Origin of the sequence: Ammonifex thiophilus (assembly GCF_003368535.1) — a bacterium.
Lineage (GTDB): Bacteria > Bacillota > Desulfotomaculia > Desulfotomaculales > Ammonificaceae > Ammonifex > Ammonifex thiophilus.
In genome coordinates this window covers 111,126-164,621 of record NZ_QSLN01000001.1, presented here as the reverse complement: position 1 = coordinate 164,621, position 53,496 = coordinate 111,126, and the positions used below count along the sequence as shown (strand labels likewise).

Here is a 53,496-nt window from a genome sequence, read left to right as displayed (position 1 = left end):
CGACCCGGAAATAGAAGTGGTACTGCTGCGGGCCCAGGAAATTCCCCGCTACGTGGCCGAGGGGGTGCTGGATGCGGGCCTGAGCGGCTACGACTGGATTCAGGAAAACGAGGTCGACGTGGTGGAAGTGGCCGAACTGGTCTACTCTAAGCAATCGCGCCGCCCGGTCCGGCTGGTGCTGGCCGTGGCCCAGGATAGCCCCTTTAAAGAAGTGAAAGACCTGGAAGGAAAGCGCATCGCCACGGAGTTCGTGCGCCTTACCAAGCGTTTCCTGGCCGCACACGGGGTCAACGCCACGGTGGAGTTCTCCTACGGGGCCACCGAGGCTAAGGTACCGGACGTGGTGGACGCCATCGTAGACCTCACCGAGACGGGGAGCTCGCTTAAAGCGCACAACCTGCGCATCCTGGCCACCATCATGGAGTCTACGCCGCGCCTTCATGCCAACCGGCAGGCCTGGAACGACCCCTGGAAACGAGCCAAACTGGAGAAGCTGGCCCTCCTGCTCAAAGGAGCCATCGCGGCCTACTCCAAGGTGGGACTGAAGATGAACGTCCCGGGAGATAAGCTTCCCGATGTTCTGGCTATCCTGCCCGCCATGAAACACCCCACCGTCTCCCCTCTGCACAACGGTAACTGGGTGGCCGTGGAAGTGGTGATAGATGAACACCAAGTAAGAGACCTCATACCGGCCCTCAAGGCAGCCGGCGCCCAAGATATTATCGAGTACCCGCTCAACAAAGTGATACCTTAAGGTGTATTCTGGCTCCGCTGCGGGGGAGGCTCCACCACCACCGGAGTTTCTCCCGCTTTTATCATACCTAGGCGCTGGCGGGCTAGCTGTTCCAGAGCGCGATCCGACTGGAGGAGCTTCACCTTTTCCCACAGCTCGCTGTTGCGCTCCTTGAGGGTATTCAGCTCCTGCTCCGCACGCGCCAGACTCTGCTCCATCACCCGCAGTTGCCTCATCTGCCCCCCCGTCACTACCAGAAGATAAACCAGGAAGATGACGAAGAGCAGAGTGGGCAGCCGCCCGTAATTGAAGCGTTTCTTTTTAGCCTTCTTCGCCGCGGGCTTCTTCATCCTCCTCTTCCCCCTCCACAGGCAGAAGAACCTGGCCCGGCAAGATCACTACCACTTCGTACCCCTTCTGGCGGGCCCGGTGCAAAAGGGTGGTAACCGTTGAAGGGCTCAAACCGAGCTTCTTAGCAATTATCTCGGTAGGGTAGCCCATTTCCTTTAGGACTACTACCTGCCGCTCCCGGAAGCTTAAGCGCTCCATCTTGCGGAGCTCTATACGCAAAGTTACTCACCCTGGCTTATCAGCTAAATTTATCCACAGAGTTATCCCCGCTATCCACAATCTAAGGACAAAACTATTACAAATCCAGTTCGTTGGAGGGGGAGCAAATTCCTGCTAAGAAATTCCTACACCTTACCCCGTTTGTTGCCGGGCAGCAGGCGCCGGCAGAACCTAAGGTAGAAGAGGAGACCCAGTGCCATCCCCAGGAAGAGGTACAACCTCAGTTCCCGCGTTAAGCCCCAAAAAAGAAAAACTGCGAGGGTGGCCGTGAAGAGAAGCCAAAAAAGGGCATCGCCCGCCGCTCTGGACCTCAGCCGTCTTTTCCCAACTCGTCTGCTCACAAGAGAGCACAAGTCATAAAGTAGACCGCCCCACCAGCCCAAGAGCAAACTCCAGAGGAATTCCCGCCAGGGGCCTAGCGCCATAACCGGTCCCACAACCTGCGCCAGTCCTTTCGTGAAACCGCCGTCTGACCCTCGACATAGACGACTCCGGAGAAGTTGCCTTCCACTACCAGCCTTCCCGTCTCCAGGTTGAGTTCGGTGATCTGCAACCCTTCCCCCTTAAGCAAGAGTTGCCCCATAAGGGTGTCAGCCCTTATCTCGGTGTCGGAAAAGGTGCCCACCTGCCGCACCCCTTCTGCCACCAAGCGCTTTCTTTCCTGAAGGGTGATGGTGTGCCGGCCAGCTCCCTCCATTTTCTCACCCCCCTCGCCTAATTTTTATGGTCAAACCCCTTCTCCCTAGACCTAGGCCCGAAAAACTAAAAGGGCCGTGGGAAACACGGCCCTTTTGCAAAAGAACTGGCCCGACCTAATCCAGCAGGCGGTATAGCGCCGCCTCCTCTCCACCCCGGCGACGCGGCACTTCCACCGCCAGCACTTCTAAACGCAAAAGCTTACCTCCAAAGTTGAGGGTGATAATGTCTCCCTTTTTCACCCGCGTGGCCGGTTTGGCAGTTCGGCCGTTGACCGTAACCAACCCTTCCCGCAGCGCCTGGTTAGCCACCGCCCGGCGGGTGATGAGGCGCGCCTCTTTAAGAAACTTGTCGATACGCACGCGTCACGACTTACTTGCCCGAGCCAGGAGAAATGGCTGCCTTCAGCGCCTTCCCCGCCCGGAAGACGGGAACCTTGCAAGCCGCTATCTCGATCTCGGCTCCCGTCTGGGGATTGCGCCCCTTGCGGGCGGCCCGCTCGCGCACCTCAAAGGTGCCGAAGCCGACCAGCTGCACCTTATCCCCGCGGGCCAGGGCCTCGGCTATGGCATCGAAAACTGCCGTTACGGCCTTCTCGGCGTCCTTCTTGGTCATCTCGGCCTTCTCGGCCACTTGGGCCACTAGGTCCGACTTATTCATGAACATCCCTCCCGACAAGCTTGAAATTTTGCTACTCTTTATTTCGCCTTGCCCCTTTCTTTTCCTCCTACTTCGGGGGCCTCTTCCGGCGATTTTTTAACTTTTTCTTGGCTTCCTCCCAGAAGGTATCGAGCAATTCTATGCCAGCTTCTTCCAGCTTCACTCCCGAAGCCTTAGCCCGCTCCTCCACATAGCGAAATCGTTCGACAAACTTGTCCACGCTCCGGTGCAAAGCCTCCTCCGCCTCTATCCCCAAGAGACGCGCCACGTTCACCGCCGCAAAGAGCAGGTCCCCCACCTCCAGCACCAGATCCTCAGTACGCAGCCCCACCTGGCGCTCTATTTCCTTTAATTCCTCTCTCACCTTATCCGCCGCGCCCCGCCAGTCCTTCCAGTCGAAGCCTACCCGCGCCGCCCGGCGTTGCACTTGGGAAGCACGCAGCAGGGCAGGGAGGCTACGCGATTCAAGCCCATCCATCAAAGAGGTCCGTTCCTTCTTTTCCCTCTGCTTTATCTTTTCCCAGCTCCTAATGACACCCAAGGCCCCACCCGTCACTTTTTCTTCTCCGAAGACGTGGGGATGGCGGGCGATCATCTTCTGGGTAATACCCCGTACCACGTCATCTAGGTTGAACCGACCGGCCTCCGCTGCAATCTGGCAGTGGAAAACAATTTGCAGCAATAAGTCTCCCAACTCTTCACACAAGTTATGCGGATCTTCTTCCACCCGGTCTATGGCCTCCAGCACCTCGTAGGTCTCTTCCAGGAGGTACTTTTTGAGGCTCTGGTGCGTCTGTTCTCTGTCCCAGGGGCATCCTTTCTCTCCCCGTAGCTCTGCCAAGACCTGAGCTAGGGGTGCTAAGGAAAAGCGCGGCGCAAAAGAGGTGGCCAATGGGGGAAGATAGATGCTGGTTAGGTGATCGAAAGGCATGCGGTCAAGAAGAGAAAGAGGGAGAGTTTCCTTTCGCTCCTCTCCGGGGATCCCCGCCGCTCGTACCCAGGTGACGGGGTGCTCAGGGGGATAGCTTTCCAGCAGGAAGACCTTCACCTCAGAGGCCACCAGGCGGCTATAAGTCTGCATGACCACGGTAGGTAGGGAGGGACAGAGGCGCGCGCTAAACTCCGGATCCAGAGCGTCTAAGACCACCAAGCCCTCGCCCGGGCTTAAGTTTAGGGTCACCAGGAGGGCGTCGAGAAAGCTAGGAGCGGGTAGGATCTCCAGTTCTACCCCTCGTTCCGGCGCATACTTTAACAAGAGGCGGGAAGGCTCTTCGGCTACCAGGGGATGGCCGGGAACGGCATAGAGCACCTCCCCCTCCCTTCCAGCTGCTTCCACCAGGGTTTCCACTATGCGCCGGTAAACGGCAGGAAAGCTCTCTTCTTCCTCGTAAAAGGAATCGAAGGAAGTAAAATTTATCCCTTCCGCCCGTAACCGCGGTACTAGAGGGTGCTTTTCGGTACGCAAAAAAATAAGTCCCCCGCGACGCAGGCGCGCCAGCACGCCGAGGGGGAGTGCATCCCAGCTACCAGGCCCCAGCCCGCATATAACTATCCTGCCGGCCATAAGGTCTTTGTCCCAACCACCTCCGGCTTTCTTTTAAGCCATCTGCTTGGCCAGGAAAGAGGCTGCCGTTTCCGCCAGTTTAAGCTCCAACTCTCCCATCTTGACCCCTTCCTCGCGGGAAGCCAAGATAACCGCTCCTATGGGATCCCCTTCGGAGACTATGGGAGCTATCACAGCGGCCACGAAGTTCCCCTCTTCTTCCGCAAGCAGCCCCTCCTGGCACAGGGGATCGCCGGGGCAGTTCACCACCACCGCCTTGCGCCCTTCCATCACCTTCTCTACTGCCGAGCCTATGGGCTTGTTCAGAAACTCTTTTTTGGGGCTGCCTGCCACCGCCACCACAGTGTCCCGGTCGGTTATAAGTGCTATGTGCCCCACTGCCTCATAAAGCGACTCAGCGTACTCCTTGGCGAAGTCGCCCAAATCCCCAATAGGGGAGTACTTTTTGAGGATAACCTCGCCGTCTCGGTCGACGAAGATCTCCAAGGGATCCCCTTCCCTGATCCTGAGCGTTCTTCTGATTTCCTTCGGGATCACCACCCTGCCCAGATCGTCGATTCTTCTCACGATTCCCGTCGCCTTCATCGCCCTTCTCCTAACCTCCTTGTTCGGCATCCTCTCCACCACACCCAAAAGCTTTTTTTCACGAGGTTTCTTTACGAGTAGTATACAGCACGGCGGTGTGGATTATTCATTTTTTGCCAGAAAGATCTTCCTTTAACCTGCAGCCGTACTCTTCCATTATAAGGGAACCTACTGGAGGGCCACAAGAAATTGCGACAATTTTTCAAGTTGAGCCTCTCCCTCTGGTCCCCTCCCGGAAGCCGGGAGCAGGATGACGAAGTCCTCCCCCTCCTGCTTGAAGCGCGCTCCCCACCTATCCGCCACCGCAACCAGTTTGGCGGGAGAGAGGCTATGGCCCGGCGCAAAGACCAGGCGGTAAAACCTACCTTGGCGCCCTATGAACTTGAGCCGCAGCTTTTTGGCCTGAGCCCGCAGCCGTGCCACCGCCAGAAGACTGCGGAAAGGCGGCGGGAAAGGACCGTAGCGGTCGCGGTAGCCCTCGGCCAGACTTTCCACCTCCTCTGGGGTCTCAGCTCGGCTCAGCTCCTGGTAAACTTCCAGCTTTTGTTCAAAGGGAATGTAGTCGTCTGGGATGTAAGCCGACACCGTAAGTTCGATCACCGGATCCACCGGTGGGACCACTTCTTCCCCCTTGAGCTCCTTTATAGCCTCCTGCAGCAGCCGGCAGTAGAGTTCCAGCCCCACCGCTTGGATGTGCCCGTGCTGCTCCGTACCCAAGAGGTTTCCGGCCCCCCGGATCTCCAGGTCGCGCTTGGCCACTTTAAAACCCGCTCCCAGGGAGGTGAAGTCCCTTATGGCTCGGAGCCGTGCTTTGGCCGCCTCGTTTATTATTTTGTCCCGGCGGTACAGGAAGTAGGCGTAGGCCAGCCGGTTGGTCCTGCCCACCCTACCGCGCAGCTGATAAAGCTGCGCCAGCCCCAACTGATCGGCGTCTTTGACGATCAAAGTGTTGACGTTGCCGATGTCCAGACCGTTTTCCACGATGGTGGTGGCCACCAGCACGTCGTACTTATGATCGATAAAGTCGAGCATGATGCGTTCTAGCACGGCCTCCGGCATCTGGCCGTGGGCGTAGGCCACCCTCGCCTCCGGCACCAGGTGCTTGACCCAGTTGGCCACCTCCACGATGCCGGCCACACGGTTGTAAACGAAGTACACCTGTCCGCCCCGGGCCAACTCGCGCCTGATGGCTTCGCGGATGATGGCCGGATCCTCCTCCACCACGTAGGTTTCCACCGGCAAGCGGTCGGGCGGGGGAGTAGTCAGGTAGCTGGTGTCCCGCAGGCCGACCAGGGACATGTAAAGGGTGCGAGGAATAGGAGTAGCCGTTAGAGTGAGTACGTCCACTTCTTTGCGCAGAAGCTTGAGCTTTTCTTTTTGCAGTACGCCGAAGCGCTGCTCTTCGTCGATGATCACCAAGCCCAGGTCGCGAAACTGCACGTCGTCCTGCAAAAGCCGGTGGGTGCCGATGACGATGTCGATAGTACCCGCTTTAAGCCCTTTTATCACCTCCCGCTGCTCCGCCGGGGTCTGGAAGCGGCAGAGCCAGGCTACTTTTATCGGGTAAGGAGCAAAACGGCTGGAAAAGGTGCGGTAGTGTTGCTGGGCCAGAATGGTGGTGGGGACCAGCACCGCCACCTGCTTGCCGTCCATCACCGCCTTGAAAGCCGCCCGCAAGGCTATCTCCGTTTTGCCGAAGCCTACGTCCCCGCAGACGATCCGGTCCATGGGGCGGGGCTTTTCCATGTCCGCCTTCACCTCGGCGATGGCCCGGAGCTGATCCGGAGTCTCCTCGTAAGGAAAGGCGGCCTCAAACTCCCTTTGCCAAGGTGTATCGGGCGAGAAGGCGTGACCTTTAGTCGTCTCTCTTATGGCGTAAAGGCGTAAGAGCTCTCGCGCCACGTCGGTCGCCGCTTGCTTGACCCGGGCGCGAATCCGCTTCCACTCCCCCCCTCCCAGACGGGAGAGGCGAGGCCTGGCCTCCTCTCCTCCCACGTAGCGCTCGAGCACTCCCAGTTGATCGGCCGGGAGGTAAAGCTTATCTTCACCGGCGTACTGAATGAGGGCGTACTCCCGCGTTACGCCCTCTACGGTGAGCTGAACCAGACCCCGGTAGATGCCTATTCCATGCTCCGGATGGACCACGTACTCCCCCGGCTTGAATTCCCGCTCTTCCTCCACCGCCGGGGTCGGAGGGGGCGAGAAGGCGGCTTGACGCCGACCGAAGATCTCCGCCTGGGTAAGGAGAACGAGTTGAGCCTCGGGGAAGATAAACCCTTCCCGCAATCTCCCCCCCTGCACCACTGTTACCGTGCCCACCGGAGCGGAGTCCGGCGTCAGCCTGGGAACAAGGCCGTACTCTTTGAGCCCTTCCACCACCCCTTTGACTCTTTCCTCTTTGTCCACCAGCAGGATCACACGGTAGTGGCGCATGAACTCCCGTACCTCCTCGGCCAACTGGGCGAACTTGCCGAGGAAGCTGGGGGCGGTTCGCACCGCCAGGCCCAGGGCTTCCCCATCCCCCTCCGGCAGGAAAGAAAGGAGCAGGCGATGGGGGTAAAGGTTGAGCTCCCGGGTTACTTCGAGCCAGGAAAGAAAGGCTTTCCGGCTCTCTTCTGGCAGTTTTTTTCTGGCGATCACCTCCCGGCAGATCTCCATCTGCCGCTCTTCGGCCTCACGAGCCGCTCTTTCCGCCGCCTGGGCCTCCACCAGCGCCAAAGGCGCCCAGGAGGGAAGATAGGCCAGAACAGACACCGCGCGGGAAAAGAGGCGCGAAAGGAGCCCCTCCAGGTAAGGGAAGCCATCTTCCTCCGAGAGGTTCTCCCGTCCGGGCCGAAACCCCGGGATCTCGACCGCCGGCTCTACTTTAACCGCTTCCAGCTTGGCTTGCGAGCGCTGGGAAGCAGGGTCAAAGGTAGCAATGCGACCCACCTCTTCCCCGTCGAACTCCACCCGGACCGGAAGGAGAGAAGAAGGGGGAAAGAAGTCCACAATTCCCCCGCGCCGGGCGAACTGCCCCGGAACCTCTACCATGGAGACACGGACGTAGCCGGCCTCGACCAGCCTTTGGCTCAGCTCCTCGGGGGAAAGCTTCTCTCCCTTGCGCAATTCCCAGCAGTAAGGAGAAAAGTCTTCCGGCGGAGCCAGCCCCTGCAGGAGGGCCGGAGCGGTGGCCACGACTATCCCCTGCCGGCGAGCAAGTGCCGCCAGGGATAGAAGGCGCTGGCGGGGAATAAAGGCGGTGGGAAGGCCTGGCCCCGGCTCGAACACCTCCCGGGGCAAGAAGACAAAAACCTCCTCCCCCCACAGGAGCTTGAGCTCCGCCGCCAGGGTCAGGGCCGCTTCCTCATCCGGCGTGACCACCATTCCAACCGGCCACTCGCGCAAGGCAGCGGCCAAAAGGAAACTTAGAGCCGTACCGCTCAGTCCATAGACCGCCTGGGGCTTGCCCGCTCGCAGGGCCGTCTTAATTTTTTGTACCGAGGGCGCCTCACAGAAGAGCTTCAGCAGGAATTCCATAGAACTACCTTGGAATCGGATTATAGCTGACGCTGGTTGAATTTATTCATGGCTTGGACCATGCCTTCCTGCAGAGCGCACTTTACGGCCGCCACCGCCCGCTCCAGCAACCGGTCGAGTTCCTCGCGCTCTTCCGGGGCAAAGGGGCTGAGCACGTAGGTGGCCGCGTCTACTCCCGCTGGGGGCCGCCCGATACCTAGGCGCAGCCGCGGCACCGAAGTGGTCCCCAGCGCTTCCAGCACCGAACCCATTCCCCGGTGTCCCCCGGACGAACCCGAAAGGGCGAGCTTCAGGCGGCCCAAGGGTAAATCCAGATCGTCATAAACCACCAGTATCTCCTCCGGAAGAAGCCCTTTCTTCTCGACCAGCAGCCTAACTGCCTCGCCGCTTAAATTCATATAGGTTTGGGGCTTGAGCAAGTAAACCTCCCGGTCTTCCAGGCGCAGCACAGCCAGGCGGGAGCGCAGTTTCCCTTCTTTGGCAAATGACACTCCTACCTGCTGGGCCAGCCGATCCAGTACCATGAAACCCAGGTTGTGCCGGGTGTCGGTGTAAGCTGGTCCCGGATTCCCCAGCCCCACCACCGCCCTGAGCCTCTTTTCCCCCATCCCCTTGCCAACCTCCCCGCCTCGCGTTAAAATTCTACTCGAATATACCCCGTACTCTAAACGCGAAGAAGGTGAAGGAAATCCTCAAACGCCTTAAAGACCATTTCACTTCCCTTCCCCATGTCCTCTTAGTCTTAGGCCTGATAGCGGTGGCCTCAGCCCTGGGAACCATCATCCCCCAAGAGAGACCTGCCTGGTTTTACCTCGAGCGCTACGGCGAGTTTTGGGGAAACTTCCTGCTGCGCCTGGGAATCAACAATCTCTTTAAATCTTGGTGGTACGTACTGGCCGAAGTCTGGCTTTTGGTAAGCCTTGCCCTATGCACCTACGACCGTGCCCGGCTGGCCTGGCGCCGCCCCTCCTGGTGGGGCCTGGCCCTTACCCACGCCGGCCTCATCCTGATCTTGGTCTCCTTGCTGGTCACCCCCTACGTCACCCGGAAGACCTCTGTCGAGGCCGTACCCGGGCAGATGGTGAGTCTCTCGAGCCAGCACTTCCCCTTCGATTTAAAGGTAGAGGACTTCCGCATCGAACACTACCCGGACGGGACCCCCAAGCAGTATTACACCAAGGTGAGCGTGTGGGAAAAAGGGGAGAAGGTGCGTGAAGCCACCATCTCCGTTAACCATCCTCTTTCCTTCCAAGGAGTTAAGGTCTACCAGATGGACTACGGCTGGTTGCTCAAAGGGCGCATTATCGTGGGGGACAGGACTACCCCCTTCACCGTGGAAAGCGGACCCGAACACCCTCTTGCCCTCGGCCCCTTCCACCAGCTGGTGGCCGAGTACTACCCTAATCTCCAAGGCCGACCTCAGGTTTTCTACGCCTTTTACTTCCAAGGGAACCCGGTCAAGATGGGTCTTCTCCCCTTGGGGAAGGAAGGGGAGCTGCCCGGGGCCAAAATAGTCTTCGACCGGGCGGAACAGTACACCGGCCTGGAGGTCAAGAAGAACCCTGCTCTGCCCTTCACCTTTGCCGGCTTTATCCTGGCCTCTCTGGGGGTGGTGGCCCACCTCCTCCGACATCCCCGGCGCATAAAGCCCGGAACTAACGAAGAAGGAGGAGATTAGAGTTATGTCGCCCTGGGAAACCCAAAGCTTCACCTTAGCCTTTATCGCCTTCATCCTCTCTTTAGCCTTCTACGCCGTCTACTACTGGGTGAAAAGAGAAAACTTGGCCCGCCTGGCCTACTACCTCTTGGCTCTGGGGATCTTGGCCCTTTCGGTAAACATCCTGGCACGCAGCATAACCAGCGGCCGCTGGCCCTTCGCCAACACTTATGAGTTTTTGCTCCTCCTCCTGTGGGGCGCGGGGATCGCTGCCCTTTATGCCGTCAAGCGCTACCACCTTCCCGACCTGGGAGTGTATCTCTCCCCAGTGCTGGTAGCCCTCATGGCCTACGCTTTCTATCTTCGCCGAGCCGCTGCCCCGCTGGTTCCTGCCCTCCAGAGCTACTGGCTGCAACTCCATGTGGCCACCGCCATCGTGGCCTACGGCGCCTTCACCTTAGCCTTCGCTCTGGCGGTGATGTACCTCCGGCGTCCCCACCCTAACCTGGAAAGGCTCACCTACTACACCATAGCCTTCGGTTTTGCCTTCCAGACCCTGCTACTCATCACCGGTGCCGTCTGGGCGGAGGAAGTGTGGGGGGCCTGGTGGAGCTGGGATCCCAAAGAGACCTGGGCCCTTATAACCTGGGTGGTTTACGCCCTCTACCTCCACGGCTTCACTCGCGGTTACTGGCGCGGGCGCAAGGCTGCCTGGGTAGCCGTCATAGGCTTTTTGGTGATGCTCTTCACCCTCTTCGGAGTCAACTATCTGCTGGGAGGACTACACAGCGAATACCGTTAAAGCCCTATTTCCGCGTCGGTGAGGTAGCAACCGGGATCGGGAGCCCAGAAGTCGCCGTAGACGGCCTCTGCCCGGGCGCGGAAGTTGCCGTTGCAGAGATCGAGCCACCGGCACCGAGCGCACCTACCTTTGAGGTAGCGGCGCCGGTCGCGCAGCATGACCAGCAGCTCCGGAGGATCCTCGAACCAGATAGTGCCAAAACGCTTTTCCCTCACGTTGCCGAGCTTGTGGTTATGGGTGAACTGATCGGGGTAGACGTTCCCCCACCAGTCCACCGCCCCTATCCCGATCCCGCTCCGGTTGCCGCCGTTGGCTCGAAGCCAGGCGTACACCTTCTCCGCCCAGCCCGGTTTCTCCTCCTGGAGCCGCAGGTAAAGGTAGACGCCGTCAGCATGGTTGTCCACCGTAAAAATTTCTTTTTTTATTCCCTTCCGGTGAAAATAGAGGGCCCGCTCGATAATGAGGTCCAGAACCCGACGCTTGGCCTCCGGCTCCAGATCTTCCTGCTGCAGGTTCTTCCCCCGACCCACCGACACCAGGTGGTAAAAACAGACCCGGTCTATCCCTTCTTCCTCCACCAGGTCAAAGATCTTAGGGATTTCTTGATAATTATCCTTAGTTATGGTGAAGCGCAGCCCTACCCGCTGGCCTACTTCCCTACAGGCCCTTATTCCCCTCAAGGCGGCTTCGAAGGCCCCAGGGACTCCCCGCATCCGGTCGTTGAACTCCTGCAAACCGTCAAGGCTTATCCCCACATAACCCACCCCGAGCTCCTTCAGCTTCCGCGCCACCGGGCGGTCAATCAGGGTGCCGTTGGTGGAAACCACTGGCCGTAAACCTAAAGAGCGGGCGTAGTCCACCAGTTCGAAAAAGTCCGGGCGCAAGAGGGGCTCTCCCCCGGAAAACAGGAGGACCGGCACCTTGGCCTCCGCCAGCCCCTGAATAAACTTCCGGGCCTCCTCGGTGGTCATCTCTCCCGGCGCTGGCCCCGGAGTAGCGCTGGCATAGCAGTGGCGGCAGCGCAGATTGCAGGCCCGGGTGGAGTTCCACACTACCACCGGTCTGGCTACCTCTACCTTTCCCACGTAGCGGAGCTTGTCTCCCAGCTCCTCCTGCCCGGAGAGCATCTTCGAGACACTGAGCATGTAGCTTCTCCCTTCCCCAGGTTCTGCTTTCTTTTAATTTTAAACCACTTCTACCCCCCACCGTAACCCCGGGCGCTTTTTAAAGATACCACAACCTCCTATCTGGCAGCAGGAGTCTCTTTTTCTCGTGTGGAATCACTATAAATTAGGGCGGAAGCCTTCGCAGCGAAGACCCTTACGAAAGGGGGTGAGGTAGTGGAGGGAGTCAACTTCAAGAACGCGGCCCCGTATATCACCGTAGTGCTCCTCTTCATACTCGGCGTGGGGATAAACGCCATCATAAGTGCCGGCCGGGAGGGTCCGAAGGCCCCGGGAAAAGAAGCAGTGGCAGGGGAATACCGGCTCGCCAGCTTTAAATGCGCCGAGTGCCATGAGATGTGGCCCTACATCTCCACCTGGATGTTCTCTTTCCATAACAAGATCGCCTGCGAACGCTGCCACACCAACATCGACCTGGCCGCCATGGAGAAAGCCCACGCCACCGGCGACTACCCCAAACCTATAACCCTCAAAACGCCCATAGATAGAGGGGTTTGCCTGGGGTGCCACGACGGCTACCGCGTGCCCTCCATGCCGGGAGATCTCAAAGATCCGCACCTAATCCACTTCAAGGCGGGCATCCAATGCGTCGCCTGCCACTACGGGGTCACGCACTTCAAGATCAACGAGCGCGACATCTTCAAGCTGCCCGACTTCAGCAACCCAAGCCAATGGCGTCCGGAGCTGGTAAAGACCATAGCCACGCTCCCCGAGTCCCGTCCCACTATGCAGGACTGCTTCAACTGCCATCAAACCGTATTCAATCCTAACTTCAATCCCGAAAAACCCATGAAGGCCTCCGAAACGCCCTGTGCTTCCTGCCACACCCAGCTTACCAATCCTTCGCAGCTCCCCCCTGCCTACCGCTAAGCCGAGAAAGGACTTCGGGGAAGAGGAAAAGGGGCGGTTAAAACCGCTCCCTTTTTGTCAGCCAAGCTTTTCTTGAAGCTAATCGAAGAGCTTGGACACCGAAAGATCTTCGTGAATGCGGATAATTACCTCGCCCAGCAAGGGAGCCACTGAAACCACGGTGATCTTGTCCAGGCGCTTTTCTGGCGGCAAGGGGATGGTATCGGTCACGAATATCTCCTTGATAGCCGGGGTTTTGAGCCTCTCCACTGCTTGGCCCGAAAAAACCGGGTGGGTGCAGACCACATAGACCTCCTTGGCCCCCCAGGCCACCAAAGCCTCGGCCCCCTTGGTGATGGTGCCGGCGGTATCGATAATGTCGTCCACCATAACCGCCGTCTTGCCTTGCACCGGCCCTATGACATTCATGACCTCCGCCTCGTTGGGCTCGGGACGGCGCTTGTCGATGACCGCCAGGGGAGCACCTATGCGCTTGGCCAACTCTCTGGCCCGCACCACCCCGCCCACGTCCGGCGAGACCACTACCACATCCTTAAGCCCCCGCGCCATCAAATGCTGAGCCAAGAGGGGACCCGCCGGCAGGTGGTCCACAGGGATATCGAAAAAGCCTTGGATCTGCCCAGCGTGCAGGTCCACCGTGAGGACCCGCCGCGCCCCGGCCGCGGTGATGAGGTTGGCTACCAGCTTGGCCGTTATGGGCTCTCTTCCCCTGGTCTTGCGGTCTTGGCGAGCGTAGCCGTAGTAAGGTATGACGGCGGTTATCCGGCGAGCCGACGCTCTCCGCAAGGCATCGATCATGATGAGTAATTCCATAAGGTTTTCGTTCACCGGCGAACAAGTGGGTTGGATGACGAAAACATCCGCCCCGCGGACGTTTTCATTTATCCGCACAAAGATCTCCCCATCGGAAAAGCGCCCCACCACACAGTCTCCCAGCGGTACTCCCAGGTATTGGCAGATATCGGCCGCCAGCTTCGGGTTGGCGTTACCGGAGAAGATGAGCATATTCTTAAAGCGCGAGAACAAAGCCACTTTCCATCTCACCGCCTTTTCTTTTTAGCCCAGTCGGGAATGTTCACCTGCCGGCTCCGAGCTATTCCTAAGGCATCAGGAGGCACGTCTTTGGTGATGGTGGAGCCGGCTCCTACGTAAGCCCCGCGGCCCACGCGCACAGGAGCCACCAAGTTAGTATTAGACCCGATGAAGGCGAAGTCCTCTATGACGGTGGGCCACTTCCGCTCCCCGTCGTAATTGCAGGTGATGGTGCCAGCACCCACGTTGACCTTAGCCCCTATCTCCGCATCGCCGATGTAACTCAGGTGCGGAACTTTGCTCTCCGGCCCCACCACCGAGTTCTTCACCTCCACGAAGGTGCCGACCCGAGCTCCAGGCCTTAGCACCGTGCCTGGGCGGAGGTAGGCGAAAGGACCTGCTTTGGCCCCGTCCTCCAGCCTGGCCCCGATTATCACCGCCCCTCCCTCTATCACCACCTCCCGGCCCAAGACGGCGTCCTTAAGACGCGACCAGGGGCCTATGACACAGCTCTCCCCTACCGTAGTCTCCCCTTCTAGAAAGGTGAAGGGGTAAATGACGGTATCCGCTCCCACCCGCACGCCTGGATCGATGAAGGTGAGTGCCGGGGCCAGTATGGTCACCCCCGCCTCCATAAGCTTCTCCGCCACCCGCCGTCTTATTATCCCTTCCGCTTCCGCCAGTTGTCGCCGATCGTTGATACCCAGAAATTCCTCCGGATCTTCCCCTCTGAAACAGGCTACCTCCAGCCCTTCCCGCAGAAGCAGATCCACCGCATCGGTCAGGTAGTACTCCTTCTGCACGTTATCCGGCCTTATCTTGGGAAGAACCTGGAAGACAACGGGCCGGAAACAATAAATGCCGGTGTTAACCTCTTTGATCTCCCTCTCGGCCGGCGCTGCGTCTTTGTGCTCCACAATGCGCCTGAGCCTCCCTTCGGCATCCCGGACGATACGCCCGTAGCCCGTGGGGTCCTCCAACTCGGTAGTCAACACCGTAGCCGCCACCCCTTTCCGCCGGTGCAACTGCCAGAAGGAGCGCAGGGTTTCCCCCCGCACCAGCGGGACGTCGCCAGGTAACACCAAAATGTCCCCTTCATAGCCAGCCAGCGCTTCCCTCGCTTGTAAGAGGGCGTGGCCCGTGCCCAGCTGCTCCCGCTGCCAGACTATTTCCGCCCTGTCCCCTACCGCCGCCGCTACCTCCTCACCCTCGTGCCCCACCACCACGATCGTCCGGGAGGCACCGGCCTCCTTCGCCGCTTCCAGCACGAACTCCAGCATAGGCCGCCCGGCAACCTTATGCAGCACCTTGGGAAGGCGGGACTTCATCCGCGTCCCCTTACCAGCCGCCAGAATTACTGCCGTAAGTTCCATATTTCTGCTCTTCTCCCCAAGCACAAGTTTCCTACAAATTAATAAGCTTTTGGCTCAAGCAAACTTCTACCCGAAGGAAGTTCTTTCGGCAAGCAGGCCGCAAATCCTCTTATTTTAAAACCCTTGACCGCGCATATTTCGAAAAGTTATGCTGAGCTTGGCGACTAACCGCGCCGGAGGCCTAAGCGATGAAGCTCAGTTGGCTTAAAACTTTCGTCCTTATAGCCGATAAAGGGTCTTTTTCATCGGCGGCGAGAGAGCTCGACCTTACCCAGCCCGCCGTTTCCAAGCACATAGCTCTCTTAGAGTCCCACTTAGGGACAAAACTTATAGATCGCGACCAACGCCAGGTAACCTTGACGGAAGCCGGGCAGGCTTTGCTCCCTTACGCCCGCACCATCATAAAAACCCTGGAGGAAGCCGAGCAGGCCGTGCGCAGCCTCTCTGCTTCGGTGAGGGGGACTCTCAATATCGGCGCTAGCACCATCCCGGGGCACTACGTCCTTCCCCAACTTATACGGCGCTTCCGGGAAAGGTACCCCCAGGTCCAGGTAAACCTAGAAATAACCGACACGGAAAAGGTCTGGCAGCAGGTGCTGGAGCACAAGATCTGCCTGGGCGCCGTAGGGGCCCCGCCCTCTTCTCTCGCCTTAGAAGCCGTCCCCTTCGCCACCGACGAAATAATCCTGGTTCTGCCTACCACGCACCCCCTGGCCGGCAAAGAGATGATCCCCTTGGAGCTTTTGCCTCAGCTGGAGCTGGTGGGAAGGGAGAAGGGATCGGGGACCCGGCAGACGGTGGAAGAGCGCCTGCGGCAAAAGGGTTTTCCCCTGGAAAGGCTGCGGGTGGTGGCCGAGTTCAGCACCACCGAGGCCGTGCTGGCCGCCGTGGAGGCGGGACTGGGAGGAGCTTTCGTCTCGCGCTGGGCAGCCGAAAACCGCCGCCACAAGGGAAACCTCTGCTTCTGCCGGCTAGAAGGACTCTCTTTCGAAAGGAAGCTTTACCTGGTTTATTCCCGCCACCGCACTCTGCCCTACCTGGCCCAGCTTTTCCTCAGCTTCGCTACGAAACAATAAAACGATTTTATCTCCCTTATAACTAAACAGAAGGATTTGCCCCTCGCCACACCGAAACGAAATTTTAAAAAATTCGCGCGGAGGGGTTTGTTTTGTCGGACAAGGTTCGTATAGGAGTGGCGGGTGTGGTGGTGGGCGTCCTGGCTCTCCTGCTCATGAAGTTCGGCAACCCGCCTAACATGGGGTTTTGTATCGCCTGTTTCCTGCGGGACATCGCTGGTGCCTTGGGGCTTGACCACGCCACCAAAGTTCAGTACCTGCGCCCGGAGATTGTGGGGCTGGTGCTGGGAGCTTGGCTCACCGCACTTTTCACCAGGGAGTTTAGGCCGGTAGGGGGAGCCGCTCCCTGGACCCGGTTCACTCTGGGCTTTTTTGCCATGATAGGTTTCCTGGCCTTTCTGGGCTGTCCCTTGCGCATGGTGCTGCGCCTGGCCGCCGGTGACCTCAACGCCCTGGTAGGTTTGGCGGGGCTGATAGCGGGGGTAATTACCGGCATTTTCTTTATCAACCGGGGATACAGCCTGGGAAGGGCCCAACCGCAAGGCCGCGTGGGAGGCTATCTTTTTCCCGGTATGATGCTTATTTTGCTGATCTTCATCTTCGCAAAACCTTCTTTCATCCTGCAGAGCAAGACCGGCCCGGGGAGCATGCATGCTCCGGTGCTCCTCTCCCTGACCGCCGGCTTAATCCTGGGCTTTCTGGCCCAGCGCGTGCGCCTTTGTATGGTAGGCGGCTTCCGGGATTATTTCTTCTTCCGTGAAACCTATCTCCTCACCGGCTTCTTTGCCATCCTCATAACCGCCTTTCTGGGCAACATTTTCTGGCTGCACACCTTCAAACTGGGCTTTGCCGGGCAACCGATCGCCCATACGGAAGCCCTTTGGAACTTCCTGGGCATGACTTTGGGGGGCTTGGCCTCCGTGCTTCTGGGGGGCTGCCCGTTGCGGCAACTGGTCGCGGCCGCTGAAGGAAACACAGATGCAGCCACAGCGGTAGTCGGCATGATCGTGGGCGCAGCTATCGCGCACAACTTTAACTTGGCGGCTTCGCCCCAGGGTCTGCCCCCTAACGGCCAGTTCGCCGTCGTCTTCGGGCTGGTCGTCACCGCCCTCATCGGGTGGCTCAGTCGCCCCATAGCCGCCAGGCGGCAGGCCCAGGCGTAGCGAAGCAAAATATGTGAGGAGGTGGCAATAGTGGAAAGCCTGGTTGACGCACGCGGTTTGCTTTGTCCCGAGCCGGTGCTGATGGTAAAGCGGGAAATGGAGCGCTTAGGAGGGAAAGGAAGGATAAAGGTCCTGGTAGATTCAGGGGCTTCCAAGGAGAACATAAGCAGGCTGGCTCGAAGCCGAGGCTGGGCCGTAACCGTGCAAGGGGAAGGTCCCGAGTACACTTTGCTTCTGGAGAAGTAGTTCCCCGCGCACTGGTTACCAACAACCAATAGACTTTCTCCCGCGCTCCTGCTAAGCTATAGGGTAAAAGAGCAGACCCACCGGAGGGACATGCCGTCATGCCCATTTACGAGTTTAAATGTTCTGCTTGCGGGCACCTGTTCGAAAAGCTCTTCCTCGACCCTAAAGAGGAAGTGGTGCTCGAGTGCCCGGAGTGCCACTCGCGCAACCTGGAGCGGGTTGTAAGTCGGGTGAATTATGTGATGGGAACCAAGGGAAAGGGCCCTAAGATTACCACTAAATCCTGCGGTCCGGGCAGCACCTGCGCCACCATCGAAATTCCCGGGAGGGACGATTAAAAAGGTCATGGCCTTGCCCCCGAAGCTGCACCAGAAGATTGAGCCGGCCCTTTGCCCTTTCTGCCGCTTCCCTATACCCCGGCCGCAGGAGATAAGTCCTCCGGAAAGGCCCTCCCTTATGCCGGTAGGGCAATGCCCCCAATGCGGCGCGGTCTACGCTTACGATGCCACCGGGCGCAACCTGGGCGCGGCCTTCGTTGACGCTTTGGTCTTCGCCTGTAATTTGGACTGGGACCTGGCCTGGAGCCTTTTACCCGATGAAGATTACCGCCAGGAAATAGTTGAGGGCTACCATTTAGAGGGGCATTTCGTGGTTCCGGAAGGGATGTGGCAGGGAAGGCGGGTTAAAGGGGCGCTCTTTTTTGTGCGCCTGAACGAAGATCTGCAGGAGATCGCTCGAGAAGGGTTGAAGAAGAGGTTCGAGGGCGCCCGGCCGGTAAAATTCTCCAAAGGGGAAAAGGAGACGCTTCCTCCTCCCATACCTCTGAGCAAGCAGGAAGTGGAGCGACTGATAGCAGAGTACCGCTTGGAACCCATAATCGCGGCTGCCCAGCAGGATAAGAAGGTGACTCGGTATCTTCAGCGCCTTCTCTGCGCCGGGGAGGAACTCACCCGTCTGCGCGCCGCTGAGGCTTTAGGCCGCACGCTAGCCTGCTTGCTGGAGAGCCAGCCGGCAGCAGCGGTAGCCGTTTTTCAGGGCTTTTTCAACCACTTCGGCGACTCCAGCGCCTCCCCTTGGGGTTGCATTGACGCCATAGGGGAGACTGTGGCTCGCGCCCCTGATACCTTTGCCCGCTACCTTCCCCGACTCTTTCCGCTCCTGGAGGATCCTTCGCTACAGGAACCGGTCCTGCGGGCGCTCAGCCGGGTGGCCGAGGCCAAACCGGAACTCCTGCGCAAGATAACCCCCCGCCTGCTGCAGTTCCTACAAAGTCCCCAGCCAGCCGTGCGCGGCTACGCTGTTCGGCTGGCAGGAATGCTAGGGATAACAGAAGCCATCCCGCAGCTCGAGGTCCTGAAGCAGGACGAAGAGAAGGTATGCTTCTACACTCGGGGCGGCTTCCTGACGTACAGAGTGAGAGATCTGGCCGCCGAAGCCTTACTGCGGCTCAAAAACTCTTAAGAAAGGTCTTGATAAAAATGATGGTGGTAGACCAGTCTCGTTGTAGCGGCTGCGGCACCTGTCTCAGCGCCTGCCGACGGGGAGCCATTTCGCTGGTAGAGGGCGTGGCCTCGATTGATCCTAATAAGTGCGTGGAGTGCCAAGCCTGCCTGAGAGTCTGCCCTCAGGGGGCCATTATAGCTACGAAGGAGGGATCTATACCCTCCTCGATGGAAGTACGCGGCCGTGTAGCCGCTCCGTCGAGTTTGCCCGGCGTGTACGGTCGCTGCCAACGCCGCAGAAGCAGGTGCCGTCAGCACCGTCGCTGCCGGGGCTGGTAAGATTTAGAGTTTCCAGTTTCCAGATAGCAGCTCCTCTACCGAGGTACGCAGTACCATGGGCAGGGAAAGCAAGAACCCTGCCTTTTCTTCGTCCCCCAGAAGCTCCTGGGAAAGGCGATAAAGCTCGCGGTAGGCGGTGTCCAGATTGAAGGTGGGGTACTTCTCGCCGGGTTCAAATCCTGCTTTCCAGCAGATCTGAGCTCGGCCCTTAACCAGCACCGGGATACCGTAAACCCGGCAGGTCAAAGGGCGGAAGGAGTAAAGGATGCACTCGCCCTTACCGTCGAGTAGTGGGCAGCGGACACGCTCCCGGGCCATTATCCGGTGCTGCATATAGGGGTCGTCCGGGTGGCGGGCCAGTTTGCGCTTAAGCTCCATGAGCTGCTCTTCCGCCTCGGCAGCCCGCTCCAGAGCCGCCTGACGCTGCTCCTCCGGCAACTCGTCAAACTTCTCTTTGAGGTACACCGCCTCCACCGGGAAAAGGCCGAAGACGGCGTAGCAACAGTCGGTGCACCCGGGCCGACATTTCACCAGGCTGCCGAACTTCTCACACATCTGGGCGAAGATGAGATCGGTCCAAGCCACCAACTCTTCGTAAGCGGCGCGAACCTCTTCCCTCATTCTTCCTTCCCCCGCTTAAGGTAAGGCTTCAAGGCTTCCTGAAACTCGGGGTGAACGGGGAAATGATATTTGAGCGCCAACTCCAGGTGCTCAGCGGCCCGCTCGTAGTCTCCTTTCAGGTAGTAAGCGCAGGCCAAGTTATTGTGGGCCAGTCCAAAGTCAGGAGCCACCTCTACGGCGGTCCTGCCCACTTCTATAGCCTTATCGATATCCCCCTTCTGCAGGTAGGCGCTCACCAAGTTGCACCAAGCCTGAGCCATCCTGGGCTCCAGCTCCAAGGCCTTTTCCAAAGCCGCAATGGCCTCCTCTGTATGCTCCAGTTGCAGGTAAGCGAAACCGAGGTTGGCATAACCGCGCGAGTAGCGCGGCTCGATCTCCACGGCGGCCTTGTTAGCCTCGATGACCTTCTCCAACTCTCCCCGCTTAAAGTAGATATAACCCAAGTTAACCCAGGCTTCAAACATCCTCAGCCCGTTCCTAATGGCCTCCAGGAAATAGTCCTCCGCCTCTTCCAGCCGCCCTTCCCGCAAGGCCAGAACCCCCAGGTTATAAAGAGAAGTGGCACATTCCGGATTCTCGCCCAGCCTTACTTGTTGCTCGGCCTCAAACCTTCTGAAATCGCTTTCTTTCTCCATTAAAAACCCTCCCTTTAAGCCCCGCCCTAAAGGAAAGTAGGCGGAGGCCGCCGTGAAAGGCAGCCTCCGCCAGCCATCAAGGCCCAAGCTACTCCATATCAGTGGTCTCGGCTTCCCTTCCCTTCAGGCAGTACATGGTGGTGCTGCCTGTGGAGAAGTACGCCACCTTGTCCTCGTTCACCAACTCGGTGCAAGCCTTCTTAATGTCGCGTGCGCTGGCATTGGGAAACTTCTGTTTTACGGCCTTTTCAATGTCTTTAAAGTAGTGCTTCGACTTCTTAGCGTTGGTGAGGTACTCGACGATGGCGTTTTTGATGTCCTCCAGCATGCAAATCAACCCCTTTTTACTCTACTATATCCCGCGCGCCGCCTTAGAAACCTCCCAAGCTGCCTCCGTGAACCGGAACTGGGTGCTGGTCCGGTAGGTGTCAAGAGCCAAGCGGTAGTCGTCCAGCAGGTGGTAGGTGAAGGGAAGCTCGCAGAGCTCAAAGAACCTCTCCCAACCGATCCGCTCGACCCAGTCACCCAGCCGTTCGTACTTCCGAGCGTGCTTGGCATAGGTCTCCAGGATCTTCTTGACGGTCTGGCACACCTCGGGGAAGCGCGGGAAGTTGTTGGGAAGGTAGGCTACTACTACCTTGGAGAACTTCGGCGGCGAGATACGGTTGGAGACCTTGCCGCCCGCCACGATGGCGATACCGTCGCCTTCCTTGTCGGCAATGGGCAGGGCCGGGCACATGGTGTAGCAGTTACCGCAGAACATGCAGCGGTCCTCGCGGATCTTCACCGTCTTCTTGCCGTCGGGCGTGGTGGCCGGAGATATGGCACCCAGCGGGCAAGAAGCGATGACCGTGGGAATTTCGCAAAGCTTGGCCACATACTCGGTGTCGATTACTGGAGGCTTGCGGTGGATACCCACCATGGCGATATCCGAGCAGTGTACGGCACCGCACATGTTAAGGCAGCAGGCCAGCGCGATCCGCACCTTGGCCGGCAGGGTCATACTCTGGAAGTACTCGAAGAGTTCGTCCATGAGCGCCTTTACCACCGAAGAAGCGTCGGTGGCCGGCGTGTGGCAGTGCACGTAACCCTGCGTGTGCACGATGTTGGTCACGCTGCACCCCGTGCCGCCGATGGGGAACTTGTAGCTCCCGGAATAGAACTTGCGGCTGGCCAGGTCTTTCTTGAGCGCCTCTAGCTTCTCTTCGCTGTCCACCATGAACTCGATGTTGTTGCGGGTGGTGAAGCGTACGTAACCGTCGCAATACTTGTCGGCGATATCACAAATCTCCCGCACGAAAGCTACCGACATGGTGCGCATGCCGCCCACGCGCACCGTATAGACCTTCTCCCCCGTCTCCGACACGTGCACCAGCACGCCCGGCTCCAGAATCTCGTGGTAAAGCCACTTGCCGTAGTTGCGCTGGATAATAGGCGGGAAAAACTCCCAGAAGTGACGCGGCCCTATGTCCGTTATGCGGTTCTCATGCGGCTTTTCCGGATTGAAAACGCCAAACCGAGTAGTAGAAAGACCCATTCTTCCCCACCTCCCTTATCTTGCGTGCCGCGACCGGTAGTCGTTGATGTCGCGCTTGAAGCCGCCCGGCACGTCCTCTTCTTTCCAGAAGATGTAGGGGTTGGTCCGCGGATGCCAGACCATCTGCGGCGCCGGCGGCAAACCGATAGCGTCCAGGAAGCGCCACAGACCCATGCGCTGGATGAGCTCGCCTAGGCGCTCGCGGTTCTTTCCTTCTTCCATCCAGATCTCCCAGATTTTATCGATGAGCTCCTTGAGGTTGTCGTAAGGCGGCTCCAACTTCATAAAGGGAACCAGCACCATGGAGAGCTGGGCACCCTCTAGGATGGGAGCCTTGCCGCCCACCAGGATACAGGCACCAGTGTCGGTACCCGGGCGCAGGGCCCGCGGCATCACGTTGATGCAGTGCATGCAGCGGACGCAGTTCTCGTCGTCAATGTAAAGCTCTTCACCCTCCAGACGCATGCACTTGGTGGGGCAGAGGTCGATGACCTCCTTCTGGATGTCGAACTTGCCCCAGTCCCGGCCCCGGTGCGCCCCAGCATTGGGAATGAGGTCTCCCTTGATGTAGGCCCGTACGGCGTCCTGGTCGATGCGGATCTTGTCCCGCCAGATACCGATAACCGACAGGTCTGCGCGGGCGATAGAAGCCACACAGTCGTTGGGGCAACCGCTGAACTTAAACTTGAACTTGTAGGGGAAGGCCGGACGGTGCAACTCGTCCTGGTAATGCATGGTGAGTTCGTAGCAGACGTCCTGAGTGTCGTAGCAAGCGTACTCGCAGCGCGCCCTACCCACGCAGCACTCGGGCGTACGTAGGTTGGAACCCGAGCCACCCAGATCCTGACTGAGGTGGTGGGCCATCTCCTGGAAGATAGGCTCCAACTGCTCAGTGGTGGTGCCCAGAAAGACCAGGTCACCAGTGGAACCATGTAGGTTCAAGATGCCGCTACCGCGGAACTCCCAGAGATCGCAGATGGCTCGCAGGAAATCGGTCTTATAGAACTTGCTGGCAGGCTGGTTTACACGGATGGTGTGGAAGTGGGCGATGCCGGGGAACTTGTCAGGGAGGTCGGAGTAGCGACCGATAACTCCGCCACCGTAACCGATAACGCCTACGATACCGCCATGCTTCCAGTGGGTCTCACCATGGACGAAGGAAAGTTCTACCTGACCCAGGAGGTCTTCCACCACATCGCGGGGGATCATCATCCGATCATCAGCCAGCCTGCGGCGGCGCCAGGCTTCTACCTTGAGGTCCGCCACATAGCTGGGCCAGGGTCCCGATTCTAGCTGCTCCAGGAGGGGAATGTCGTGCTTAATCTTGAAGTTTTTCATTTCCTCGTCGGTGGGATTGCGCAACTCTTCGTCCGTGTAGATGCGCAACTCTTCGTACTTTATCTCTTTCTGGGGAACTTTTGGCTTAAACATGGCTTTCAACCGCTGCCCCCTTTCTCCTCAGTAGAAGTTCTAAAAAAGATAGCCACCTGCATCCCGCTCATAATACCTCCCGGCTACGCTACTGGCCTTTCATCCACCTCCTTCTCTTTGTGACCAGACCCTTCCCCCCGTAAAATCTTGTGCTTGCGCGCACAACCCCGGAAAATCTCAGTGAGATTATATTATGGGTGCAAAAGCTTGTCAACCGAAATAATCCGCCGTAAACAGCCGTTGTTAAGGGTATTCTCACGCTTTTATGCGCTTAAACTTGCTTAAACTCCATAAGCCGGCGCACCAAAGCCAAATCGGAAGGCTTGTCCACATCAAACCCGATTTCGGGTATTTCGGCTATCACCGCCTTACCCTGCACTCCAAGCAACTCCGAGGCTTTCCTTTCCGCCTCGGCCAACGAAAGCTTGCCCGCCAGGAAGCGAAAAAGGAACCCCGGTCCCAAAAGCCAAGCCAGGCGCAGAGGGTTTTTGCGGTAAGCCACCAGCTTTTCCGCCTGCTTGAGGCAGCGGGCTAAGGCCGCCGGCCGAGCCAGGCCCACGTTTCCACCGGTGAATACCCCCTCACGCAGGCGCACGTAGGTACGCTTAATGCCCGGGTAGCACCTCTCCAACACCGAACGAGGTATGATCGGGTAATAAACCTCGGCCTTCGACCGACACAGGCCAAGGAAAGCGCCAATCGCTGCGGGGGTAAGTAGAGGGAGGTCTCCCGTCACCACCAGGACCTTGGGGGCATCGGCCACCGGAGGCAAGGCGGAAGACAGGTTTTCCAAAAGCTTGCCCTTAGGCGGGATAAAAGTCAGCCGGTCGTTTCTAGGGTAAACTTGAGCCAGTTGCTCCGGGGCCACGACTACTATCCGGCTTATGTCCTCGGTCGCCAAAAGGGCGTCCAGGACGTAAGCGGCAAGGGGCTTCCCTCCCACCTCGATCAAGGCCTCGAAAGGGGCGGAGCTCACCTCGCGCAGGCGCCCTTCATTGGGGGCGCCTGCCAGCACTATTGCGGGAAGCATTTTCCCCCTCCTGCAAAAGGCTTGCCAGCAGACTACTCTCGGCGTTTTCTATGTGCTCCCGGGCCAGCTGAGCCGCCAACTCGGCCTGCCGCTCCGATATAGCCTCCACTATCTTTTTGTGCTCCTCGATGGTCTCCTTGGTGCGCCCGGGACGGGAGAGAGTGGTCAGGCGAAACCGGTGGATTTGATCTTGAAGGTTGGAAATGATCTGCACCAGGCGCTCGTTGCGGCTTGCCCGGTATATGATCTCGTGAAAACGGGTGTCCAGAGAAACGATGGCCTCCAGGTCGTTGGTCTCCATGACCTCGGCCAACTCCACCAGGGAGCGCTCCAAAGCCTCCAACTCTTCCTCCGTTATGCGCTCCGCCGCCAGACCGGCTGCCAAAGCCTCCAAAGCCGCCCGCACCTCAAAGATGTCGGCTATATCCTTGGCGCTAAGCCCAGCCACGTAGGCCCCCCGGCGCGGGAGCATCACCACCAGGCCTTCGAGCTCCAGCTTGCGCAAAGCCTCACGCACGGGGGTGCGGCTCACCCCCAACTCTTCAGCCAACTGGAGCTCCATGAGCCTTTCCCCCGGCTTGAGGATCCCCTTGATTATCGCTTCCCGCAGAGACTCGAAAACCACATCCCGCAAAGGCTTGTAGTTATCCAGCTTAACCGGTAAAAGTCGCCGCATCGTTCTCCCCCCGGAACAACCTTATGCCCCTTCGCGCCGTGGTAGTTACCCAGACGCGCCATCCTTGAGCCGCAAAAACGGGGGCCTTATCCAATGCCTCTTCCCAAGAAGGGAAAAGGGCAAAAAGGGTGGGTCCAGTGCCCGAAAGCCCGGCGTAGAAAGCCCCGGCGACCAGAAGCTCCTCCTTTAGCCGGCGCAGCTCAGGGTGACGCCGGAAGACCACCTCCTCCAGCATGTTCCCGCCCGACTTCACCGCCAGCCGCCACTCCCCTTTATACAGCCAGTGGGTTACCTCCTCGGCGGGATAGCGGGGCGGATGGAGGTGCAGATCGAACTCTTGGTACACGGCCGCCGTGGCCAGGCCGTAAAAAGGCTTGACCAGAAGAACCCCTAGGGCAGGCAGGGAAGGTAAAGAAGTGAGTTCGTCTCCTCTGCCCCGGCCGAGCGCCGTGCCGCCCCGGAGACAAAAAGGTATATCCACCCCTATTTCTGCCCCCAGGCGCTCCAGAAATTCCTCCGGGCAACCCAACCTCCAGAGTCGGTTGAGGGCGACTAGTGTGGCCGCCGCGTCCGCCGAACCTCCCCCTAACCCTGCCGCTACAGGGATGTTCTTTTGGAGGCGAATGAAGGCCCCGCCTCGGTAGCCCGTGGCTTGGCGCAGGCACTCCGCCGCCCGCAGTACCAGGTTGTTTGCTTTGGGCACCGGCTCCCCGCTAACCTCCAGAAAAAGCCCCCCCTCCGCCGGGGCAAAGGTTAGTACATCGGCCAGCTCTATGCTCTGCAAGACCGTAACTATCTCATGGTAGCCGTCTGGGCGCCGGCCCCGGACCTCCAAAGCCAGGTTTATTTTTGCCCGCGCCAGAGCCAAAAGCATCGTTTCCTCGCATATCTACCGCTAATTCCTTCATAACTTTACCCCAAAACTAAAGTGAAGGGCAAGACAACGTGACGCAAACTCTCATCCTGAGCCTCTTGGCCGGCTTAGCCACCTTAGGCGGGGCTTTCCTAGGCCTTCTTTTGTCAGAAGCCCTCCCTCTCACCGCTCTGGCCGGCTTCGCCGGCGGAGTGATGAGCAATGTCCTCCTAGGCGACTTGGCTCCCCTCTTGGGAAAAAGCCCTTTTACCGTCGCGGCCTTGGGGGCCGGAATAGGAGCTCTTTCCGTATGGCTGGCAGGGAGGAGGCTTGCCGGTCGGGGTGCCGAGTCCTACCGGCGCCTGGGCTGGATCATGTTCTTGGCCGTCGCCCTGCACGACCTGCCGGAGGGAATTGCCTTGGGAGCGGGAAGCGCCCTGGCCGAGCAGCTGGGCTTGCTCCTCGCCCTGGCTTTAGGCCTCCACAATTTGCCCGAGGGGGTAATAAACGCCGTTCCTCTTAGCCGCGGCGGCCTTTCCCCCCGCAAGGTGCTGGCCCTAAACCTACTCCTGAGCTTACTCACTCCCTTCGGCACCCTGCTGGGACAAGGAATCGGCCTTTTAGCTCCCTCCACCATCCCTTTTTCCTTGGCGCTGGCCGGCGGAGCTATGGGCTATGTGGTGCTGAGAGAACTTTTGCCCCTCGCCTTATCACTAAGGGGGCTTTTAGGCTTTGGGATCGGTTTCTGGCTCATGGAAAGCCTTTCGAGGCTTGTCCATTAAAGAGGTGGCCCTGGTAGAGCCACCCCTACTCTTTCAAGCGAAAGCCTTTTCCCGGGAAATGTTCTGGTTGAAAAGCAGGAGTAGAAGCAGGAAGAGCAGAATGAAAGGCGCCAGCAGAATCAACAGTAAGACCCAGAGCACCCACTTGAGATCCTGCAAGGTATAGTCCACTTCATCTCCCTCCTCGACTTCCTTTTTTATCCAGTTATATGCCTTCGGGGCCCATTAAGTTAACTCAACCTGTGCTCTTGGCCTCGCCGGTTTCGCTCCGCCCAAAGTCCCAGCGGATGGTTTTCCGGCTCGGCCCTTCCTTAGGAGGAGCCTCGCCCCCGGACTGCAAAAGCCGTGAGATCTTGGGAAGCAGGGCTCCTATGAGCTCCGGATTATCCAGCAAGGAGGCAAGAGGGCCCAAGCCCTCCTTGCGCCCGGAGAGAACTTCCGCTAAGGGGCGCAGCAAGGAAGTCGCTTCTCCCGCTCGCTCCCTCCCCCCGCTCCGCTGCATTATCCCTAGGGCCAGGAAAGAGTTGGCCAGGCTTAAAAGAAGAATCAGCTCCTCCACCGTGGCCGTCGAGCGCAGAGGCAGGGAAACCAGCTCGCGGAAAAAACTCAGCCATTCGCTCTCCATTTCCCGCTGTTCCATAACGCCTTATCCCCCTCACAAGAGGCCGGGGATTTCCGGTATGCTCCAGCCGGTTATTTCCTCGATCTTCTTCTTAGCCGCTTGGCGGGAAAGAATGATGCCCTGGTTGAAGGCTCGGGCCAAGTCTGCCTCCAGTCTCCCGATGTCCTTGCACCCTTCCGGCGCCAACCGTATGCGGAGCACTTCCTGCATCCCGTTAAAGACCAACGTCACCCACCTGCCCTGCACCTCCACCCGCAGCTCCTTCAAGGCTTCGGCGATCTTACCCACTTTGTTCAGCAACTCTCCCAAGCCAGAAAGCTCCCACAAGGGTTCCACCTCCTTGATTGCCAGTATATGTTTCTCCGGCGGCAGTGCTACCCGCGCGGGAAACAAGGGGTCAGCTGGAACATTTTTCGTGATCAGGAATAAAATGCTCAGCAAAGAGCACCCAAAGGAGGGAGATCGAAGTGAACGGAGGGCTGCAGGATCTTAGCTGGTGGTGGATACTGCTAATCATCGTGATTGTGTTGCTGCTCATCTACTACTATCCACCTTGCCCTAAAAAACCTCCAAAGCCTAAGCAAGATTTTTAGACTAAATTGTTAAAGCGAGGTGGAAAATTATGAATTCTACCTTGGCGATCGATGTTTCCGTCTGGCTGGTTCTGCTCTTGATCCTGCTGATATTCTTGCTGTTCCTCCCCGTAAACTCGTAGCGAAAGGAGGAAAAGCATGCAGGGAGTGGCACTAGAGATATGGCTCATACTTCTGGTGATCCTGGTGTTCTTCCTGATCTTCACCGCCAAAGGGTCCCAGGCATAACCGATCCTCTCCGGGAGGCTTAAGCCTCCCGGAGATGGCTTTAAAGAGCGGAGGGGGAAACGTGGAAAAGAGAGTCCTCGATAGGTACCGCCCCTGGCTTCTCAGCTTGCCCCAGGTAGTAGGGGTGGGCTGGGGGAAGAAAACGGTGCGAGGAGAGGTTACCGACCAAGAGGCGCTGGTAGTTTTCGTGGAGCGCAAGCTTCCCCTAGCCGAGCTCCCCCGTCAAGCCCGCATACCGCCTAGATTGGCAGGAGTTGCGACCGACGTGGTGGAGACGGGACGCTTTTACCTGCTGGGGAGCTACACTGGGCGCTACCGCCCGGCCCGGCCGGGCGTCAGCCTGGGGCACTACCGGATAACGGCTGGAACCTTCGGAGCGGTGGTCTACGACCGCCGAACGGGGGAACCTTTAATCCTCTCCAACAACCACATTTTGGCCAACCGCACCAACGGCTCCGACGGGAGGGCCCAGATAGGAGACCCTGTGCTTCAGCCCGGCCCCTACGATGGAGGCTCAGTGGACCGAGACACACTGGGAACCCTTTACCGACTAGTGCCGCTGCGCTACATGACAGAACCGGCTTCCTGCGCCGTAGCCCGAGCTGCGGAACGCTCGGCCAACGCTGTGCTCGAGCTTTTAACCCGCTCCCGCTACCGCCTCAAGCTGCTCCGCCTCACCAACGTGGCCAACCGCGTCGACGCCGCCCTGGCCCGCCCAGTGAAGGAAGACCTAATCGAACCCCTGATTATGGAGATAGGTCGCGTGACGGGTACCGCCGAGCCCACCCTAGATTTGAGGGTGAAGAAGTGCGGCCGCACCACCGGCCTCACCACCGGGGAAGTGCGCTACGTTAACGTCACCGTTTCGGTAGGCCTAGGGCACGACGAGCAAGCCTTCTTTGAAGACCAGTTCGTCACCACCCGGCTGAGCCTTCCCGGGGACAGTGGCTCCCTGATCGTAGACGAGGAGAACCGAGCGGTAGGCTTACTCTTTGCCGGCTCCGACCGGTTCACTGTGGCCAACCGAATAGCCAACGTCCTGGAAAGCTTAAACGTGAACTTTTAGAGGAGGTGGGATCCTTGTCCACCGTCCTGGCCAATTTCCTTACTCTTCTGCTGCTGGCTCTGGCTAGCAGAAGGAACACCGAGCGGGCACTGGATAATCTCGCTTTGCTAGCGCAGAATACCGGCGAGGCCATAAGAAAGTTGCGGCAGAGCCTGGAACTCATGCAGCAAGCGATAAGCGAAGCCAAGAAGATGGGCTGAAAGTAAAAGGCTGACGCCTCCAAACTCGCCAAGGAGAAAGCGGCGTCAGCCTTAAATTTTTTAGAAACGGCAGGGGATGAAAATTACCTGCCCCACCTGCAGGTTGTAGGGATCGATACCCGGGTTGGCTGCCATTATGGCCTCCACCGTGGTGCTGAAGCGCTGGGCCAGGCGGTAAAGGGTGTCTCCCGGGCTGATGGTGTACTTCAAGAGACGCCCCTTCGCCGCCGGCAACCTGACGCAGGTGACCACCTCTTCCTGCACCCTCTCCGTCACCTTAACCTTCACCGCCATCAAGACCTCCACCGCCACCTTGCCTTTCTCGGCCAGCTTGGCTCGGGCGTAGACCGGCTCCGCCTGGGCGCTTATCTGATGCTCCGGCTTGGCAGAAGGTAGGGGGAGGGCCAGGGAGAAGGGCAGATCGACGTCTAGGGCGTGAACCTTACCCGTTCCTTTAGCGGTGTAAATCACCCGCACCAGCCCTTCTCCTTTGACCAGCACCATCCCGTCCAGAATATCCGTCTCCCTTACCACCGCCAGCATGGGTTCTGCTGCCAAAATCTCCTCCACCGGCGGGTCCACAGTGGGGACAACTTCCCTCCGTATGAGCTCCTCCTTTTCTTTTTCCCCTACCACCTGCTCCAGCCACACGCGCAACTTGGTGACCTCTGTTTCTCCCTCGACCCCGGTCACCACCTCGGCCTCGATCACCTTACCCACCATTACCTGGAAATCAACCAGAGCCTCGAGTTCGAGCTCGCGCGTCGGGATTCTCCCCTTGGGCTTAGCCTTGGCCTTCACCGTAACTTTATCGGCCAAAGCCCGGATTTCTAGGCCTGGGACCACTCCTTCAATGGTAACGAAATGCTCCCAGGGTAGGGTGAAGCGCACTTCGTAAACCGGGGAGGCGTCGTCCGCTGCGTAAAGTACCCGGAACTCTACCTCCCCGCAGACCATGACTCCGCCGCGCTTCACCTCGGCGCGGACGTTCTTGCAAGAAGCTAAAGTGCTCACGACTTCGCGCAAAGAGGGCTTATCTATGGGCAGCCGCTCTTCCCTGGCCAGAAAGCACTGCGCCCGAGCAGAAGACACGACGTTTTCCACCTTAAGCTTCTTGGTGGTAACTTTCAGGCCTGGCGGAGGCTCGACTAAGACCTCGAGTTCTTTGAGCGCCGTGAGCTTCACCTGGGCCGTCACCAGCGCCGTGAGATAAAGTTTTCTGCTGCAGGTTTTCTCTGGCCGCAAAGATATCTCTTTAACCTCCGCCGCAACGCTGGCCGCCATGCCGGGCCGGGCTTCGGCCACTTCCACCACCTCCGCCAGGGGAAGAGAAACCCGGGCGGTGTACACCGGCTTTCCCGGACAGCAGGCCACGTAGTCGAGCTTGAGTACGAGCTGACCCTCCCAGAGGACTCGGCCGGCAAGCACCTGAACCGAGTCTATCCTGACCTCCGGGCGCAAGGAGAGGAGGCTTTCCACCTCCGGGTCCTCTGCCCGCAAGCGAACCTCCCTCTCGAGTCGATGGGAGGAAGATGCTTCGGCCAGCACCTGATTGAGCTTGAGCAGCAGGTACTTACCCACACAACTCATTCTTTACCATCCCTCCTTCCACACTTCAGCACCAGTCCTAAGCCTTCAAGCTTAGCCAGGGGGTACCTATTCTTCCCCACCAGAGGGGTGACCACTAAAATCCCCTTAGAGCGGGCCGCGCGGAGCAGGCGCCAGGCCAGGAGTTCGTCAAAACCAGGAAGGCGCAGTAGCATCTTCCTTCCCGCCGTAAGTACCAACTCGTACCGACCCTGGTGCTGGGGCACCAGGAAAGCGCGTACCAAAACACTCCCACCCTCCTGCAGGCCGCAGGCCTTAAACCACCGGTCCACCACGCGCCTTCCCCCCGCGGCGCTGGACACCAGCGGGCCCACAAACGGGACCCCGTTCTCCAGCAAAAAACCGACTCTCATCCGCCATTCGCTCCCTCCCTCCAATCTATGAGGGGGAGGAGAATAGGGTGAGGAATCAGTAGGGGGACTTGGGGATTCCCTGGCGGAAGCGGCCCCGCGTTACTATCCCCCCCATGCCGGCGTAACCGGTGACCGTTCCTTCGATAAGCTTTTTTAGGGAAACAAGCTTATCTACCGGGGTGAAGGCCACCCGCGCCGCCACAAACACCGGGTCGAAGACGTGAATCAGTACCCGCTGGGGCGAGCTGGCGAAATTCGCTCCCGCCTCCAGCAAGGCCTCGTAGTGCGACTGGCAGGCGCCGGCCACTATGACCAGGGCATCGCGGTCGGGGACAAAGTTGCGGGCCACCTTCACCGCCTCCACAAAGTAGCGCGAGTGCCGGTAGCTTCTTAGATCTTTGAAGTCAGGCCTTTCTCCCTTCAAACCATCATGGCCCGTCAGCACCAGGATGTCGGGGAGATGGCGAGGAAAAAGCTCTTTCAGCGCCTGGGCCTGCTCCTTTTCCGGGACGGCATAGCCGTAAGTAGGTACCGCCAGCTGCCGGTAGGTGGCCAGGCAGAGACCCAAGTAATCTGCGTCCCCGTCCAAGTGCAGCACCCTACCGGGCAAAGGAAAGGGCTCGGCCTTCGAGCGGCTAAAAAAAGAAGGATCCTCTCCCTCTGCCAAGTAGCGCTGCAAAAGCTCGGCCCGCTGCAGGAACACCTTGCGCCAGTGAGCGGCTACCTCTTCCACCCCAACCTTCACCAGGTCTTCCAAAGGAGCATCGCAGACCAAGCGATAGTCGATGCCTTTAAGCAGGGCGTATTCTCTACCGTCCTCCCCCCGGTAGAGCTCCACCACCTTGAAGAGCAGGTCTTTGCGGTGCGAGCGCCGGGTCACGATGTCTCCTCTGCGGAAGCTCTGCATGGCCTTCCCCCTACGCTTTTTGCTTACATATTATGAAAATCGAGGAAAAAAGTAGAGGAGGAGAGAGTTTGTTCTACGCGGTCGTCCCTGCCTGCAACGAAGGGGAACGAATCGCCAGGGTTGTGCTCACCTTGCTGGCGGTCCCGGTCGACAAGGTGGTCGTGGTGGTCAACGGCAGCATCGACGACACTTTAGAAAAGGTGAGGGGCTTTCCCCCGCAAAGGGTCAAGCCCCTCTTCTTTCCTGAGCCTTTGGGGCACGATATTCCCCGGGCCGTAGGCGCCCTTTACGCCCGCCGCTATGGCGCAAGGGGCGTGCTCTTTGTGGATGGTGATATGGCGGCGGTTCCAGTAAGACCTCTGCGCCGGTTGAAGGAGGCCGTGCTAAATTGCGGGGTGGACCTGGCTCTTACCAACTGCTACCCTCCTCAGGCCCCACCCCCTCCCTCGCCAGTCACCCAGCGGCTGCTCTTTTTCCGCCAGCAGCTCAATCTCCTCCTGGGGATGGAGCACTTGGGCTTTGCCTCCCCTTCCCACGGCCCGCTTGCCGTCTCGCACCGCTTTCTGGAAAAGGTGCCGCTGGAAGAACTGGCCGTTCCCCCGGTTGCCCTCGTGTACGCCGCCCGGGCCGGCCTCAGAGTGGAAGTAGTGACCTCCGTACCCCACAAACTTCTGGGTTCACCCAGCCGGGGTAGGCTTCACAGCACGCTAATAGCCGCCACCATTATTGGGGATCACCTGGAAGCCATAGCCCTGGCTACCGGCAGACCCCGCAGCCGGGAACAGGAAGGGGTATACTACGACGGGTACCACTCCAGCCGTCGCTGGGACATACTGCGCCGCTTCTCGGCCCAAGAGATCATTTAGTATGCTTATCGGCCACCGTGGAAGCTCCGAAGGCCTCAGGTTTTATCTTGGCCTGAAAGCCGCTGCCCACCACCATGCCCACTACTTCCCTTATGAGGTCCTTGGTTTCCCCGTGGGTACCCACGTCGATGTGGATCTCCACTTTCAGATTCTCCAGGCCCGCCGCCGCCAGGGCCTTGCTCACCATGCTTCCTACCTCCAAGCTTAGGGAGGTTTCGTAAAAGATTCTCTGACGGAGGCTTCGGATCCGGCGGTTAGTGCGCCGCTGATAGAAGTAGCGCGCCCCCTTGCCCAAGCGATGCACTATGACCGCGGTTATGAAGTGCGTCTCTCCTTGAAATACTTGGGAGTCGGAGCCGATGATGACCTTGTAGGCGGAGGAAGGAAGCCCTCGTATGTAGTCGATTATCTCAGCCATCATGGCTTCAAAATCCAGTTTCCCCTTCGTAGGGCTTATGAAGTACACGGGCGTTTTGCTCCTCAAAACGAGAGTGTCTCCAAGCAAAATTATAGCACTTAGGGCTTTTCGCCACACGTGGAATTGCTTTGCAACCGGCGGGCTATGCGGGCAAATTCTTCCAGGCTAAGGGTCTCGCCGCGCCGCCCAGGATCCACGCCCACCTCAGCCAAGAGGCGCTGCCAATCCTCCTTGCTGAGCCCCAGCGAGGAAGAGGCCAGGGCGTTGAGCAGCGTCTTGCGCCGCTTGGCGAAGGCAGCGCGTATCACTCCGAAAAAGATGGACTCGTCCCCTACCTCCACCGGGGGATGCGCCCTCACTTCCAGGCGCACCACCGCCGAATCGACCTCCGGCGGGGGGTAAAAGCTGTGCCGGGGAACAAAGGTCACCAGGGAGGGAGAGGTGTAGTACTGGACTAAGAGGGAAAGAGAACCGTACTCTTTCGTCCCCGGGGAAGCAAGAAGACGCAGAGCTACCTCCCTTTGTAGCATCAAGACCATGAGACTTATGTGCCAGGAGGAAGTGAGCAGGCGCAGGAGCAGGGGAGAGGTGAGGTAGTAGGGTAGGTTGGCCACCACTTTGTAGGGGTAAGACCCGCCAGCCTCACGCACCAGGAGGTCGAAATCGCATTTCAATGCGTCGCCGCGTATCAGAGTCAGGCGCGGGTGCCCACCGAGCCTCGCCCGCAGGAAGGCCTCCAGACGGGGATCGAGTTCGATGGCCACTACCCTGCCCGCCTCTTCCAGCAGGCGGGCGGTCAAGGCACCTAAGCCGGGCCCGACCTCCACCACGGTGTCTGCCGGGGAAAGTTCCGCCGCCTCCGTTATTTTCGCCAGCACCTCGCGCCGCACCAGGAAGTGCTGGCCCCACCTCTTGCGAGGCTTGATCCCCCATTCGGCCAGAGCAGCTTTCACGGCCGCCGGGGAAAGCAACTCCTCTTCTTTCTCCGCCATACAGAACTACTCAAGCACGTAGACCCGAACTGTCCTCACGCCCCAATTATAAACCTCCGAGAGGGTGGGGAAGAAGAGATCGATGGCGTTCCCCTTAATCGCTCCCCCGGTGTCTGCCGCCAGGGCGTACCCGTAACCCTCCACGTAAAGGCGCGTGCCGAGGGGTATAACCCTGGGGTCGACCGCCGCGATACCCCGCCGCACCGGTATCCCGGTAGCCGTGTAGTAGCCGGTATCGTAGGAGTAGGCCGTGGCCCGCATCACCAACACCCGGCTAAAGCGCAGGTTCTCCCCGCCGCGGGAGATCTCTTGCAGAGTTCCCACGGCCACTACCCGATCGACCGGCGGGCGCAGAACCTGCTTCTCAAGGAGCTTTTCCTCCTTAACCTCTCCATCGTAGCGCACGATCTCCCAGCGCTCCAGAGCTTCCCCTTCCCGCCCCTCAGACAGCACTTTAGTTTCTCCCCGGTAAAGTTCGGCGGTGTATTGGCGCTTCACTCCGTAAGGTATCGGGACCTTTTTCTCCACTACTTCTTTGGTGACCCGGACAACCTTAACCGGCAGGTTAGGACGCACGGGGGTGTCTTTGCCGGGCTCCACCAGATCGTCTTCCCCCAGCTTAACGCCGGCTTCCTGCAGCATCTCCCCCACATTGGTGGCGCAGGTGTAGATCTTGAGTTTTCTGCCGTCCACCTCCAAAGTGGCGGGGACAGCGTGCCTTATCTCTACCTGCATGCCGTTTCTTAAGGTGGCGGTGAGCCCGGGAAGGACGCGGTCGTGCGGTCCCAGGGCTATACCTTCCTGCCGCAAAACCCCCTCCACCTTGCGGTGCAGGGTGACCACCTTCACCGGCTTGCCGTCCACCACCAAGGTGACGGTTTTACGGGCCCAGGCATAGCCCCCCACCGCCAGACCGGTGAGCACGGCGGCCGAAACGGCCATCGCCTTTTTGATCTTAACCCTTTTCGTTTTTTCCGGGCGCTCTTCTGCCACCTGCCCCTCCGGCAGGGCGCGGCAACGCTTGGGACGCATCACCACATACCAATCCACACTCCTCACCACCTTCGCTAATTTCTATTCGGTGAGGACACAAGAAATTCCTGCCGGCGGTTTAAAAACTTTAGGCATCTTTGGCGCCGTAAATCTTCTTTTCTCTCGTTTTTGCTCTGCGGGGCAACAAAAAATTTATCCCGGGAGCGCTCCCGGGACTTATAAGCACCGTCTGTCATCTTTCTCAGTATTCTATCCCTTTTTGTGCCGAAATTCCCTGGCGGTAGTGGTGCTTGACTTCGCGCATTTCCGTCACCGTGTCGGCCAAGTCTATGAGTTCTTGAGGAGCTCCTCGACCGGTGAAGATTAAGTGCACGCCCGCCGGGCGCGATCTCACCATTTCCTCTACCTCCGCCATGGAGACGAACCCGTAGCGGAGGACGTAGGTGAACTCGTCCAGCACCACAAGATCGTACTCTCCGCTGCTCACGGCTTCTTTAGCTCTCTCCCAGGCCCGGCGCGCCGCTTCCCGGTGCCTCTCTTCCTTCTCCCGGCCGAAAATGAAGCCCGCCCCCATGGTCTCCAGGATAAAACCCCCTCCCAGGCGAGAGGCAGCCAAGCGTTCCCCCGTCATCACCCGTTCCCCCTTGACGAACTGCAGAAAGAGGATCCGCATCCCGTGCCCCCAGGCCCGAAGAGCCGTGCCCAGGGCGGCAGTGGTTTTCCCTTTTCCTTCGCCGGTGAAAAGAAGGACTAGCCCCCTAGCCACCGAACCGTTCCCCCTCCAAGCCGAAGAGGCGGCGAGCGTTGGCCGTGGTGATGGCCGCCACTTCTTCTACCGGCATCCCTCTGATCTCCGCCACTCTTTGGGCGATGTGAACCAGATAGGCCGGCTCGTTACGCTTTCCCCGATGGGGAACTGGGGCCAAGTAAGGAGCGTCGGTCTCCAGAAGCAGGCGCCCGAGCTCCATGCGCGCCACCACTTCCGCCAGGGAGTCGCTGCGGGGAAAGGTGATGGTCCCGGCAAACGATAGGTAAAAGCCCAGGGCTAAAAATTTCGCCGCTTCCCGCCAGGTGCCGCTGAAGCAGTGCAGTACCCCTTTAACCCCTTCTCCCTCTTCCTTCAGGAGGGAATAGAGCTCGTCGTAGGCGTCGCGGCAGTGGATCACCACCGGAAGGGAAAGCTCCCGTGCCAAGCGGAGTTGGGCCAGGAAAACCTCCCGCTGCCGGGCCGGGGGAGAAAGATTACGGTAAAAGTCGAGCCCTATCTCCCCCACAGCCACCACCTTACCCATCCTCGCCCAGGATCGCAGGTGCTCCAGGAAGTCTGGAGGCACCTTGGCGGCGTCGTGCGGATGCACCCCTACGGTGGCGTAAAGGTCCTTTTCTTTCCCGGCCAAAGCCACCGCTCTGGCTGAAGAGGCGAGGTCGTAACCCACCACAATCATAACTTTAACCCCCGCCCGGCGGGCCCGCGCCAGCACCTCGGACAGGTCCACATCCAGGCGAGGGTCGTTGAGATGGCAGTGTGTGTCGATGAGTTCCAAAAGCGAAACCTCCCTACTCCTCCAACTCCAGGCGGGGAAAGAGAGGTTCTCCCCTAGCCACCCGGATACCGGAGGGCAACTGGCCCCATTTCAGCGACTCGAAAGTGTGAAGTGCAGGCAGGGAAGCAATACCCAGCTGCGGCCAGACGCGCGGCGGGAAGCTGGGCATGAAGGGACCGAGGAGGACGGTGACGAAGCGGTAGGCCTCCAGCACGTTGTAAATCACCGTGTCAAAGCGCTTTTTTTGGCCGGGATCCTTGCCCAGCCTCCAAGGGGCGGTTTCATCCAGGTATTTGTTAGCCCGTCCTACCAGTTGCCAGATGGCCGCCAGCGCCTCGGAAAGCCGGAGCTGATCCACCAACTCGGCAACCCGGGCTGGAGTGGACACAGCCAAGGAGATAAGTTCCTCGTCCGGCCCTTCCTTCTCCGCCGGCTCTCCTATTATCCCTTCCCCGTACTTCTCCAAGACGGTGAGGGTGCGGTAAAGGAGGTTGCCCAAATCGTTGGCTAGGTCGTAGTTGAGCCTCCTGACCAGGTTCTTCTCTTCGTACTCCCCGTCGGCGTCGAAGGCCAGCTCTCGCAGCAAGTAATAGCGCACCGCATCAACGCCGTACCGGTCGATGAGGTAGTGGGGATCGATCACGTTGCCTTTGGACTTCGACATCTTACCCCCTTCCACCAGGAGCCAGCCGTGCCCCACCACGCGCCGCGGTAGCTCCAGGCCTAGAGCCATGAGTATGCTGGGCCAGATAATGGCGTGGAAACGCACGATATCCTTGCCCACCAGATGAACGTCGGCTGGCCAGTAGCGTTTGAAGCGCTCGTCGTCCTCCGTGCCGTAACCCAGGGCAGACAGGTAGTTGGTGAGGGCGTCAATCCATACGTAAATAACATGCCGGGGATCGAAAGGCACGGGGATGCCCCAGGAAAAGGTGGTCCGGGAGACGCAGAGGTCTTCCAGCCCGCTGCGGATAAAGCTTATAACCTCGTTGCGGCGCGCCGGCGGCTGGATGAAGTCCGGGTGCTCTTCGATGTAGGCCAGCAACCGGTCGGCGTAAGCCGACAGACGGAAGAAATAGCTCTCTTCCTCTAAAAGCTCCACCGGCCTGCCGCAGTCCGGGCACTTGCCGTCCACCAACTGCCGGGCCGTCCAGAAGGTCTCGCAGGGGGTGCAGTACCAACCCTGGTAGGTCGACTTGTAGATATCCCCCTGCTCGTAGAGCTTCTGAAAGATCTTCTGGGCCACCACTTTATGCCGAGGCTCGGTGGTGCGGATGAAGTCGTCGTAGGAGATCTCCAGGCGGGCCCAGAGCTCTTTGAAGCTGGCCACTATCTCGTCAACGTAGGACTGAGGATCCTTCCCTTTGCTTTTGGCGGTGCGCTCTATTTTCTGCCCGTGCTCGTCCGCGCCAGTGAGGAAGAAAACATCGTACCCCTCCATTCGCTTGAAGCGCGCCACCGCGTCCGCGGCCACTGTGGTGTAGGCATGTCCTATGTGGAGGCGGTCGCTCGGGTAGTAGATGGGAGTGGTTATATAAAATTTCCCTCGTACCAACGCTCCTTTCCCCTTTCCGCCAAAGTCATGCACCATTGTAGTTAAGCGGTGCCTGCGGTGTCAACGCTTTCAAAGAGCGCCACGACCCCGAGGAGCGCCTGCTTTTAATCTTCGCTTAAAATTTTTTCGCCGACAGGTATTGACTTTAACCGGCACCCTTGGTAGCATTTACTGGGCTATGTTTTTACATGCAATGTCATTTCAGGGGGGAGGGATAGGCGTGAAGTCGACAGGCATCGTCCGCAAGGTGGACGAGCTCGGGCGGGTGGTGATTCCCATCGAGCTGCGGCGCACCCTGGGAATCGCCGAGAAGGATCCGCTGGAAATCTACGTAGACCACGAAAAGATCATCCTCAAGAAGTACGAACCCGCCTGCATCTTCTGTGGCTCGGCCGTAGACGTCCAGCAGTTCAAGGGCAAGCTTATTTGCCGCGAGTGTATCAACGCTATGGCCAGCCAGGCGCAGGCCGCCGAAGCCAAGGCTATGTAGCCCGTCGCACCAGCAAGGCGTAAACCTCACGTGCCGACCAACCACAACGGCGGGCAGCCTCCTTGACGGCTGCCCGCTTCGCTTTCCCTTCAGCCAGCAAGCGCTCAACCTCAGCCAGCACCTCTTCCGGCGAAGCCCTTTCTTCCTCCTCTTCCCCCTTACCAGCCACCACTATGGTGATCTCCCCCTTAGGGGGATGGGCGCGGAAGTGCTGCAGAGCTTCGCTCAAGGTGCCCCGAAAGATCTCTTCGTGGGCCTTAGTGAGTTCCCGCGCCACCGCCACCCGCCTATCCCCCCCCAGCGAAGACTCTAGCTCCTCCAGGGTGCAAGTCAAGCGGTGCGGGGCCTCGAACAAAACTATGGTCCGCGTCTCCTCCTTGAGGCGCTCCAGATGCCGCTTCCGCTTGCTTTGCGGCAAAAACCCTTCGAAAACAAAGCGCCGGGTATCCAAACCCGAAGCCACCAGGGCGGTCAGCACCGCGCTCGGCCCGGGCAAGACCTCCACCTCTATCCCTTCCTCAAGGGCCGCCCGGACAAGCTCCGCCCCCGGGTCGGAAATGCCGGGCATACCGGCGTCCGACACCAGGGCTATTTTCTGCCCCTCCTTGAGCCTCTGCAAGAGCTCCTTACCCCGCTTCTTCTGGTTGTGGGCGTGGTAGCTCACAAGCTTGGTGTGGATGCCGTAGTGGCTTAAAAGCTTGCGCGTGTGGCGCGTATCCTCCGCCGCCACCAAGTCCGCCTCCCGCAGCACCCGCAGAACCCGCAGAGTTACATCTTCCAAGTTTCCTATGGGAGTGGGGCAAAGGTAAAGCTTGCCTTTCACGACAGGTTTTCCTCCCCGGTGAGTTCCTCGGCGCCGTCTTCTTCCGCCAGGCAGTAGTTCTCCATCTCAAAGCGCAGGCAGCACATCAGCCGCCCGCATATCCCTGAAATTTTGGCCGGATTGAGCACCAGGTTCTGCCCCTTGGCCAGCCTTATAGAAATGGGGGCGAACTCCGTAAGCCAGGTGGCGCAGCACAGCTCTCGGCCGCACGGGCCGAGTCCCCCTATGAGCTTGGCCTCGTCGCGCACCCCTATCTGCCGGAGCTCGATCCGGGTGCGAAAGACCGAAGCCAGGTCGCGCACCAACTGCCGGAAGTCCACTCTCCCTTCGGCCGTGAAGTAAAAGATGATCTTGCTGCCGTCCAAAGTGTATTCCACACCCACCAGCTTCATGGGTAGGCCGTGGGCAGCAATCTTATCCTTGCAGATTTCTTTGGCCTCCCGCTCCTTTTCGAGGTTCTTGAGCCAGGTGCGCACATCCTCGGGAGTGGCCAGGCGAAGCACCGGTTTGAGCTCGGCCGGATCTATGTCCACCTCCACCGGACCCTTAACCACCCAGCCAAGCTCCATTCCCCGGCTCGTTTCCACCACCACCCGATCTCCCGGCTTGAGGGTCAGAAAACCCGGGTCGAAGTAATAGATCTTTCCCGCTTTGCGAAAGCGCACCCCTACGGCCATGGCCACGGGCTCACTCCCCCTTTTCTCGCGCCAGTCCCACCACCAGCCCCTCCAAACACACGGCTGGGCGCACGTTAAACCGTAGCCACTGCCGGGCCTTATCTGCCAGGCTCCCTGCCGCCAGGAGGTACTCGGGGGAAAGAGCGCTTTTTTCCCAGAACTCCTTTTCCCGGTCGCGGTTAACCAAGAGCTCGGGCTCGTGCGTGAGCTGGAAAACTAAGAAGTCCCGTACCCAGAGGGTAAGGAAGTCGAGCACAGCCTCCGCCGTTTCTCTGTCCTTGACCTCCTCCCATGAAAGAAGCCCTCGCAGGCGTGGGGCCACCAATAGTTCCAGCGCCTTCTCCCGCCAGACCTTCATCCGTTCCTCGCTCAGCGCCAAAGCCTTTCCCAGGCTCCCGCCAGAGAGGGCGGCCAGGCAGGTGGCCTCCTCCGGAGGAAAACCTCTTTCCCTCAAGCAGGCGGCCACCACGCTGCGGCTCAACCGGCCAAACTTTACCTCCCGGCAGCGCGACACCACGGTGGGTAGGAGGGCTTCTTTCTGGGAGGTGACCAGGAGAAAACAGGTAAGTGGAGGTGGCTCTTCTAACAGTTTGAGCATGGCGTTTTGGGCCTCGAGCGTCAGGCTCTCCGCCCGGTCTATGACCGCCACCCGGTATCCCGAGGCGGAACGGGAAACTTTGGCGAGCAATTCCTTCACCAGAGCTATGCCCAAGCTTCCTCCTCGGTCCGGAGCCAGGAAATGGTAGCTGGGGTGGCTACCTGCCCGGAAGAGGAGGCAGGAGCGGCACTCGCCGCACGGCTTCTCCCCTGGAGCCAAGCAGAGCAGGGAGTGGGCGAAAAATTCTGCCGCTGTCCTCTTCCCCACCCCCTCAGGGCCGCTGAAGAGATAGGCGTGGGCGATACGACCCGTCTTTAGATCTCGCTTCAGCTGCTTTAACGCCCGTTCCTGCCCCAAGACTACCCCGAAGGCCATCGCGCCAGAGCTTCCTCCACCAAGGTCCAGATCCGCCCGCTTACCTCCTCCACGCTGCCTTGCCCGCTCACCACCAGAACCTTGCCCGCCCGCTCTTTCGCTAAGCTCAAGTAGCGCTCCCGCACTATCTCTAGCTTCTGCCTTATCTCTTCCCGGAGATCCCCCTTGCCCCTCGCCAGCGCCTCCTCTACCTTCAGATCTATAACCAGGGTTAGGTCCGGCTCAAGCCCTCCGGTTACCCAAGAGTTAAGCTGGGCCAACCTGTCCACCCCCAGCCCCCGCGCCCCCCCCTGATAGGCCAGGGTGCTGAGACTGAAGCGGTCTCCCACCACGATCTTCCCCTGGGCCAGGGCGGGCTTTATCACTTCTTCCACGAGCTGAGCCCGGCTGGCCAAAAAAAGGCAGGTCTCCGCCCAGGGAGCAAGTTCCTCCTCTCTTGCCAAAAGCTCCCTTATAGCTTCCCCCAGTTGGGTCCCCCCAGGCTCCCTTACCTCCACCACTTCCCGCCCTTGCTGCCGCAATTTTCGAGCCAGGATTTTGGCCTGGGTGGTCTTGCCCACCCCGTCTATACCCTCCAAAACGATAAAAAAGCCGCGCATAAAGCTATTTTACCACCTTCACCTTAAGCTCCTCCCCCGCCACCCCTTGTAGGTTAGCCCCTGCTGCACGCACTTTCGCCACGTACTCCTCCACTTCCGGCGTTACCTCTTCTCCCGGCAAAAGGAGGGGAACCCCGGGGGGAGAAACGATAACTTGGCCCGAAGCCACCCGCCCCACCGCCTCCTTTAGTGGCACCCACTCGGCAGGCGCCAGCCAAGCCTCGCGAGGAAGAAGACGCAGAGGGGAGAAGGGGAAAGGGGGAATGGCGGTTCTTTTACGCCTACCAGCCCGGCCGAGAATTTTAATCACCGCCTTCACCAGCCGCCGGATGTCCCGCCGCGTGTGCCCGGGGCTTAGGAAAAGGAGCACGTTGGCGAAATCGGCCATCTCCACTATTACCCCGAGCTCTTCCAGGCGCCGCGCCACCTCAAGGCCGCTAAGTCCCAACTCGGCGAAGTTGAGCACCAGCCGGGTGAAATCGAGGCGGTACCCAGGGAGGTCGCGTAGAACCCTCACACCTTCCAGGGCGGCGAGCTTGTCCGCCGCCTCCGCCGCCAGTTCTAGCAGGCGGGAAACGAGCTTCTCCGCCCTCGCGCCGGACCAGTACTGGCGCGCGGCGTCCAGGGAGGCCATGAGCAGGTAAGAGGGGCTGCTCGTCTGAAGCAGGGCGAGTGCCTCCCGCACCTCTGCCTCCCCGAGCCTCTCTCCCCGCAGGTGCAGCCAAGCCGTCTGGGTAAGCCCGCTTAAGCGCTTGTGGGCGCTTTCTACCGCTGCCTCGGCTCCGCAGGCCAGCGCCTTCGGGGGGAGGGAGGGGTGAAGGCCGAAGAGGGTCCCGTGAGCTGCGTCCACCAGAAGGGGAATCCTCTTTTCCCGCGCCAAATTGGCCAGGAGCTCTAGCTCGATCGCCAGACCATAGTAGTCGGGGTAGAGGCAGAAAAGGGCCCGCACCCCTGGCTCAAGCGCCAGCCGCTCCGCGTAGGCCGAAGGAAGAGGGGGGAGGAGTATCCCCCATTCCCCTGAAAAGGGGGAAGGGACAAACACGGGCTCGGCGCCGGAAAGGCAGAGGGCCGCCACGGCCGAACGATGTGCCGCCCGGGGCAAAAGCACCTTGTCTCCGGGCCGGAGGGCGGCCAGGAAAAGGGCTATTATCCCTACCGTGCTTCCGCCCACCAGGAAGAAGGAATGGCGAGCGCCAGCCCAGACCGCCGCCAATTCCTGGGCCTCCGCCACCGGCCCGGAAGGGGTGTAAAGATCGCCCAGAGCCGGCACTTCGGTCAAGTCGGCGGCGAAAACAGTTCGACCCCACCAGCGCCGTAGGCTCGGCGGGGCCGCCCTTCCCTGCAAATGTCCGGGAGTGTGGAAGGGAAGTGGAACAGACCGGCAGTAGCGCCTAAGAGCCTCCACCAGCGGCTGCTTTTCTGCCCTCATCCCGTATCACCAGAATGGCGCAGTCCGGGCAAACGTTTTGGCACATGCCGCAAGCGATACAGTCTTCCGTCGCCTCCACCGTAGGAGTGCCGTAGACGCCCAGGTACTTGGACCACCTGAGGGCCTTTTTGGGGCACTTTTCAATGCAGAGCCCGCAACCCTTACAGAGGCCAGGGAAGACACAGACTCTGCCTTTCCCCGTTTCGTACACAAGCGGCTCGCCGAAGTGCTGCACCCTCTTTCCTCCCTCCTAGCTCACCAGCGCCATGCCTTTCTCCAGAGCCCGGTAGTTGAGTTCTCTGAGGCTGGGATCCTTCTCGAAGCGGTGCCCTAAACGCTTCTCCAGGGCCCTCTTGGCATCTTCCAGCCCCACAATGGAGGTAAGCTTAATAAGCGCACCCATGATGAGGATGTTGAAAACCCGGGGATGGAGCTCCTTGCGGGCCACCTCGATGCCGGGTATGGGGATCAAACGCTTGGCCTCCTTGGGCAGCTCTTCTTCCTGAACGTCGGCATGGGTGTCGTAAATGAAAATGGTCTCCGGCCCCACGTACTGCCGCGTCCGCCGCACCGCTCGCCCGCTCAGGGCCACCACTATGTCCGCCTTCTCAAACTTGGGAGCAGGTATGGGCTCGTCTCCTACCTGCAGGTAGGCCAGGGAAACTCCCCCCCGCTGCTCCACGCCGAAAGCCGGAATATAAAGCACCTCTTTACCCTCGTCGTAGGCCGCCTCGGCCAGGATCTCGGCCACCGCCTGCACGCCCTGGCCTCCCTCCCCGGCCACCACGATCTTAAGGGGTTTCTTCATCCTTGGCCTCTACCCCCTTTCCCCGCAGAGCCTCCGGCACCTTGAGCTCTCCCACCCGGAAGTAGGTGGGCATGAGTTTTTCCACCCATTCCCAGGTCTCCTTGGCGTTGGTCCGCCAGTTAGTGGGACAGGCCGAGATCACCTCCACGAAGGAAAAACCCCGGCCGTCGATCTGGTTCTGCAAGGCCCGCTTGAAAAACTCCCGCAACTGCCCCGGACGAGCCACCGTCCCTCTAGCCACGTAAGCCCTTTCGTCGGTTATGGCTGCCACCATCTCCGGTCCCTGGGTGGGGTAGCCGGTGAGCTCCGGATCGCGGCCGTAAGGGGTGGTCTCCGTTTTCTGCCCCGGTAAGGTAGTAGGAGCCATCTGTCCTCCCGTCATGCCGTACTGGGTGTTATTGATGAGGATGGCCGTTATTTTCTCGTTGCGGGTGGCGGCGTTTACCAGGTGCTGGGCGCCGATGGCGTACCCGCCACCGTCTCCCATGTAGGCAATGCAGATAAGCTCTGGGCGGGCCCGCTTAAGTCCCACCATCACAGGAATGGTGCGCCCGTGGTGGGTCTGCACGGTGTCCAAGTCAAAGAAGTCCCAAGCCAGAAGGGAGCACCCGATGTCGCACCCGAAAACGGCAATCCCCTGCAAACCCAGTTCGTCGATAGCCTGTCCCAGCGCCTTAAGGGCGATACCGTGACCGCACCCTGGACAGAACTTGTGAGGCTTGGTCTCCTTGCGCCAGCTTTTAGGCATGGGTGGCTGCAATATGCCCTGCACCCTTTTCCCCTCCCTTGATCAGCTCCTGAACACGCGAGTAGATGTCCTCCGGGTTGATTCCCAGACCCGGCCTGAAAAGGGGAACGATTTCCACCTGCAGCCCGTACAAAGCCTCTTTGACCAGGCGGGCAAATTGCCCGTAGGCCGACTCCGCCACCAAAATCTGCCGCACCTCCTTGGCCCGGCGCCGCATCACCTCCACCGGCAAGGGGCGCAGGGTTATGGGGCGAAAGTAGCCTACCGGGTAACCGTCGCGACGCAGGGCCCGCACCGCGCTTTTGGCCGCGCGGGAGACCACGCCGTGGCTCATGACCAGGAGCTGGGCTCCCTCCACCGCCTCCTCCTCAAATTCCACAACTTCCGGTATTATGGCCTCATAGGCCCGGGCCAAGCCCATAATCACCTCGTAAAGTTCTTCCTCGGTGTTGTAGGTGTTGCGGTAGTGTCCCGGCGGCCTGTCCACGCCCGGCACACCCGGCTTCCCCAGAAAAGGCTCGGCAGGCACCGGGCTTATGCCCCTCACCTCCGGGTCGTATATGACCAGAGGCTCGCGCATTTTGGCTTGATAGCCATCTCCCAGGACGAAGGTGGGAAAGCGGTACTTCCAGGCAGTGTTGAAAGCCTTGATGACGTAATCGAAAAGCTCCTGGTTGCTGGCCGTGGAGTAGACGATGCGGAAGCCCTCACCGTTTCCTCCCAAAGTAGTGAGGGTGACCTCCTGCTGGGAGTAGATCACCGTACCCGTGGAGGGGCCGCCCCGCTGCATGATGATTACCACCACCGGCAGGCGCATCATTTCCGCCATGGCCATGGGCTCCTGCATGAGCACGTTCCCCGGCCCGGCGGTAGCAGTGAAGGCCCGCCTTCCCCCCATGACCCCTCCTATGGTGGTAAAGCCAGCGGAGAGCTCGTCCTCCGTCTGCAAGAACATCCGGCCGTATTTGGGGGCCAACCTGGTCCAGTAGTGCATGATTTCGTTCTGCGGGGTGATGGGGTAGCCGTACATGATTTCGGCTCCTGCCGCTAAAGCCGCCCAGGCCACCACCTCGTTACCGGTCATGAAAACCTTCTTCTCACCCTCTATGGGCTTCTCCACAGATTCCACCTCCTACCAAAAGCCGCGCGGCATAAAACGTTTTAAGGGGCGTACCGGATGGCCCATGCAGTCCCGCGGTCCGATGAGGCGCGCTATTTCCTCCAGAGCGGAAGTGGCCACCACCGGGATACCTAAAATGCGGGCTGCTTCGGCAACCAGCCGTGCCCCTCGCTGCACCGTTTCCACATCAGTTTCGCTGCCCAGATGGGTGTTGTTGATAAGGCCGTCTACCCTTCCCAGACTGCGCACATGTTCCACTATCTCTTCCACCGTGGAGGTCATGGGCTTGGCAGCGTTGATTACCGCCAGCACCTTGAGGTCGGGGTCGGTGTCGAAGCCCTCCAGCAGGTTGAGCATTCTTGCCCCCCCGGCCCCGTAGCCCACATCGATGATAACGTCCCCTTCTCGCTTTAACGCCCACCTCGCGGCCGGATTGAGAAGGGTGCCCACCTCCCCGAAGCCCTCTACCGCCGCTCTTTCCCAAGCTAAAACTTCTAGGCCGTAGGATTCCAGTTCCTGCTTCAGAGGACGCAGAGTCCAGAAGGGCTCCACCACGTCCAGGTCCACCAGCGTTACCCGGCGCCCCTCCCGGACCAGCATAAGGGCTCGGTTGATCGCGTTTTCGCTTTTGCCGCTGCCGTACTCACCTACGTAGGCTTCCACTATACGTATGTAGGTCCACTCCCTGGCACAGGGGAAGAGCGAAATTTATATCCATAGTATTGCAAAGAAAGGTTAAGATCAAGCTCTAAATCCGGCCAGGGCAAGAAGGGTGAGCAGCAAAACTCCTCCCACGGGATAAAGGCCGGCAGCCAGAGCGGTCAAGGGGTTAAGGGCAATGTGGAAGTGAAAAAGCTCCCCTACCAGATTGATGAGTCCTAAGAGGCAGGTTCCCACCACCATAGCCCAGAGAAGACGCAGGACCAGACGCAGGGGGGCCAAAAGCACACTTCCCATAAGGTAAAGGCCCAAAAGCCCCAGGCATATGAAGAAGACCGCCTTCCACTCCATATCCTTTCACCTTCCCGGCCCAACTTGTCCCCCTTAAAATCTATACCCTGGCCCCTCCCCCTTCAGAACTCTTTTCTCCCCTCTAGGGCCCGAGAAATGGTCTCCTCATCCGCCAGTTCTATTTCCGCCCCCACCGGCAGACCGTAGGCCAGTCGGCTCACCTTAACACCTAGGGGCTTAAGCAGCCGCTTCAGATAAAGGGCCGTAGCTTCTCCCTCGGTGGTGGAACTGGTGGCTATAATCACCTCTTTAACTTCCCCCTCGTGCAGCCGGAGGACGAGCTCCTGCAGGCGCAACTTATCGGGGCCAACACCGTCGAGGGGGGAGAGAACCCCGTGCAGCACGTGGTAGACCCCTTTGAAGCACCCGGCCCGCTCTATGGCCGCCACATCGCGGGGCATCTCCACCACGCAAAGGACCCCCTTGTCCCGGCGCGCATCGCTGCAGATGGAGCAAGGATCGGTGTCGGTGAAGTTGCCGCAAACGGAGCAGTAAAAGGTTTTCTCCCGAGCTTCCCTTATGGCCTCGGCCAGGCGCAAAGCCTCTTCCGGCGGGGCGCTTAGAAGGTAAAAAGCTAGCCGCTGCGCCGTCCGGGAACCGATGCCGGGAAGGCGCTTGAACTCCTCTATCAATCTGGCAACCGGGCGAGGGTAGCTCAAAGAAATTGAACCTCCCTGTTAAAACAAGCCGGGGATGCCCAGCCCGCCCGTCAGGCGCCCCATTTCCTGCGCCACCATCTCGCGCGCCTGCCGCAGGGCTTCGTTAACCGCAGCCAGGATCATATCCTGCAACAGCTCCACTTCTTCCGGATCCACCGCCTCGGGCTTGATCTCCAAAGAAACCAACTCCTGGCGCCCGTTGACCACCGCCCTCACCATGCCGCCACCGGCAGTAGCCTCCGTGGTGCGGTTACCCAGCTCCTCCTGAAGCTTGGCCAACTCCGCCTGCAGTTTTTGCACCTGACGCATCATCTTCCCCCAGTCCAAATTCCTCACCTCTTTTAAACGTTGGTTAGACGATCTCCACTTCCCAATCGCCGCCGAAACGCCGGGACAAGGCCTCGACCAGGAGGGCCTGGTTCTCCGGTCGGCTCAAGGTGCTGCGCACATACCCGTCCTCTGCCGCCAGCTTAAGTTTTCTCCCCTCTAATCCCACTACATTGACCAAACACAGCTGCCCGAAGAGACGAGGGCTGACCTCTTTGACGAACTGAAGGATGTCGGGCCACAGAGCCTTGACCCTCCCCAGAGAAGGGGGGCGTTCTTCCTCCGCAGATAGGAGACGAATGAGGGCCAACTCCAAAGTGAGGCCTTTAAGCGGACTTAGGCGCATGTCAGCCAGAGTCTGGTGCAAAGCGGTAAGGGAGCGTAGAAGCCAGGAAGGTACCTTTTTTTCCTCCCTCAGGTGGCGGAGAGCCTCCTCGCGCAGGCGCAAGATGAGGTCGCGCACGAAGAGGTTGAGATCCTTGCCCCCCTCCTCGATCTCAGATACCAGGCGCAAAGCGCCAGCCAATTCCCCCTTTTGCAGGTAGACCGTCATCTCCTCCAGGGTCTGGGAAGGGACCTTCCCCAAGAGATCGGCCACGTCGATCGCCCGGAGCTCCCCTTCAGCCCAGGCCAAAGCCTGATCCAGCAGGCTTAAAGCATCCCGCATGCTCCCCTCCGCCGCCTGGGCCAGCAAGCGCAAGGCCTCTCTCTCCACCTTCACTGGGAAGGTCTCGGCCACCCGGGCTAGATGCTCCTCAATGAGGGCGGTGGGGAGGCGACGGAAATCAAAGCGTTGACAGCGCGAGAGGATGGTAATCGGCATCTTGTGCGGCTCGGTGGTAGCCAGGATGAAGACTACCTGGGGAGGGGGTTCCTCCAGGGTTTTCAAAAGAGCGTTGGCCGCCTCCGAGGTGAGCATGTGAGCCTCGTCGATGATGTAGACCTTGTAGCGGGAGTGCACCGGGGAGAGCCGCACCCGCTCCCTCAGCTCTCGCATTTCGTCTATACCCCGCCGGGAAGCAGCGTCGATCTCCAGGACATCCAAAGAGGTACCCTCTATGATGGAGAGGCACTGGGAACAGGCGTCGCAGGGGTTAGGCGTGGGACCTTGCAGGCAGTTAAGGGCCTTGGCCAGGATCCGGGCCGTGCTGGTCTTTCCCGTGCCCCGCGGGCCGGCAAAGAGGTAGGCGTGGGCGATCCTGCCCATGGCCAGGGCGTTCCTCAAGGTGCGGGTGACATGGGCCTGGCCGACCACTTGGGCGAATTGCTGGGGGCGCCAAGCGCGATAGAGGGCTTGTTCTTCGGCCACTTGCAGTCCCTCCGGATCCTAGCCAAAAATAAAAGCGCTTTACGCGCTTCCTCCCACCCACAAATACGAACTAAGCTTGGCCGTGCACCTGCCGTTGAACGCCGGTCTCCGGTCGACGCCGGCCGTAGGTGACTCGGGCCAGGCACCCTCGCGGCACCCGGAGGATTTCCCTTAGTGCTGCTTCCGTCAGGACCTGACACGGTTCGGGAAGCTCCGTCGCGCGAGACCCAGCCTTCTTCGCCCCTTGCGGCGGCCGTACCACAAACCGGGCCCGCGGGCAGGAATTCGACCCCGCTATAGCGGATTGCGGGTACAGGGCACCGCTACCTCCCCGTCTAGCACGGCCAAGATTGGTCCGTATTTTAAGAATAAATGGCGGAGAGAGTGGGATTCGAACCCACGAGGCAGGTTTTAGCCTGCCTACTCGCTCTCCAGGCGAGCGCCTTAGTCCACTCGGCCATCTCTCCGCGTGTTACCCATTTTGATATTTCTTGGCGGAGAGAGTGGGATTCGAACCCACGAGGCGGGTTTTGCCCGCCTACTCGATTTCGAGTCGAGCGCCTTAGTCCACTCGGCCATCTCTCCGCTCCGCGCGCAACTCCTGGAAGAAGCGCCTGAGCAGAGCACCGCTCTCTTCCGCCAGCACTCCGCCCACTACTTCCACCTGGTGGTTGAAGCGAGGATCGCGCAACAGATCGACTACCGATCCCGCCGCTCCCGCCTTTGGGTCGAAAGCCCCGAAGACAACCCGCTTCACCCGGAACTGTATCAAGGCACCCGCGCACATAGGACAGGGTTCTAGCGTGGTGTAAAGCGTCACTTCCTCCAGGCGCCAGTCCCCTATCTTTTTCGCCGCCTCGCGCAAGGCCAAGATTTCAGCATGAGCGGTAGCGTCTTTCAAGGTTTCACGCAGGTTATGCCCTCGCCCGATAATTTCTCCGTTGAGAACCGCCACCGCGCCTACCGGAACCTCACCAAGCGCGTAGGCCTTTTCTGCCTCGCCGAGCGCCTCACGCATGAAGCGCTCGTGCTGGTCCTTCTCTTCGGTGGTCATGTGCGCCACTTAGTATGGTGCGCCCGGAGGGATTCGAACCCCCGACCTGCGGCTTAGGAGGCCACCGCTCTATCCTCCTGAGCTACGGGCGCCTGTTGAAGTCTCGATTAAATTTATGGCGCGCCCGGAGGGACTCGAACCCCCAACACCCAGATCCGTAGTCTGGTGCTCTATCCATTGAGCTACGGGCGCGTATGGCGGAGAGAGCGGGATTCGAACCCGCGGTAGAGGGTTTTTAGCCCTCTACAGCCGCTTAGCAGGCGACCGCCTTCGACCACTCGGCCATCTCTCCTACTGGCAACCCCTTGCCGCCCCCCGCACTCTTACCTGGCGGAGGGGGTGGGATTCGAACCCACGGAGCCCGCGAGGGGCTCAGCGGTTTTCAAGACCGCCTCCTTAAACCGCTCGGACACCCCTCCCATGCAAGATCTACTATAGCACAGCTTCTTTGCCGCTGTCAACGCACCGCGACCGGCAGAAAAAGGAGATTTTAACCGAAAAAGGAGTGGCAGACGATCATCTGCTCCCGGCGCACCCCTACGCCCACCAAAGCTACCGGTACCCCGGTGAGTTCCTCTATTCTCTCCAAATAGCGCCGGGCGTTGACCGGCAGGTCTTCCAACCGGCGCGCTCCACTTATATCGTCCGCCCAACCGGGCAGCTCTTCGTACAGAGGCTGGCAAGAGCGGAGCACCTCCAAACTGGCCGGAAACTCCCGGAGTTCCTCCCCTTTGTAGCGGTAGCCGTAGCAGATCTTAACCGAGGGGAGCCCGGTGAGGACGTCGAGCTTGGTTATGCAGAGGTGGGTAAGCCCGTTCACCCGAGCTGCGTAGCGCACGATGACAGCATCGAACCAGCCGCAGCGCCGCGGCCTCCCGGTGGTGGTGCCGAACTCCCTCCCCCGCCTCCTTATCTCCTCCCCCAAATCCCCCGGCAGCTCGGTGGGAAAGGGACCTTCGCCCACGCGGGTAGTGTAAGCCTTAGCCACTCCCACCACGTAGTCGATGGCGCGCGGTCCCACCCCGGCTCCGATGCAGACCCCGCCGGCCGTGGGATGGGAAGAGGTAACAAAGGGGTAGGTGCCGTGATCGAGGTCGAGCAGGGTTCCCTGTGCCCCCTCAAAAAGCACGTGCCTGCCTTCGGCGATGGCCCGGTTGATGACGAGGCTGGTGTCGGCGACGTAAGGGCGCAGCTTTTCGGCGTAACCCTGGTACTCTCGATACACTTCCTCGTAGGAAAGGCCTTCCTTGCCGTAGACGTGCCGGAGGACGGCATTTTTGTAGGCTATGTTTTCCGCCAGGAGCTGGGGGAAATCCTCCCCCAAAAGGTCTATCACCCGCAGGCCCGTGCGGGCCGCCTTATCGGTGTAAGCAGGCCCTATGCCCCGGCGGGTGGTGCCCAGGCAGCCCTTCCCCCTGCGCTCCTCCTCTGCCGCGTCCAGCAGGCGGTGGTAGGGGAGGATTAAATGGGCTCGCTCGCTGACGAGCAGCCTGGCCAGGGTTACCCCCCGGCGGGTAAGGGTCTCGATCTCATTGAAAAGTACGGCTGGGTCGATCACCACACCGTTGCCTATGATGCAAGTCTTATCGGGGTAGAGGATACCAGAGGGAAGCAGGTGTAGGCGAAATTCTTCCTCCCCTACCACCACCGTGTGTCCCGCGTTATTCCCTCCCTGGTAGCGCACGACGAGATCGGCGCGGGCCGCGAGAAAGTCGGTCACCTTCCCCTTTCCCTCATCCCCCCATTGCACTCCCACCAGTGCCACTGTCGCCAAAATAGTTCACCTCCCAAAGCGCCGCAATATCTCCCGGGCAACTACCACGCCGGACGCCGAGGCCTGCACCAGGCCCCGCGTTATCCCAGCTCCATCGCCGACCGCGAAAAGGTTCTTTATCTGGGTCTCGAGTTGGGGCGTGAGCTTGAGGCGCGAAGAGTAGAACTTGACCTCCGCGCCGTAAAGCAAAGTGTCGCGTGAGAAAACTCCTGGCGCCAACTTGTCCAGAGCCTCCAGCATCTCCACTATACCCACCAGGTGCCGGTAGGGCAGGACTAGGCTTAAATCTCCCGGCGTGGCCAGGGCGAGGGTAGGACGCACCAACCCCTTGGCCAGACGCTCGGGCGTGCTGCGCCTCCCCGCCAGAAGGTCTCCCAGCCGCTGCACGATAACTCCGTTGCCCAAAAGGTTGGCCAGGCTAGCTATGTGGCGGCCGTAGGCGATAGGTTCTTTAAAAGGTTCGGTAAAACTCTTACTTACCAGCACTGCGAAGTTGGTATTTTCCGTCTTGCGGTAGGCGTGCGCATGCCCGTTGACGGTTACCACCCCATCGGCGTTTTCCACCACCACTTCGCCGTAGGGGTTCATGCAGAAGGTACGCACTTTGTCTTCAAAAGTGCGGGAGTAGTAGATGCACTTGAACTCGTAGAAAAGGCGGGTCAGCGGTTCCATGA

General features: G+C 59.6%; 65 protein-coding genes, 6 tRNA genes and 1 other RNA gene (2 of these 72 running past the window's edge). 15 read left to right on the top strand and 57 right to left on the bottom strand.

Translation table 11 applies throughout. The features are described from left to right. A protein-coding gene (gene hisG / locus DXX99_RS00985) for an ATP phosphoribosyltransferase (RefSeq protein WP_115791647.1) crosses the window boundary here: on the top strand, positions 1-754 show its 3' portion. The gene continues 119 nt to the left of window position 1, outside the view; only the last 754 of its 873 coding nucleotides appear in the window; its start codon lies beyond the left edge, outside the window; its stop codon occupies positions 752-754. Here the strand turns inward: hisG and DXX99_RS00980 are convergent. The 10 genes from DXX99_RS00980 to pth form a co-directional block, all read right to left on the bottom strand. Then, positions 751-1,083, bottom strand: coding sequence for an FtsB family cell division protein (locus tag DXX99_RS00980; protein ID WP_115791646.1), 333 nt, complete (start codon positions 1,081-1,083; stop codon positions 751-753). The two genes, hisG and DXX99_RS00980, sit on opposite strands and share 4 nt — an antisense overlap. Next, entirely contained in the window at positions 1,055-1,303 is a 249-nt protein-coding gene (locus DXX99_RS00975; protein ID WP_115791645.1) for an RNA polymerase sigma factor, read from the bottom strand. Before DXX99_RS00975 ends, DXX99_RS00980 begins: the two co-directional genes overlap by 29 nt. A gap of 125 nt (positions 1,304-1,428) precedes the next feature. Further along, positions 1,429-1,728 carry a spore cortex biosynthesis protein YabQ gene (yabQ, locus tag DXX99_RS12055; protein WP_115791644.1) on the bottom strand — a complete coding sequence of 100 codons (300 nt, stop codon included), beginning with the start codon at positions 1,726-1,728 and terminating at the stop codon, positions 1,429-1,431. Continuing rightward, a complete protein-coding gene (locus DXX99_RS00965) occupies positions 1,719-2,000 on the bottom strand; it encodes a YabP/YqfC family sporulation protein (RefSeq protein ID WP_115791643.1) in 282 nt (93 codons plus the stop codon). Before DXX99_RS00965 ends, yabQ begins: the two co-directional genes overlap by 10 nt. A 115-nt stretch (positions 2,001-2,115) precedes the next feature. Then, on the bottom strand, positions 2,116-2,361 hold the full coding sequence (locus tag DXX99_RS00960) for a S4 domain-containing protein (protein ID WP_115791642.1): 246 nt from the start codon (positions 2,359-2,361) through the stop codon (positions 2,116-2,118). 10 nt (positions 2,362-2,371) lie between these two features. Further along, positions 2,372-2,659, bottom strand: coding sequence for an HU family DNA-binding protein (locus tag DXX99_RS00955; protein ID WP_115791641.1), 288 nt, complete (start codon positions 2,657-2,659; stop codon positions 2,372-2,374). A 67-nt stretch (positions 2,660-2,726) separates the two neighbouring features. Further along, positions 2,727-4,223 carry a bifunctional methyltransferase/pyrophosphohydrolase YabN gene (gene yabN, locus DXX99_RS00950; RefSeq protein WP_115791640.1) on the bottom strand — a complete coding sequence of 499 codons (1,497 nt, stop codon included), beginning with the start codon at positions 4,221-4,223 and terminating at the stop codon, positions 2,727-2,729. A gap of 33 nt (positions 4,224-4,256) precedes the next feature. Then, complete coding sequence (spoVT, locus tag DXX99_RS00945) at positions 4,257-4,808, bottom strand: stage V sporulation protein T (protein WP_115791639.1); 552 nt, start codon at positions 4,806-4,808, stop codon at positions 4,257-4,259. Between the two features lie 168 nt (positions 4,809-4,976). Then, positions 4,977-8,327 (bottom strand): transcription-repair coupling factor, encoded by a 3,351-nt coding sequence (mfd, locus tag DXX99_RS00940; RefSeq protein ID WP_115791638.1) that lies wholly within the window; start codon positions 8,325-8,327, stop codon positions 4,977-4,979. A gap of 20 nt (positions 8,328-8,347) precedes the next feature. Then, positions 8,348-8,935: an aminoacyl-tRNA hydrolase gene (gene pth / locus DXX99_RS00935; protein WP_115791637.1), complete on the bottom strand. Its 588-nt coding sequence runs from the start codon at positions 8,933-8,935 to the stop codon at positions 8,348-8,350. A 71-nt stretch (positions 8,936-9,006) separates the two neighbouring features. Here pth and DXX99_RS00930 point away from each other — a divergent pair, with 71 nt between their 5' ends. Together DXX99_RS00930 and ccsA are read left to right on the top strand one after the other, a co-directional pair. Next, a complete protein-coding gene (locus DXX99_RS00930; RefSeq protein ID WP_115791636.1) occupies positions 9,007-10,005 on the top strand; it encodes a cytochrome c biogenesis ResB family protein in 999 nt (332 codons plus the stop codon). Positions 10,006-10,009: 4 nt separating this feature from the next. Next, positions 10,010-10,786 carry a cytochrome c biogenesis protein CcsA gene (gene ccsA, locus DXX99_RS00925; protein ID WP_115791635.1) on the top strand — a complete coding sequence of 259 codons (777 nt, stop codon included), beginning with the start codon at positions 10,010-10,012 and terminating at the stop codon, positions 10,784-10,786. Here ccsA and DXX99_RS00920 read toward each other — a convergent pair. Next, positions 10,783-11,931, bottom strand: coding sequence for a radical SAM/SPASM domain-containing protein (locus tag DXX99_RS00920; protein ID WP_115791634.1), 1,149 nt, complete (start codon positions 11,929-11,931; stop codon positions 10,783-10,785). The genes ccsA and DXX99_RS00920 overlap by 4 nt on opposite strands. Positions 11,932-12,126: 195 nt before the next feature. Here DXX99_RS00920 and DXX99_RS00915 point away from each other — a divergent pair, with 195 nt between their 5' ends. Further along, positions 12,127-12,840, top strand: coding sequence for a multiheme c-type cytochrome (locus DXX99_RS00915; protein ID WP_115791633.1), 714 nt, complete (start codon positions 12,127-12,129; stop codon positions 12,838-12,840). Between the two features lie 78 nt (positions 12,841-12,918). Here DXX99_RS00915 and DXX99_RS00910 read toward each other — a convergent pair whose 3' ends face one another. Beyond that, a complete protein-coding gene (locus DXX99_RS00910) occupies positions 12,919-13,845 on the bottom strand; it encodes a ribose-phosphate diphosphokinase (RefSeq protein WP_205664608.1) in 927 nt (308 codons plus the stop codon). A 35-nt stretch (positions 13,846-13,880) separates the two neighbouring features. Then, positions 13,881-15,245 (bottom strand): bifunctional UDP-N-acetylglucosamine diphosphorylase/glucosamine-1-phosphate N-acetyltransferase GlmU, encoded by a 1,365-nt coding sequence (gene glmU, locus DXX99_RS00905; RefSeq protein ID WP_115791631.1) that lies wholly within the window; start codon positions 15,243-15,245, stop codon positions 13,881-13,883. A gap of 188 nt (positions 15,246-15,433) precedes the next feature. Here glmU and DXX99_RS00900 point away from each other — a divergent pair, with 188 nt between their 5' ends. The 6 genes from DXX99_RS00900 to DXX99_RS12050 all read left to right on the top strand — a co-directional run bounded on the left by DXX99_RS00900 (position 15,434) and on the right by DXX99_RS12050 (position 19,511). After that, a complete protein-coding gene (locus tag DXX99_RS00900) occupies positions 15,434-16,321 on the top strand; it encodes a selenium metabolism-associated LysR family transcriptional regulator (protein ID WP_115791630.1) in 888 nt (295 codons plus the stop codon). A gap of 92 nt (positions 16,322-16,413) precedes the next feature. Further along, complete coding sequence (yedE, locus tag DXX99_RS00895) at positions 16,414-17,484, top strand: YedE family putative selenium transporter (RefSeq protein ID WP_115791629.1); 1,071 nt, start codon at positions 16,414-16,416, stop codon at positions 17,482-17,484. Between the two features lie 30 nt (positions 17,485-17,514). Continuing rightward, positions 17,515-17,730 carry a sulfurtransferase TusA family protein gene (locus DXX99_RS00890; RefSeq protein ID WP_115791628.1) on the top strand — a complete coding sequence of 72 codons (216 nt, stop codon included), beginning with the start codon at positions 17,515-17,517 and terminating at the stop codon, positions 17,728-17,730. Between the two features lie 98 nt (positions 17,731-17,828). After that, positions 17,829-18,068: an FmdB family zinc ribbon protein gene (locus DXX99_RS00885; RefSeq protein WP_115791627.1), complete on the top strand. Its 240-nt coding sequence runs from the start codon at positions 17,829-17,831 to the stop codon at positions 18,066-18,068. 13 nt (positions 18,069-18,081) lie between these two features. After that, entirely contained in the window at positions 18,082-19,191 is a 1,110-nt protein-coding gene (locus DXX99_RS00880; protein WP_134642920.1) for a DVU0298 family protein, read from the top strand. Further along, on the top strand, positions 19,107-19,511 hold the full coding sequence (locus DXX99_RS12050) for a DUF362 domain-containing protein (RefSeq protein WP_115791625.1): 405 nt from the start codon (positions 19,107-19,109) through the stop codon (positions 19,509-19,511). The genes DXX99_RS00880 and DXX99_RS12050 overlap by 85 nt, the downstream gene beginning before the upstream one ends. A gap of 3 nt (positions 19,512-19,514) precedes the next feature. Here the strand turns inward: DXX99_RS12050 and DXX99_RS00870 are convergent, their stop codons facing one another. The 8 genes from DXX99_RS00870 to DXX99_RS00835 all read right to left on the bottom strand — a co-directional run bounded on the left by DXX99_RS00870 (position 19,515) and on the right by DXX99_RS00835 (position 26,315). After that, the gene (locus DXX99_RS00870) at positions 19,515-20,132 is read right to left on the bottom strand and encodes a YkgJ family cysteine cluster protein (RefSeq protein WP_115791624.1); all 618 of its coding nucleotides are present in this window, start codon (positions 20,130-20,132) and stop codon (positions 19,515-19,517) included. Next, positions 20,129-20,767, bottom strand: coding sequence for a tetratricopeptide repeat protein (locus tag DXX99_RS00865; protein WP_115791901.1), 639 nt, complete (start codon positions 20,765-20,767; stop codon positions 20,129-20,131). Before DXX99_RS00865 ends, DXX99_RS00870 begins: the two co-directional genes overlap by 4 nt. An 88-nt stretch (positions 20,768-20,855) precedes the next feature. Further along, entirely contained in the window at positions 20,856-21,095 is a 240-nt protein-coding gene (locus DXX99_RS00860) for a dissimilatory sulfite reductase D family protein (RefSeq protein WP_115791623.1), read from the bottom strand. Positions 21,096-21,119: 24 nt separating this feature from the next. Continuing rightward, positions 21,120-22,304: a dissimilatory-type sulfite reductase subunit beta gene (gene dsrB / locus DXX99_RS00855; protein ID WP_115791622.1), complete on the bottom strand. Its 1,185-nt coding sequence runs from the start codon at positions 22,302-22,304 to the stop codon at positions 21,120-21,122. A gap of 15 nt (positions 22,305-22,319) precedes the next feature. Beyond that, on the bottom strand, positions 22,320-23,735 hold the full coding sequence (gene dsrA, locus DXX99_RS00850; RefSeq protein ID WP_115791900.1) for a dissimilatory-type sulfite reductase subunit alpha: 1,416 nt from the start codon (positions 23,733-23,735) through the stop codon (positions 22,320-22,322). 271 nt (positions 23,736-24,006) lie between these two features. After that, complete coding sequence (locus tag DXX99_RS00845) at positions 24,007-24,765, bottom strand: nucleotidyltransferase family protein (RefSeq protein ID WP_115791621.1); 759 nt, start codon at positions 24,763-24,765, stop codon at positions 24,007-24,009. Then, positions 24,728-25,441, bottom strand: coding sequence for a GntR family transcriptional regulator (locus tag DXX99_RS00840; RefSeq protein ID WP_115791620.1), 714 nt, complete (start codon positions 25,439-25,441; stop codon positions 24,728-24,730). The genes DXX99_RS00845 and DXX99_RS00840 overlap by 38 nt, the downstream gene beginning before the upstream one ends. Beyond that, on the bottom strand, positions 25,419-26,315 hold the full coding sequence (locus DXX99_RS00835) for a 4-(cytidine 5'-diphospho)-2-C-methyl-D-erythritol kinase (protein WP_115791619.1): 897 nt from the start codon (positions 26,313-26,315) through the stop codon (positions 25,419-25,421). Before DXX99_RS00835 ends, DXX99_RS00840 begins: the two co-directional genes overlap by 23 nt. Before the next feature lie 71 nt (positions 26,316-26,386). Here DXX99_RS00835 and DXX99_RS00830 point away from each other — a divergent pair, with 71 nt between their 5' ends. Then, positions 26,387-27,076: a ZIP family metal transporter gene (locus tag DXX99_RS00830; protein ID WP_115791618.1), complete on the top strand. Its 690-nt coding sequence runs from the start codon at positions 26,387-26,389 to the stop codon at positions 27,074-27,076. 33 nt (positions 27,077-27,109) lie between these two features. On the opposite strand, the gene DXX99_RS11395 is transcribed toward DXX99_RS00830, so the two are convergent. The 3 genes from DXX99_RS11395 to DXX99_RS00820 form a co-directional block, all read right to left on the bottom strand. Further along, on the bottom strand, positions 27,110-27,247 hold the full coding sequence (locus DXX99_RS11395; protein WP_015740052.1) for a hypothetical protein: 138 nt from the start codon (positions 27,245-27,247) through the stop codon (positions 27,110-27,112). A gap of 64 nt (positions 27,248-27,311) precedes the next feature. Next, positions 27,312-27,716 carry a hypothetical protein gene (locus DXX99_RS00825; protein ID WP_115791617.1) on the bottom strand — a complete coding sequence of 135 codons (405 nt, stop codon included), beginning with the start codon at positions 27,714-27,716 and terminating at the stop codon, positions 27,312-27,314. 15 nt (positions 27,717-27,731) lie between these two features. Then, on the bottom strand, positions 27,732-28,025 hold the full coding sequence (locus DXX99_RS00820; RefSeq protein ID WP_165847636.1) for a YbaB/EbfC family nucleoid-associated protein: 294 nt from the start codon (positions 28,023-28,025) through the stop codon (positions 27,732-27,734). Positions 28,026-28,580: 555 nt separating this feature from the next. On the opposite strand from DXX99_RS00820, the gene DXX99_RS00815 reads away from it, so the two are divergent. Continuing rightward, complete coding sequence (locus DXX99_RS00815; protein ID WP_165847635.1) at positions 28,581-29,585, top strand: chymotrypsin family serine protease; 1,005 nt, start codon at positions 28,581-28,583, stop codon at positions 29,583-29,585. 14 nt (positions 29,586-29,599) lie between these two features. Next, the gene (locus tag DXX99_RS00810; protein ID WP_115791614.1) at positions 29,600-29,785 is read left to right on the top strand and encodes a hypothetical protein; all 186 of its coding nucleotides are present in this window, start codon (positions 29,600-29,602) and stop codon (positions 29,783-29,785) included. A 60-nt stretch (positions 29,786-29,845) separates the two neighbouring features. Here the strand turns inward: DXX99_RS00810 and DXX99_RS00805 are convergent, their stop codons facing one another. Genes DXX99_RS00805 through yabG form a run of 3 tightly spaced genes read right to left on the bottom strand, consistent with a single transcriptional unit; the run spans position 29,846 to position 32,653 of the window. Then, the gene (locus DXX99_RS00805) at positions 29,846-31,375 is read right to left on the bottom strand and encodes a DUF3794 and LysM peptidoglycan-binding domain-containing protein (protein WP_115791613.1); all 1,530 of its coding nucleotides are present in this window, start codon (positions 31,373-31,375) and stop codon (positions 29,846-29,848) included. Then, complete coding sequence (locus tag DXX99_RS00800) at positions 31,372-31,746, bottom strand: hypothetical protein (RefSeq protein ID WP_115791612.1); 375 nt, start codon at positions 31,744-31,746, stop codon at positions 31,372-31,374. Before DXX99_RS00800 ends, DXX99_RS00805 begins: the two co-directional genes overlap by 4 nt. 55 nt (positions 31,747-31,801) lie before the next feature. Beyond that, positions 31,802-32,653 carry a sporulation peptidase YabG gene (gene yabG / locus DXX99_RS00795; protein ID WP_115791611.1) on the bottom strand — a complete coding sequence of 284 codons (852 nt, stop codon included), beginning with the start codon at positions 32,651-32,653 and terminating at the stop codon, positions 31,802-31,804. A gap of 68 nt (positions 32,654-32,721) precedes the next feature. Here yabG and DXX99_RS00790 point away from each other — a divergent pair, with 68 nt between their 5' ends. Then, a complete protein-coding gene (locus DXX99_RS00790; protein ID WP_115791610.1) occupies positions 32,722-33,519 on the top strand; it encodes a glycosyltransferase family 2 protein in 798 nt (265 codons plus the stop codon). On the opposite strand, the gene DXX99_RS00785 is transcribed toward DXX99_RS00790, so the two are convergent. The 6 genes from DXX99_RS00785 to metG all read right to left on the bottom strand — a co-directional run bounded on the left by DXX99_RS00785 (position 33,512) and on the right by metG (position 39,021). Beyond that, on the bottom strand, positions 33,512-33,985 hold the full coding sequence (locus tag DXX99_RS00785; RefSeq protein WP_115791609.1) for a ribonuclease H-like YkuK family protein: 474 nt from the start codon (positions 33,983-33,985) through the stop codon (positions 33,512-33,514). The genes DXX99_RS00790 and DXX99_RS00785 overlap by 8 nt on opposite strands. Before the next feature lie 50 nt (positions 33,986-34,035). After that, complete coding sequence (rsmA, locus tag DXX99_RS00780) at positions 34,036-34,929, bottom strand: 16S rRNA (adenine(1518)-N(6)/adenine(1519)-N(6))-dimethyltransferase RsmA (RefSeq protein WP_115791608.1); 894 nt, start codon at positions 34,927-34,929, stop codon at positions 34,036-34,038. A 6-nt stretch (positions 34,930-34,935) separates the two neighbouring features. Further along, the gene (locus DXX99_RS00775) at positions 34,936-35,979 is read right to left on the bottom strand and encodes a G5 and 3D domain-containing protein (protein WP_115791607.1); all 1,044 of its coding nucleotides are present in this window, start codon (positions 35,977-35,979) and stop codon (positions 34,936-34,938) included. Between the two features lie 184 nt (positions 35,980-36,163). Further along, positions 36,164-36,688 carry a cob(I)yrinic acid a,c-diamide adenosyltransferase gene (gene cobO / locus DXX99_RS00770; protein ID WP_115791606.1) on the bottom strand — a complete coding sequence of 175 codons (525 nt, stop codon included), beginning with the start codon at positions 36,686-36,688 and terminating at the stop codon, positions 36,164-36,166. Further along, positions 36,681-37,466 carry a TatD family hydrolase gene (locus DXX99_RS00765; RefSeq protein ID WP_115791605.1) on the bottom strand — a complete coding sequence of 262 codons (786 nt, stop codon included), beginning with the start codon at positions 37,464-37,466 and terminating at the stop codon, positions 36,681-36,683. Before DXX99_RS00765 ends, cobO begins: the two co-directional genes overlap by 8 nt. A gap of 13 nt (positions 37,467-37,479) precedes the next feature. Further along, on the bottom strand, positions 37,480-39,021 hold the full coding sequence (gene metG, locus DXX99_RS00760; protein ID WP_115791604.1) for a methionine--tRNA ligase: 1,542 nt from the start codon (positions 39,019-39,021) through the stop codon (positions 37,480-37,482). Between the two features lie 220 nt (positions 39,022-39,241). Between metG and DXX99_RS00755 the strand changes: the two genes are divergently transcribed. Further along, the gene (locus DXX99_RS00755) at positions 39,242-39,511 is read left to right on the top strand and encodes an AbrB/MazE/SpoVT family DNA-binding domain-containing protein (protein WP_420809000.1); all 270 of its coding nucleotides are present in this window, start codon (positions 39,242-39,244) and stop codon (positions 39,509-39,511) included. Here DXX99_RS00755 and rsmI read toward each other — a convergent pair. From rsmI to DXX99_RS00635, 24 genes are all read right to left on the bottom strand, one after another. Then, positions 39,504-40,334: a 16S rRNA (cytidine(1402)-2'-O)-methyltransferase gene (gene rsmI / locus DXX99_RS00750; RefSeq protein ID WP_115791602.1), complete on the bottom strand. Its 831-nt coding sequence runs from the start codon at positions 40,332-40,334 to the stop codon at positions 39,504-39,506. The two genes, DXX99_RS00755 and rsmI, sit on opposite strands and share 8 nt — an antisense overlap. Continuing rightward, complete coding sequence (locus tag DXX99_RS00745) at positions 40,331-41,017, bottom strand: PSP1 domain-containing protein (RefSeq protein ID WP_115791601.1); 687 nt, start codon at positions 41,015-41,017, stop codon at positions 40,331-40,333. Before DXX99_RS00745 ends, rsmI begins: the two co-directional genes overlap by 4 nt. Before the next feature lie 4 nt (positions 41,018-41,021). Continuing rightward, positions 41,022-41,984: a DNA polymerase III subunit delta' gene (gene holB, locus DXX99_RS00740; RefSeq protein WP_115791600.1), complete on the bottom strand. Its 963-nt coding sequence runs from the start codon at positions 41,982-41,984 to the stop codon at positions 41,022-41,024. Next, entirely contained in the window at positions 41,969-42,583 is a 615-nt protein-coding gene (gene tmk, locus DXX99_RS00735) for a dTMP kinase (RefSeq protein ID WP_115791599.1), read from the bottom strand. The genes holB and tmk overlap by 16 nt, the downstream gene beginning before the upstream one ends. 4 nt (positions 42,584-42,587) lie before the next feature. Continuing rightward, complete coding sequence (locus tag DXX99_RS00730; protein WP_115791598.1) at positions 42,588-44,012, bottom strand: aminotransferase class I/II-fold pyridoxal phosphate-dependent enzyme; 1,425 nt, start codon at positions 44,010-44,012, stop codon at positions 42,588-42,590. Further along, positions 43,975-44,247, bottom strand: coding sequence for a 4Fe-4S dicluster domain-containing protein (locus DXX99_RS00725; protein ID WP_115791597.1), 273 nt, complete (start codon positions 44,245-44,247; stop codon positions 43,975-43,977). The genes DXX99_RS00730 and DXX99_RS00725 overlap by 38 nt, the downstream gene beginning before the upstream one ends. A gap of 15 nt (positions 44,248-44,262) precedes the next feature. Next, positions 44,263-44,820 carry a 2-oxoacid:acceptor oxidoreductase family protein gene (locus DXX99_RS00720; protein ID WP_115791596.1) on the bottom strand — a complete coding sequence of 186 codons (558 nt, stop codon included), beginning with the start codon at positions 44,818-44,820 and terminating at the stop codon, positions 44,263-44,265. Then, positions 44,804-45,592: a thiamine pyrophosphate-dependent enzyme gene (locus tag DXX99_RS00715; protein WP_240610761.1), complete on the bottom strand. Its 789-nt coding sequence runs from the start codon at positions 45,590-45,592 to the stop codon at positions 44,804-44,806. The genes DXX99_RS00720 and DXX99_RS00715 overlap by 17 nt, the downstream gene beginning before the upstream one ends. Next, the gene (locus tag DXX99_RS00710; RefSeq protein ID WP_240610760.1) at positions 45,561-46,688 is read right to left on the bottom strand and encodes a ferredoxin oxidoreductase; all 1,128 of its coding nucleotides are present in this window, start codon (positions 46,686-46,688) and stop codon (positions 45,561-45,563) included. The genes DXX99_RS00715 and DXX99_RS00710 overlap by 32 nt, the downstream gene beginning before the upstream one ends. 12 nt (positions 46,689-46,700) lie before the next feature. Beyond that, complete coding sequence (locus DXX99_RS00705; RefSeq protein ID WP_115791594.1) at positions 46,701-47,351, bottom strand: P-loop NTPase family protein; 651 nt, start codon at positions 47,349-47,351, stop codon at positions 46,701-46,703. A gap of 78 nt (positions 47,352-47,429) precedes the next feature. Continuing rightward, a complete protein-coding gene (locus tag DXX99_RS00700; RefSeq protein ID WP_115791593.1) occupies positions 47,430-47,699 on the bottom strand; it encodes a pro-sigmaK processing inhibitor BofA family protein in 270 nt (89 codons plus the stop codon). Between the two features lie 62 nt (positions 47,700-47,761). Next, complete coding sequence (gene recR / locus DXX99_RS00695; protein WP_115791592.1) at positions 47,762-48,358, bottom strand: recombination mediator RecR; 597 nt, start codon at positions 48,356-48,358, stop codon at positions 47,762-47,764. Positions 48,359-48,376: 18 nt separating this feature from the next. Continuing rightward, positions 48,377-48,670 (bottom strand): YbaB/EbfC family nucleoid-associated protein, encoded by a 294-nt coding sequence (locus DXX99_RS00690; RefSeq protein ID WP_115791898.1) that lies wholly within the window; start codon positions 48,668-48,670, stop codon positions 48,377-48,379. Between the two features lie 40 nt (positions 48,671-48,710). Then, the gene (dnaX, locus tag DXX99_RS00685) at positions 48,711-49,994 is read right to left on the bottom strand and encodes a DNA polymerase III subunit gamma/tau (protein WP_115791591.1); all 1,284 of its coding nucleotides are present in this window, start codon (positions 49,992-49,994) and stop codon (positions 48,711-48,713) included. 80 nt (positions 49,995-50,074) lie between these two features. Further along, an RNA gene (gene ffs, locus DXX99_RS00680) (signal recognition particle sRNA large type) lies at positions 50,075-50,338 on the bottom strand. Positions 50,339-50,367: 29 nt separating this feature from the next. Further along, positions 50,368-50,461 (bottom strand) — tRNA-Ser (locus DXX99_RS00675). Positions 50,462-50,486: 25 nt separating this feature from the next. Next, positions 50,487-50,579, bottom strand: a tRNA-Ser gene (locus tag DXX99_RS00670). After that, positions 50,557-51,048 carry a tRNA adenosine(34) deaminase TadA gene (gene tadA / locus DXX99_RS00665; protein ID WP_115791590.1) on the bottom strand — a complete coding sequence of 164 codons (492 nt, stop codon included), beginning with the start codon at positions 51,046-51,048 and terminating at the stop codon, positions 50,557-50,559. Before tadA ends, DXX99_RS00670 begins: the two co-directional genes overlap by 23 nt. Before the next feature lie 15 nt (positions 51,049-51,063). Next, a tRNA-Arg gene (locus DXX99_RS00660) sits at positions 51,064-51,140 on the bottom strand. Between the two features lie 24 nt (positions 51,141-51,164). Further along, positions 51,165-51,240: transfer RNA gene (locus tag DXX99_RS00655), tRNA-Arg, on the bottom strand. A 3-nt stretch (positions 51,241-51,243) separates the two neighbouring features. Next, a tRNA-Ser gene (locus DXX99_RS00650) sits at positions 51,244-51,340 on the bottom strand. A gap of 36 nt (positions 51,341-51,376) precedes the next feature. Next, positions 51,377-51,467, bottom strand: a tRNA-Ser gene (locus DXX99_RS00645). Between the two features lie 71 nt (positions 51,468-51,538). Then, positions 51,539-52,822: an adenylosuccinate synthase gene (locus tag DXX99_RS00640; protein ID WP_115791589.1), complete on the bottom strand. Its 1,284-nt coding sequence runs from the start codon at positions 52,820-52,822 to the stop codon at positions 51,539-51,541. Positions 52,823-52,828: 6 nt separating this feature from the next. Next, positions 52,829-53,496 carry the 3' end of an NAD(P)/FAD-dependent oxidoreductase gene (locus DXX99_RS00635; RefSeq protein WP_115791588.1) on the bottom strand. 727 nt of this gene lie beyond the right edge of the window, so 668 of the gene's 1,395 nt are visible here — the last part of the coding sequence; its start codon lies beyond the right edge, outside the window; it ends in the stop codon at positions 52,829-52,831.

What these genes read in the sequence shown, in the direction of transcription:
- pth (WP_115791637.1), bottom strand. Translation starts at nt 8,935, where the DNA reads ATGGGGGAAAAGAGGCTCAGGGCGGTGGTGGGGCTGGGGAATCCGGGA.
- DXX99_RS00690 (WP_115791898.1), bottom strand. Translation starts at nt 48,670, where the DNA reads ATGATGCGTCAGGTGCAAAAACTGCAGGCGGAGTTGGCCAAGCTTCAG.
- dsrA (WP_115791900.1), bottom strand. Translation starts at nt 23,735, where the DNA reads ATGTTTAAGCCAAAAGTTCCCCAGAAAGAGATAAAGTACGAAGAGTTG.
- mfd (WP_115791638.1), bottom strand. Translation starts at nt 8,327, where the DNA reads ATGGAATTCCTGCTGAAGCTCTTCTGTGAGGCGCCCTCGGTACAAAAA.
- tmk (WP_115791599.1), bottom strand. Translation starts at nt 42,583, where the DNA reads ATGCGCGGCTTTTTTATCGTTTTGGAGGGTATAGACGGGGTGGGCAAG.
- DXX99_RS00720 (WP_115791596.1), bottom strand. Translation starts at nt 44,820, where the DNA reads ATGAAGAAACCCCTTAAGATCGTGGTGGCCGGGGAGGGAGGCCAGGGC.
- DXX99_RS00870 (WP_115791624.1), bottom strand. Translation starts at nt 20,132, where the DNA reads ATGAGGGAAGAGGTTCGCGCCGCTTACGAAGAGTTGGTGGCTTGGACC.
- dsrB (WP_115791622.1), bottom strand. Translation starts at nt 22,304, where the DNA reads ATGGGTCTTTCTACTACTCGGTTTGGCGTTTTCAATCCGGAAAAGCCG.
- DXX99_RS00700 (WP_115791593.1), bottom strand. Translation starts at nt 47,699, where the DNA reads ATGGAGTGGAAGGCGGTCTTCTTCATATGCCTGGGGCTTTTGGGCCTT.
- DXX99_RS00885 (WP_115791627.1), top strand. Translation starts at nt 17,829, where the DNA reads ATGCCCATTTACGAGTTTAAATGTTCTGCTTGCGGGCACCTGTTCGAA.
- holB (WP_115791600.1), bottom strand. Translation starts at nt 41,984, where the DNA reads ATGGCCTTCGGGGTAGTCTTGGGGCAGGAACGGGCGTTAAAGCAGCTG.
- DXX99_RS00805 (WP_115791613.1), bottom strand. Translation starts at nt 31,375, where the DNA reads ATGAGTTGTGTGGGTAAGTACCTGCTGCTCAAGCTCAATCAGGTGCTG.
- DXX99_RS00980 (WP_115791646.1), bottom strand. Translation starts at nt 1,083, where the DNA reads ATGAAGAAGCCCGCGGCGAAGAAGGCTAAAAAGAAACGCTTCAATTAC.
- DXX99_RS00835 (WP_115791619.1), bottom strand. Translation starts at nt 26,315, where the DNA reads ATGCTTTTGGCTCTGGCGCGGGCAAAAATAAACCTGGCTTTGGAGGTC.
- DXX99_RS00955 (WP_115791641.1), bottom strand. Translation starts at nt 2,659, where the DNA reads ATGAATAAGTCGGACCTAGTGGCCCAAGTGGCCGAGAAGGCCGAGATG.
- rsmA (WP_115791608.1), bottom strand. Translation starts at nt 34,929, where the DNA reads ATGGCGGAGAAAGAAGAGGAGTTGCTTTCCCCGGCGGCCGTGAAAGCT.
- DXX99_RS00900 (WP_115791630.1), top strand. Translation starts at nt 15,434, where the DNA reads ATGAAGCTCAGTTGGCTTAAAACTTTCGTCCTTATAGCCGATAAAGGG.
- yabG (WP_115791611.1), bottom strand. Translation starts at nt 32,653, where the DNA reads ATGCAGAGCTTCCGCAGAGGAGACATCGTGACCCGGCGCTCGCACCGC.
- DXX99_RS12050 (WP_115791625.1), top strand. Translation starts at nt 19,107, where the DNA reads ATGCTTCTACACTCGGGGCGGCTTCCTGACGTACAGAGTGAGAGATCT.
- spoVT (WP_115791639.1), bottom strand. Translation starts at nt 4,808, where the DNA reads ATGAAGGCGACGGGAATCGTGAGAAGAATCGACGATCTGGGCAGGGTG.
- DXX99_RS00840 (WP_115791620.1), bottom strand. Translation starts at nt 25,441, where the DNA reads ATGCGGCGACTTTTACCGGTTAAGCTGGATAACTACAAGCCTTTGCGG.
- DXX99_RS00825 (WP_115791617.1), bottom strand. Translation starts at nt 27,716, where the DNA reads ATGGAACAGCGGGAAATGGAGAGCGAATGGCTGAGTTTTTTCCGCGAG.
- DXX99_RS00730 (WP_115791598.1), bottom strand. Translation starts at nt 44,012, where the DNA reads ATGAGGGCAGAAAAGCAGCCGCTGGTGGAGGCTCTTAGGCGCTACTGC.
- yabQ (WP_115791644.1), bottom strand. Translation starts at nt 1,728, where the DNA reads ATGGCGCTAGGCCCCTGGCGGGAATTCCTCTGGAGTTTGCTCTTGGGC.
- yabN (WP_115791640.1), bottom strand. Translation starts at nt 4,223, where the DNA reads ATGGCCGGCAGGATAGTTATATGCGGGCTGGGGCCTGGTAGCTGGGAT.
- DXX99_RS00865 (WP_115791901.1), bottom strand. Translation starts at nt 20,767, where the DNA reads ATGGAGAAAGAAAGCGATTTCAGAAGGTTTGAGGCCGAGCAACAAGTA.
- glmU (WP_115791631.1), bottom strand. Translation starts at nt 15,245, where the DNA reads ATGGAACTTACGGCAGTAATTCTGGCGGCTGGTAAGGGGACGCGGATG.
- DXX99_RS00800 (WP_115791612.1), bottom strand. Translation starts at nt 31,746, where the DNA reads ATGAGAGTCGGTTTTTTGCTGGAGAACGGGGTCCCGTTTGTGGGCCCG.
- DXX99_RS00965 (WP_115791643.1), bottom strand. Translation starts at nt 2,000, where the DNA reads ATGGAGGGAGCTGGCCGGCACACCATCACCCTTCAGGAAAGAAAGCGC.
- DXX99_RS00860 (WP_115791623.1), bottom strand. Translation starts at nt 21,095, where the DNA reads ATGCTGGAGGACATCAAAAACGCCATCGTCGAGTACCTCACCAACGCT.
- DXX99_RS00920 (WP_115791634.1), bottom strand. Translation starts at nt 11,931, where the DNA reads ATGCTCAGTGTCTCGAAGATGCTCTCCGGGCAGGAGGAGCTGGGAGAC.
- DXX99_RS00845 (WP_115791621.1), bottom strand. Translation starts at nt 24,765, where the DNA reads ATGCTTCCCGCAATAGTGCTGGCAGGCGCCCCCAATGAAGGGCGCCTG.
- tadA (WP_115791590.1), bottom strand. Translation starts at nt 51,048, where the DNA reads ATGACCACCGAAGAGAAGGACCAGCACGAGCGCTTCATGCGTGAGGCG.
- ccsA (WP_115791635.1), top strand. Translation starts at nt 10,010, where the DNA reads ATGTCGCCCTGGGAAACCCAAAGCTTCACCTTAGCCTTTATCGCCTTC.
- DXX99_RS00910 (WP_205664608.1), bottom strand. Translation starts at nt 13,845, where the DNA reads ATGCTCATCTTCTCCGGTAACGCCAACCCGAAGCTGGCGGCCGATATC.